Source organism: Pseudomonas sp. 2822-15, assembly GCF_002742515.1.
In the GTDB taxonomy this organism is placed as follows: domain Bacteria; phylum Pseudomonadota; class Gammaproteobacteria; order Pseudomonadales; family Pseudomonadaceae; genus Aquipseudomonas; species Aquipseudomonas salomonii.
Genome location: NZ_LJRY01000208.1, coordinates 55,625 through 111,732, shown reverse-complemented (window position 1 = coordinate 111,732; position 56,108 = coordinate 55,625). Strand labels below are relative to the sequence as shown.

The 56,108-nt window shown below is 59.9% G+C and carries 56 protein-coding genes, 1 tRNA gene and 1 pseudogene (2 of these 58 running past the window's edge); 37 read left to right on the top strand and 21 right to left on the bottom strand.

The window, feature by feature from the left end; genetic code table 11:
* From AOA59_RS21855 to AOA59_RS21825, 7 genes are all read right to left on the bottom strand, one after another.
* Positions 1-148: the 5' end (the start) of a head decoration protein gene (locus AOA59_RS21855; RefSeq protein ID WP_099489029.1), read on the bottom strand. The gene continues 191 nt to the left of window position 1, outside the view; the window shows 148 of its 339 coding nt (coding positions 1-148); its start codon is at positions 146-148; the stop codon falls past the left edge of the window.
* A complete protein-coding gene (locus AOA59_RS21850; protein WP_099489028.1) occupies positions 145-1,287 on the bottom strand; it encodes a head maturation protease, ClpP-related in 1,143 nt (380 codons plus the stop codon). The genes AOA59_RS21855 and AOA59_RS21850 overlap by 4 nt, the downstream gene beginning before the upstream one ends.
* A complete protein-coding gene (locus AOA59_RS21845) occupies positions 1,284-2,765 on the bottom strand; it encodes a phage portal protein (protein WP_099489027.1) in 1,482 nt (493 codons plus the stop codon). The genes AOA59_RS21850 and AOA59_RS21845 overlap by 4 nt, the downstream gene beginning before the upstream one ends.
* On the bottom strand, positions 2,765-2,971 hold the full coding sequence (locus tag AOA59_RS21840; RefSeq protein ID WP_099489026.1) for a phage head-tail joining protein: 207 nt from the start codon (positions 2,969-2,971) through the stop codon (positions 2,765-2,767). The genes AOA59_RS21845 and AOA59_RS21840 overlap by 1 nt, the downstream gene beginning before the upstream one ends.
* Position 2,972: 1 nt before the next feature.
* Complete coding sequence (locus AOA59_RS21835; protein WP_099489025.1) at positions 2,973-4,985, bottom strand: phage terminase large subunit family protein; 2,013 nt, start codon at positions 4,983-4,985, stop codon at positions 2,973-2,975.
* 5 nt (positions 4,986-4,990) lie between these two features.
* On the bottom strand, positions 4,991-5,554 hold the full coding sequence (locus AOA59_RS21830; RefSeq protein WP_099489024.1) for a terminase small subunit: 564 nt from the start codon (positions 5,552-5,554) through the stop codon (positions 4,991-4,993).
* Positions 5,555-5,753: 199 nt separating this feature from the next.
* Entirely contained in the window at positions 5,754-6,098 is a 345-nt protein-coding gene (locus AOA59_RS21825) for a phage holin family protein (RefSeq protein ID WP_099489023.1), read from the bottom strand.
* A gap of 99 nt (positions 6,099-6,197) precedes the next feature.
* Between AOA59_RS21825 and AOA59_RS21820 the strand changes: the two genes are divergently transcribed.
* Positions 6,198-6,464 (top strand): DUF1883 domain-containing protein, encoded by a 267-nt coding sequence (locus tag AOA59_RS21820; RefSeq protein WP_099489022.1) that lies wholly within the window; start codon positions 6,198-6,200, stop codon positions 6,462-6,464.
* A 1,249-nt stretch (positions 6,465-7,713) separates the two neighbouring features.
* Here the strand turns inward: AOA59_RS21820 and AOA59_RS21810 are convergent.
* The 4 genes from AOA59_RS21810 to AOA59_RS33170 form a co-directional block, all read right to left on the bottom strand.
* Entirely contained in the window at positions 7,714-10,404 is a 2,691-nt protein-coding gene (locus AOA59_RS21810) for a bifunctional DNA primase/polymerase (protein ID WP_099489021.1), read from the bottom strand.
* Positions 10,401-10,604 carry a TraR/DksA C4-type zinc finger protein gene (locus AOA59_RS21805; protein ID WP_081327108.1) on the bottom strand — a complete coding sequence of 68 codons (204 nt, stop codon included), beginning with the start codon at positions 10,602-10,604 and terminating at the stop codon, positions 10,401-10,403. Before AOA59_RS21805 ends, AOA59_RS21810 begins: the two co-directional genes overlap by 4 nt.
* Positions 10,597-11,085 (bottom strand): phage regulatory CII family protein, encoded by a 489-nt coding sequence (locus tag AOA59_RS21800; protein WP_069023708.1) that lies wholly within the window; start codon positions 11,083-11,085, stop codon positions 10,597-10,599. Before AOA59_RS21800 ends, AOA59_RS21805 begins: the two co-directional genes overlap by 8 nt.
* A 139-nt stretch (positions 11,086-11,224) precedes the next feature.
* A complete protein-coding gene (locus tag AOA59_RS33170) occupies positions 11,225-11,557 on the bottom strand; it encodes a hypothetical protein (RefSeq protein ID WP_256593081.1) in 333 nt (110 codons plus the stop codon).
* Between the two features lie 3 nt (positions 11,558-11,560).
* On the opposite strand from AOA59_RS33170, the gene AOA59_RS21790 reads away from it, so the two are divergent.
* The 12 genes from AOA59_RS21790 (at position 11,561) to AOA59_RS21735 (ending at position 18,253) form a co-directional block, all read left to right on the top strand.
* The gene (locus AOA59_RS21790; RefSeq protein WP_237142812.1) at positions 11,561-12,205 is read left to right on the top strand and encodes a LexA family transcriptional regulator; all 645 of its coding nucleotides are present in this window, start codon (positions 11,561-11,563) and stop codon (positions 12,203-12,205) included.
* Between the two features lie 136 nt (positions 12,206-12,341).
* Complete coding sequence (locus AOA59_RS21785; protein ID WP_099489020.1) at positions 12,342-12,542, top strand: hypothetical protein; 201 nt, start codon at positions 12,342-12,344, stop codon at positions 12,540-12,542.
* Positions 12,539-13,120 carry a deoxynucleotide monophosphate kinase gene (locus AOA59_RS21780; RefSeq protein WP_099489019.1) on the top strand — a complete coding sequence of 194 codons (582 nt, stop codon included), beginning with the start codon at positions 12,539-12,541 and terminating at the stop codon, positions 13,118-13,120. Before AOA59_RS21785 ends, AOA59_RS21780 begins: the two co-directional genes overlap by 4 nt.
* Before the next feature lie 10 nt (positions 13,121-13,130).
* Positions 13,131-13,406 carry a hypothetical protein gene (locus AOA59_RS21775; RefSeq protein WP_069023704.1) on the top strand — a complete coding sequence of 92 codons (276 nt, stop codon included), beginning with the start codon at positions 13,131-13,133 and terminating at the stop codon, positions 13,404-13,406.
* A complete protein-coding gene (locus AOA59_RS21770) occupies positions 13,403-13,780 on the top strand; it encodes a hypothetical protein (protein WP_099489018.1) in 378 nt (125 codons plus the stop codon). Before AOA59_RS21775 ends, AOA59_RS21770 begins: the two co-directional genes overlap by 4 nt.
* Positions 13,777-14,019, top strand: coding sequence for a pyocin activator PrtN family protein (locus tag AOA59_RS21765; RefSeq protein ID WP_032888577.1), 243 nt, complete (start codon positions 13,777-13,779; stop codon positions 14,017-14,019). Before AOA59_RS21770 ends, AOA59_RS21765 begins: the two co-directional genes overlap by 4 nt.
* A 54-nt stretch (positions 14,020-14,073) precedes the next feature.
* Complete coding sequence (locus AOA59_RS21760; RefSeq protein ID WP_047541804.1) at positions 14,074-14,421, top strand: hypothetical protein; 348 nt, start codon at positions 14,074-14,076, stop codon at positions 14,419-14,421.
* Positions 14,422-14,472: 51 nt separating this feature from the next.
* Positions 14,473-15,294 (top strand): YfdQ family protein, encoded by an 822-nt coding sequence (locus AOA59_RS21755; RefSeq protein ID WP_099489017.1) that lies wholly within the window; start codon positions 14,473-14,475, stop codon positions 15,292-15,294.
* A 77-nt stretch (positions 15,295-15,371) separates the two neighbouring features.
* Entirely contained in the window at positions 15,372-15,716 is a 345-nt protein-coding gene (locus AOA59_RS21750) for a hypothetical protein (protein WP_099489016.1), read from the top strand.
* 2 nt (positions 15,717-15,718) lie between these two features.
* On the top strand, positions 15,719-15,955 hold the full coding sequence (locus tag AOA59_RS21745) for a DUF4224 domain-containing protein (protein WP_099489096.1): 237 nt from the start codon (positions 15,719-15,721) through the stop codon (positions 15,953-15,955).
* 3 nt (positions 15,956-15,958) lie between these two features.
* Positions 15,959-17,023, top strand: a complete 1,065-nt coding sequence (locus AOA59_RS21740; protein ID WP_099489015.1) for a tyrosine-type recombinase/integrase — start codon at positions 15,959-15,961, stop codon at positions 17,021-17,023.
* Between the two features lie 447 nt (positions 17,024-17,470).
* Positions 17,471-18,253, top strand: a complete 783-nt coding sequence (locus AOA59_RS21735) for an ABC transporter substrate-binding protein (protein ID WP_065910937.1) — start codon at positions 17,471-17,473, stop codon at positions 18,251-18,253.
* Positions 18,254-18,720: 467 nt separating this feature from the next.
* On the opposite strand, the gene AOA59_RS21730 is transcribed toward AOA59_RS21735, so the two are convergent.
* A complete protein-coding gene (locus tag AOA59_RS21730; RefSeq protein ID WP_256593080.1) occupies positions 18,721-19,500 on the bottom strand; it encodes a helix-turn-helix domain-containing protein in 780 nt (259 codons plus the stop codon).
* Between the two features lie 234 nt (positions 19,501-19,734).
* Here AOA59_RS21730 and AOA59_RS21725 point away from each other — a divergent pair, with 234 nt between their 5' ends.
* Together AOA59_RS21725 and AOA59_RS21720 are read left to right on the top strand one after the other, a co-directional pair.
* On the top strand, positions 19,735-20,193 hold the full coding sequence (locus AOA59_RS21725; RefSeq protein WP_017530049.1) for a VOC family protein: 459 nt from the start codon (positions 19,735-19,737) through the stop codon (positions 20,191-20,193).
* A 110-nt stretch (positions 20,194-20,303) separates the two neighbouring features.
* Positions 20,304-20,576: a hypothetical protein gene (locus tag AOA59_RS21720; RefSeq protein ID WP_017530050.1), complete on the top strand. Its 273-nt coding sequence runs from the start codon at positions 20,304-20,306 to the stop codon at positions 20,574-20,576.
* Between the two features lie 1,033 nt (positions 20,577-21,609).
* Here the strand turns inward: AOA59_RS21720 and AOA59_RS21710 are convergent.
* Positions 21,610-22,500: a LysR family transcriptional regulator gene (locus tag AOA59_RS21710; RefSeq protein WP_099489012.1), complete on the bottom strand. Its 891-nt coding sequence runs from the start codon at positions 22,498-22,500 to the stop codon at positions 21,610-21,612.
* Between the two features lie 169 nt (positions 22,501-22,669).
* On the opposite strand from AOA59_RS21710, the gene AOA59_RS21705 reads away from it, so the two are divergent.
* The gene (locus AOA59_RS21705; RefSeq protein ID WP_017530053.1) at positions 22,670-23,632 is read left to right on the top strand and encodes an alpha/beta fold hydrolase; all 963 of its coding nucleotides are present in this window, start codon (positions 22,670-22,672) and stop codon (positions 23,630-23,632) included.
* Between the two features lie 331 nt (positions 23,633-23,963).
* Here the strand turns inward: AOA59_RS21705 and AOA59_RS21700 are convergent.
* Positions 23,964-24,037: transfer RNA gene (locus tag AOA59_RS21700), tRNA-Cys, on the bottom strand.
* A 212-nt stretch (positions 24,038-24,249) separates the two neighbouring features.
* Positions 24,250-26,532 carry an acylase gene (locus tag AOA59_RS21695; RefSeq protein ID WP_099489011.1) on the bottom strand — a complete coding sequence of 761 codons (2,283 nt, stop codon included), beginning with the start codon at positions 26,530-26,532 and terminating at the stop codon, positions 24,250-24,252.
* Between the two features lie 239 nt (positions 26,533-26,771).
* On the opposite strand from AOA59_RS21695, the gene AOA59_RS21690 reads away from it, so the two are divergent.
* Positions 26,772-27,149 (top strand): fe2+ zn2+ uptake regulation protein, encoded by a 378-nt coding sequence (locus tag AOA59_RS21690; protein WP_069787373.1) that lies wholly within the window; start codon positions 26,772-26,774, stop codon positions 27,147-27,149.
* A gap of 27 nt (positions 27,150-27,176) precedes the next feature.
* Here AOA59_RS21690 and AOA59_RS21685 read toward each other — a convergent pair whose 3' ends face one another.
* Complete coding sequence (locus AOA59_RS21685) at positions 27,177-27,371, bottom strand: hypothetical protein (protein WP_065931559.1); 195 nt, start codon at positions 27,369-27,371, stop codon at positions 27,177-27,179.
* A 172-nt stretch (positions 27,372-27,543) separates the two neighbouring features.
* Here AOA59_RS21685 and AOA59_RS32690 point away from each other — a divergent pair, with 172 nt between their 5' ends.
* On the top strand, positions 27,544-27,681 hold the full coding sequence (locus tag AOA59_RS32690; RefSeq protein WP_162843025.1) for a hypothetical protein: 138 nt from the start codon (positions 27,544-27,546) through the stop codon (positions 27,679-27,681).
* A gap of 48 nt (positions 27,682-27,729) precedes the next feature.
* On the opposite strand, the gene AOA59_RS21680 is transcribed toward AOA59_RS32690, so the two are convergent.
* Genes AOA59_RS21680 through AOA59_RS21660 form a run of 5 tightly spaced genes read right to left on the bottom strand, consistent with a single transcriptional unit; the run spans position 27,730 to position 32,134 of the window.
* On the bottom strand, positions 27,730-28,491 hold the full coding sequence (locus tag AOA59_RS21680) for an ABC transporter permease (protein ID WP_099489010.1): 762 nt from the start codon (positions 28,489-28,491) through the stop codon (positions 27,730-27,732).
* Complete coding sequence (locus AOA59_RS21675; RefSeq protein ID WP_065931561.1) at positions 28,488-29,687, bottom strand: ABC transporter substrate-binding protein; 1,200 nt, start codon at positions 29,685-29,687, stop codon at positions 28,488-28,490. The genes AOA59_RS21680 and AOA59_RS21675 overlap by 4 nt, the downstream gene beginning before the upstream one ends.
* Positions 29,674-30,477 (bottom strand): ABC transporter ATP-binding protein, encoded by an 804-nt coding sequence (locus AOA59_RS21670; protein ID WP_099489009.1) that lies wholly within the window; start codon positions 30,475-30,477, stop codon positions 29,674-29,676. The genes AOA59_RS21675 and AOA59_RS21670 overlap by 14 nt, the downstream gene beginning before the upstream one ends.
* Complete coding sequence (locus tag AOA59_RS21665; protein WP_065931563.1) at positions 30,474-31,535, bottom strand: acyl-CoA dehydrogenase family protein; 1,062 nt, start codon at positions 31,533-31,535, stop codon at positions 30,474-30,476. The genes AOA59_RS21670 and AOA59_RS21665 overlap by 4 nt, the downstream gene beginning before the upstream one ends.
* A 38-nt stretch (positions 31,536-31,573) precedes the next feature.
* The gene (locus AOA59_RS21660) at positions 31,574-32,134 is read right to left on the bottom strand and encodes a carboxymuconolactone decarboxylase family protein (protein ID WP_065931564.1); all 561 of its coding nucleotides are present in this window, start codon (positions 32,132-32,134) and stop codon (positions 31,574-31,576) included.
* A gap of 102 nt (positions 32,135-32,236) precedes the next feature.
* On the opposite strand from AOA59_RS21660, the gene AOA59_RS21655 reads away from it, so the two are divergent.
* The 19 genes and pseudogenes from AOA59_RS21655 to AOA59_RS21570 form a co-directional block, all read left to right on the top strand.
* Complete coding sequence (locus AOA59_RS21655) at positions 32,237-33,148, top strand: AraC family transcriptional regulator (RefSeq protein ID WP_069787371.1); 912 nt, start codon at positions 32,237-32,239, stop codon at positions 33,146-33,148.
* Positions 33,149-33,411: 263 nt separating this feature from the next.
* Positions 33,412-34,545, top strand: a pseudogene (locus tag AOA59_RS33575) (cache and HAMP domain-containing protein); the annotation flags it as partial.
* A 15-nt stretch (positions 34,546-34,560) separates the two neighbouring features.
* Positions 34,561-35,406 carry a methyl-accepting chemotaxis protein gene (locus tag AOA59_RS33570; RefSeq protein ID WP_370589404.1) on the top strand — a complete coding sequence of 282 codons (846 nt, stop codon included), beginning with the start codon at positions 34,561-34,563 and terminating at the stop codon, positions 35,404-35,406.
* Between the two features lie 90 nt (positions 35,407-35,496).
* Complete coding sequence (locus AOA59_RS21645) at positions 35,497-35,955, top strand: SRPBCC family protein (protein WP_099489007.1); 459 nt, start codon at positions 35,497-35,499, stop codon at positions 35,953-35,955.
* A 177-nt stretch (positions 35,956-36,132) separates the two neighbouring features.
* Positions 36,133-36,576: a YqaA family protein gene (locus AOA59_RS21640; protein WP_099489006.1), complete on the top strand. Its 444-nt coding sequence runs from the start codon at positions 36,133-36,135 to the stop codon at positions 36,574-36,576.
* Positions 36,577-36,619: 43 nt separating this feature from the next.
* Positions 36,620-37,636 carry an alpha/beta fold hydrolase gene (locus AOA59_RS21635; RefSeq protein WP_065931569.1) on the top strand — a complete coding sequence of 339 codons (1,017 nt, stop codon included), beginning with the start codon at positions 36,620-36,622 and terminating at the stop codon, positions 37,634-37,636.
* Positions 37,637-37,662: 26 nt separating this feature from the next.
* Positions 37,663-38,613 carry a D-2-hydroxyacid dehydrogenase family protein gene (locus tag AOA59_RS21630; RefSeq protein ID WP_099489005.1) on the top strand — a complete coding sequence of 317 codons (951 nt, stop codon included), beginning with the start codon at positions 37,663-37,665 and terminating at the stop codon, positions 38,611-38,613.
* Between the two features lie 584 nt (positions 38,614-39,197).
* The gene (glgA, locus tag AOA59_RS21625; RefSeq protein ID WP_081321457.1) at positions 39,198-40,754 is read left to right on the top strand and encodes a glycogen synthase GlgA; all 1,557 of its coding nucleotides are present in this window, start codon (positions 39,198-39,200) and stop codon (positions 40,752-40,754) included.
* 39 nt (positions 40,755-40,793) lie between these two features.
* Entirely contained in the window at positions 40,794-42,539 is a 1,746-nt protein-coding gene (gene treZ / locus AOA59_RS21620) for a malto-oligosyltrehalose trehalohydrolase (protein ID WP_099489004.1), read from the top strand.
* Entirely contained in the window at positions 42,536-44,620 is a 2,085-nt protein-coding gene (gene malQ, locus AOA59_RS21615) for a 4-alpha-glucanotransferase (RefSeq protein WP_099489003.1), read from the top strand. Before treZ ends, malQ begins: the two co-directional genes overlap by 4 nt.
* On the top strand, positions 44,617-47,373 hold the full coding sequence (locus tag AOA59_RS21610; RefSeq protein ID WP_099489002.1) for a malto-oligosyltrehalose synthase: 2,757 nt from the start codon (positions 44,617-44,619) through the stop codon (positions 47,371-47,373). The genes malQ and AOA59_RS21610 overlap by 4 nt, the downstream gene beginning before the upstream one ends.
* A 24-nt stretch (positions 47,374-47,397) precedes the next feature.
* A complete protein-coding gene (locus AOA59_RS21605) occupies positions 47,398-47,667 on the top strand; it encodes a DUF2934 domain-containing protein (protein ID WP_099489001.1) in 270 nt (89 codons plus the stop codon).
* Between the two features lie 124 nt (positions 47,668-47,791).
* The gene (gene glgX, locus AOA59_RS21600) at positions 47,792-49,951 is read left to right on the top strand and encodes a glycogen debranching protein GlgX (RefSeq protein ID WP_099489000.1); all 2,160 of its coding nucleotides are present in this window, start codon (positions 47,792-47,794) and stop codon (positions 49,949-49,951) included.
* Between the two features lies 1 nt (position 49,952).
* A complete protein-coding gene (locus tag AOA59_RS21595; RefSeq protein WP_099488999.1) occupies positions 49,953-50,951 on the top strand; it encodes an acyl-CoA dehydrogenase family protein in 999 nt (332 codons plus the stop codon).
* Positions 50,948-51,706, top strand: coding sequence for a PIG-L deacetylase family protein (locus AOA59_RS21590; protein ID WP_069787362.1), 759 nt, complete (start codon positions 50,948-50,950; stop codon positions 51,704-51,706). Before AOA59_RS21595 ends, AOA59_RS21590 begins: the two co-directional genes overlap by 4 nt.
* Positions 51,703-52,302 carry an SAM-dependent methyltransferase gene (locus AOA59_RS21585; RefSeq protein ID WP_099488998.1) on the top strand — a complete coding sequence of 200 codons (600 nt, stop codon included), beginning with the start codon at positions 51,703-51,705 and terminating at the stop codon, positions 52,300-52,302. Before AOA59_RS21590 ends, AOA59_RS21585 begins: the two co-directional genes overlap by 4 nt.
* Positions 52,299-52,958, top strand: a complete 660-nt coding sequence (locus tag AOA59_RS21580; protein WP_099488997.1) for a glycosyltransferase family 2 protein — start codon at positions 52,299-52,301, stop codon at positions 52,956-52,958. Before AOA59_RS21585 ends, AOA59_RS21580 begins: the two co-directional genes overlap by 4 nt.
* 177 nt (positions 52,959-53,135) lie before the next feature.
* Positions 53,136-53,897: a PIG-L deacetylase family protein gene (locus tag AOA59_RS21575; RefSeq protein ID WP_099488996.1), complete on the top strand. Its 762-nt coding sequence runs from the start codon at positions 53,136-53,138 to the stop codon at positions 53,895-53,897.
* A 245-nt stretch (positions 53,898-54,142) separates the two neighbouring features.
* Positions 54,143-56,108, top strand: partial view of an autotransporter outer membrane beta-barrel domain-containing protein gene (locus AOA59_RS21570; RefSeq protein WP_099488995.1) — the 5' portion only. The gene runs 584 nt beyond the window's last position; the window shows 1,966 of its 2,550 coding nt (coding positions 1-1,966); its start codon is at positions 54,143-54,145; its stop codon lies off the right edge, out of view.

Here is a 56,108-nt window from a genome sequence, read left to right as displayed (position 1 = left end):
GGGCGAACTCGCCGGTGAGTGTGACCAGGCCAAGAATCTGACCAGGCTCCAAGGCGGCACCAGCCGCGACGTTGATCGCTTCGCGGGAAATGTTGCCAGCGCCTTCGGACAGCAGGAACTCGCCCGCGTGCATCGTTTCGATTTTCATGCTCTTGCTCCTTTCGAGGTTCCGTTCTGTGCCGCCTGACGGGTGGACCAGATTGAGTGGGTGTCGACCTGTTTGGCCTTGATAGTGGGTGCTGGATCATCATCCAGCGGCAGGCTGTTGTTGATTTCAAAGCCGCCGCCGCTGCCTACCAGCTTGTCGAACAACCGCGCGCGGACTGCCGCTTCGTCGAGTCCAGCGCTGATGAACTCGCCGGTCAGCTCTGGCAACCTTGCTGCTACGCACAGGCCGTGCAGTGCTTTGGCCTTGGTCAGCGCGGCCTGGATCACGGCTTCGCTTTCCAACTTCGTCACAGCGAGAATGGGGTCCACCAGGTTGCTGATGCCCGCCGCTGCGCAACCTTGCGTGACCATCAGCGCCAACCCGGCAGCGTCCAATACAGGCGACGGTGCCGGTGGATCGACAGGCTCGACCGGATCGACTTCCGGTTCTTCATCCAGCTGCGCGAGCAGTTCGGCGGGGGCATGCTGGAAACGCTGCAGTACACTGCCCTGGCCGAGACAGGCGCTGACCTTCAAACCGTCGCCCACCTCATCGGCCAGGCCAAGTGCCACTGCCTCGTTGGCCGTGAGCCAGGTTTCCGCATTGACCATGCGCCGCAGTTCGGCTTCGTCGATGTCCGGCGCCTTGGCCTTGTAGGCCGCGATGATCGCTTCCAAGGTCTGGTCCAGCACATCCGCGACCCGGCGGAAGTCTTCGGCATCACCACCGGTAAAGGTGTAGGGGTTGTGGATCATCAACATGGCATTGGCTGCGATCACCACTCGGTGAGCGCCGCACACTGCGACACTGGCCGCGCTCGCCGCCAGGGCGTCAATGCGACCCGTGCAGCGCTCGCCCAGGCGCGACAGCGCGTTGTGGATCGCCAGGCCGTCGAACAAGTCCCCACCGATGCTGTTAAAGGCAACAGTCACCGGTGACGCGCCGTCATCCATGGCGCGCAGATCCTGCACGAACTGATTGGCGGTGACGCCCCAGGCGCCGATCTCGCCGTACACAAAGATTTCAATGTTGCGTTGCTCGGCTTCGCCGCTGGCCTGGAGGGCATACCAGCTTTTGTCGGCGACCTTGACCTGCTTGCCCGCCTTGTCATAAACGCGGGGCTTGGCTTTTTTACTCATGGTTGTTCCTTGTCGTCATTCGGCTCGATGGCATCAAGCGTGGTGTAGTTGAGACCGAGTTCCGTGGACCGGGCGAGGTCGGCGGCGTTTTCTGCGTCAATGGTCTCCGCGTCGTAGCCGTTGCGCAGGCACATCTCGCTGCGCGAGCCAAAGCCTGCCTGCACTTCCATCCGCCGCGCCTGCACGTCCTGCACAGGCTGGATGTAGGCCCAGCCTTGCGGCACCCAACGCGTACGCAGGTATTCCCGCCGAAGTTGCGCGTAGTCCTCCAGCACCAACGCGCCGGACAGCACCGCCATATCCATCCAGGCAGCACGCACTGGACGACACAGTTGATGCACATACACGCCGAATTGCAGCTGCTCCAGGCGGCGCCGGAACTCGTTGAGCACCACCCGCAGCGCCCGGTCGTTGACCTCGCGCATGTCACCGGTGAGGATCTCGTAAGGCGTGCCCGACCCCGCCGCCGCAGCCATCAGCTGCTGCCGCATGAAGTCCGGGTAGTTGTTACCGGCGTCTGGTGGTTTGGAGAACTCAACCTCTTCACCCGGCGCCAGCTCCTGCATGGTGCCGGGCTCCAAAGCGACCATCGGCGTGAAGCCGTCGCGGTCAAGGTTCAACGGCATACCAGTTGTGGGATCGCGAGGCTGCTGCATAGCCTCCGGCGCCGGGCGCTTGATGAACCCTGCGAACAGGTTCGCCACTTCTTGCCGGAACAGCACCGCGTCATCGTAGTTATCCAGACTGCGCAGGCGCTTCAGCACCGGTGCCAAGCGAGGCACGCCGCGCAACTGGCCGGGTTCCATTGGTTCGAAGATGTGCAGTACCTGCGTGGCCGGTACACGCACCAATTGGTTGTAACCGGCGTTCAGCGACGACGAGTCGCGCGGATGCGAGAGATACATCCAGTACGCCACCCGTTTGCCCGCAGGGTTGAACTCAATCCCGGCGCGGATCACATTGCCGTTTTTAGCCGTCTCGAACTTGTCGTGAGGAACAAACTCAGGAGCCAGAGCCTGCAGCTGCAGCGGCACCGCCAAGCCCTCACTGGGACTGCGTGGTCGCAAACGCACGAAGCACTCACCGGCGGTTTCAACGGTGCGAGCCACCAAGGCCTGCATGCCGTAAAAGTCGGTTAGCTCATCGGCGTCCGCCTCGTCCACCCAGTCGTCCCACAGCTGCTGCTGGAGTTTGCGCAGCTCTGCGTCTTCCGTGGTCGGCCTGGGCGTGATGCCGGTACCGATCAGGTTGCTGACGCGCTTGTCGATGACGTTGAACGCATACGGATCATTGCGCACCGCTGCCCGCGAACGTGCCCGCAGGTTGCGCAGGGCCGGGGTGTTAATGCTGTTGATGCCGTTTTCGGTGGCTTCCCAACTGGCCGAACGGCGGCCCTCACCGGCGCCTTCGTAACTGGCCTTGATGTTCGACGGCAGCAAGAATCCATTACGGGTCAGCGTCGGATAATGTCGAGCCATTAGATTCCCTTGCCTCCGTGGTAGAGCCGAACCACGCGAGAGCGCGGTCCGGCGGCTTGGCTCAGCGACGTGCGGATCTCGTCGCGGGCCTTGAGCAGTTCGTCGATGGAGCGGTATTCCACCGTGCGGTCGCCGTAGCGCACGGTTTTTTCACCGCGTGCAATGGCGCGCTCGATGGCCTCGAGGTGCTTGGGGGTAAACGACATATCAGCGTCTCTTCAGATAACCGCTGGTGGAACTGCGGCGTTGAGGGGGTGCAGCGGGGCGCGCTTGGACTGCTGGAGCGACAGGTTGTTGTGAAGACTGTGACCTTGAAACCGGCACTGGGTTTTCAACGTCCCTAACTTCATCCGGGGTATTGGAAGACGGTTTCTCTACGAACAGCTCAGATTGCGCGAGAGCCTGAGCGACCCGATCCCAATCCCTTTCCTTGTATCGATCTAGGCCGAGGTAATGCGCCATCGCCAAGCAATACACCATCAGGTCTAAGGCTTCGTTACGCTCCGACTTACCTTTGATCCATTCAGTGACTGGCTTGTTTTTCACATAACGAGTGATCCTGCGCTCGGCAACGCATTGCGCGAAAAAGTCTTCAGGCAAATCTTTGGCAAAGTGCAAAGCACCTGGACCGGACTCGAATGGATAACGGTTGTAGATCCAATCCTTCGCGGTGTCGGTACCGACAAACCAAAGCTCGGCCCCATTACGTTCGGTCTGGCCTCGCCAAGTAACGTCGACCATTGAGGGGCGCTGGGCAATCGGCGGCTTGCCTGGCTTGCTGGCCCCCTTGATGGCAAAGACATTCCGCCAACGGCGTACGCGGCAGAACTGGTAAACATCGTTGGTGTGGTGACCACCCGTATCGACGGCGGTTGCCAAAATTGTCAAACCTACGCCACAGGGGTGCCAGTACCGAGCCTTTAGCTTTTCGTCCAACGCGGACCAGGTCTGCTCGTCCGATGGATTCCCCATGATCACCTGGTGATCAATGATCCAGCGCTCCATTCCAACACCCCAGCCCATAACCATGAACTCGAGTCGATTGGCCTGAACATCCACCGAGGCCGTCAGCATCAGTGCGCCGTTAGGTACAGAGCCAAGCACATAGTCTTCCTGTAGCGCACGAGCCTGAAGTACGCTGGCCTTTGTCTGTTCTTGTGTACTGTCCCAGACCTTCGCTAGACGCGTGTTGAAAAACACCTGCATCGCTTCAAGATCACCACTAGCCTGTTTTACCAGCGCCTCGTCGTAGTCCTTGGCCATCGATAACCAACTGGTCCAACCCAATGGCGCATACAGGGCGTTGAGATGAAAACCAACGGTTTCACCATCACCTTCGGCATGGGAACGCCACTCCCCCCGAGCCAGCATTTCACCCTTATGGTGTTCGTCAATAAGCGCGCCGCATTCCGGCCCGTTGCAAAGATATTGGATTTGGCTGTAGTCCTCGGTGTACTTGAGGTTTTCCCACTCCAGCACTTGCATGTGCTGACAATGTGGGCACGGAACGTAGTAGTAACGCTGATCGCTCATCGCGAAAAGGTCGGCAATACGGGAGGCGCCCTTGAGAGTCGGTGAACTAGAAAAGTAAAACTTGGCTTTCCTACCAAATGTGCTGCCCCGGATCTCGGCTAATTTTACCGGGTCGCCTTCGTTACCCACGTCGACCTCCCAGCGGTCGATCTCATCACCATAAATAAACCGTGCTGCCAACTCGGCCAGGTTGGCCGCTGAGCCTGCAGTTACCGCGTAAAGCGTCCCGCCCTCAAACTCTTTTGTATCCTGCGTGTTCTTAGCATCACGTGAGCGTGGCGTAGCCACTCTTTCACGCAAAACAGGTGTTGCATCTATCGTTTTGCTGATCCGAGACGAAACCCGCGAAGCAAGTTTAAGGGTGGGCAGCAGTGTCAGAATGTTCGACGGCGACATATGAATGAGCGCCCCGATCCAGTTCAACGCGATCTGCGTTTTCATCAATTGCGAAGCCACCATGGTGACTACTCGCTTGCAAGGGTGTGCCGGGGACAAACAACGCATCGGCTCACGGGCATAGGGCGTGCGGGATGTTCGATATTGGCCTGGCTCAGCGGCACCCACACTGCGCGGAATTCGCATGTATTCATCGGCCCATTCATCGACCCAGAGGTCAGGGTCAGGATGCAAGCCGCGAAAATACGCCGTGCGGTAAACCTCTGCACCGTCAGCGTATGGAAAATGCATCAGGGTCAGCTCTTAGTTAGTGCTCGGGAAAGATCGCTGATTGACATGCGCTCAGCGTCTTCAAGGGTTCTTCTGATCGCCGCCGTCAGGTGTTTTTCGATTTCCCAGGGATCAGTGAGTGCAACCAGTTCCGAAGCGATTTGAGGCGGCAAGCCAAGTAGAAGGTCTCGCAGCATACGCCCGGCTTCAAAAGCCGCTTTGTCGACCACTCCAGTCTCAACTAAGGAACCGTTTTCCTTTCTGACCTGGGTTTCAATTTGCTCAGCTTGAGCATGTTCACGGCGTGCGCGGGACCGTTGGTAATCGGGAATTATCGGCTGTCCGCTACTAGCTGTCTGACGTACAGATAACGCAGGCGTTTGGGTTGCTGTCTGCTTGTCTTGCTCATGGCGAGCGGTCACCCCTACTTTGCTTGGGTCACGTGTAAGCGCCAGGAACTGCTCGCTAGCATCAACATCGATCAATCCTGCCTCATCCAAAACCAAGCGATTATTGAGTATCAGTTTGCTGATGTGCTGCTTGGACCAGCCTTTCAACGTGCCATATTCCTTACGAGTCAAAAAAGCCATAAACCCTCCTATTTCCAAGCCCGGTCAACTGGTCAACCAGTCAACTGAGGTCAACTAACTTTCAAACCCAGCCACTAACGAAAAGCCGCGGGTTTCATGCCCCGTGTCCCTCGAATGCTGCCAGGGTCCCCGGCGACTTTTCGGCGCACTATTTTGATGCAATCCTCTACAGGCCACGTATTTCGTGGCCTGCAGGGCATCATACCTGCCCGCTGCCCGAGGGCGGCACATCGCACACGCCCAACCGCTTGGCGGCCCAGCGTTCGTACAGGCCAATGGCGACATCGGCGCCGGCCATCGCGGTGAGGCAGCCAATGCTCCCCGCCGCCAGGACCGACATGCCCGATGCGTGCAACAACATCATGGTGGAAAGCCCGCAGACCACACAGGCCCCGGATCGAAGCAGCAAGCGGCGAACCAAGGACCAGCCGCTCACCCCCGCCTTGTCGGCCCGCCATGCCTCACCGGAAATCCCGCCGACCAGGGACAGTACGATCACCATCCAGATCGGCATCTCAATTAGCGCTTGCTGCTCGTTTGTCATCAACTGTCTCCATAAGGACAAGCCACTGATACTGCGTAATGGCACTTTAAGATTGTTCTGCTAACTTCAATGCGCACATCTCAATGGCTAGGAGGCCATATGAACTTTCTGCACACGCGTGAATACCTTGAGCAAGGCGACATCGTGGTTGTCGAATGCTCACACCAATGCAATGTTCGATTGACCACTGATACGAACTTTTCAAAATTCAAACGGGGTGGAGCACACGAATACTTCGGGGGTTTCTACAAGATGTTGCCAGCCCGCATTGCAGCTCCAAGCGCGGGTCATTGGAACATTACGATTGATCTAGGTGGTGGCAGCGGAAACATCCGCCACTCGATCAACATCATCCGAAACAGCTAGCTCTCCTAGGCACTGCTCAAGCGCCAAGCCCAGCACTTGCTTTATCTGCTCAAGTGTCGTGTCGAATGCGTAGGCGGGTGATGTAAATCCGCCTACGTCACTTCTGGACCAAATCAACTTCCCCTTCTCATCTCGAATTTCTACTTTCATCGCAGTCCCATCCGCTCAACGTGCCCGCACCCAGCCGCAAAAACCCGGCGCAGGCAGAAATAGAAAACCCCGCCGAAGCGGGGTTAAGTGACCGGTATAGGGAAACCGGGTGAAGCTGCACAGCACGTGCGAGGTCAGCGCCAAGGCGCAAATTCCATATCGTGGGGGCTTTTTACCCTGCTCCGGAAAAACCGAAAAGGGATGTTTTTCGGTTGATACGCTCGACGCACCTTTGACGCAATTTGACGCAGCTTTGAGGCAATCCCTCCAGACGAACGGCAGTCAGCAAGATCTCAGGCGGGCCACTGTTGACGCTCGCGTCAGACCAGTTGCCGGCGATTTCACGCGCATATTCCGTGCACGACCTGGCGCACTACGCACGGTCAAGATCACCTGTACCTGCTGATGCAAAGCGTGGACCCAGTTCCTATACGTCCGATCCGCATCATCTCCCAAGCCCAACAATGGCAACTGAGAGCGTACCGACCACTCAGGCCGAGGCAGATAGCGATTACGCGCCAGTTTAGCGAGCAATGCCCCTTTTTCGGACTGCCGCTCCAGCTCCGCGAGGGCCGCCGCGACCTCCATTGCAGCGTGGTCCATCCCACCACCGGAGGCCATCATAAGATCGCGAGATCCCGGGGTTCCGCGAGGAGCAGAACCGCCCCACTCCATGATCGTCGCCATAGGACTGCCCAGTCCGCCGCCATCACCTACTTGGTTGAACTGGTTACCCCAATGCTGCATGAGTTCCTCAATTTCTTCGATCATCACACCGCCCCCCCACCCAAAACCGAACCCGACACAAAAAACGCCATACCCAACACAAACCCAACACATCTAAAACCCTTTAAATTCAATAGCCTTAAATCAAATGTGTTGAGTGTGTTGGGTGTGTTGGATTTAAAGGTTCTCGCATAAGAAAAAAATCTTACTGCCATGGATTCAAATAACGTCGCCCATGCGCGTGCGCGACGCCAAACCCAACACACCCAACACACCAGGCGGAAAGCCGCGAAATAGAAGGCCTTAAATTGTGTGGGGTATCGAAAACCAACCCAACACACACCCGACACACCCAACACACTTTTCGTCGGACTCATGCTGCAGCCGCCTTGATATGATCCCAGTTGTCGACGTTCCAGCCCGCCAGGCGCGCCGCAGCCCGCCAAGCAACCACCGCCTTCCCCAGATCGGCCGACCTGAGTGATGGGGGCTGGGAAGCCTGCTCATCGCGCGGAAAGAAGAACGCTCCAAACTTGCGGTTGCTGCCGTCGGTCCAGGGGATTGCCCGAGTCTTGTCCACCTCTGAGCTGATGAACAACGAGAACTTCGTCTGACTCATCACATGCTCTTTGTTGCGGTGGCACCACTCCAGGAACATCGCGTAAAGGTCGGACGTCAAACAGGCGCCCCACAACTCGCGCCCAAGCTCGCCGTACTGCCAGAGGAACAGGAAAGTCTGCCAGCTGGCTCGACTCAACGCCACCAACCGCTCACGCGCATCAGTGCTGGGCGGCCTGGTGCGCTGGTCGAAGTCGCCCAGGTCAATGGACAACAACCACGCATAAAGCGCCGCCACACCACCGTTCTCCAGCTCCCGGCCAACGGCCTTCTGGCGCTCTACCGGCAAAGTCTCCATCGGCCACAACACCAGCATTCGCCGATCACTCGGCGCGATCGGCCACGGCATAATCTCGTTACTGAGGAAAGCGGCGTTCATGTGGTTAGCTTCTTCCCAACCGTTGATGAACTTCGATTCCATGCGCACCGTCTTGCCGGTCACCAGGTGTTTGATCTTGCCCACCTGGTTGTAACGCTGATCACGGCTCACGACCTCTTCGAACACCGCCCACAACTTGCGGCTTTGCCAGGCGTTGAAGTTGCTTTCGAGCTGAGTTTGCCCGACCGTGGCCGCGTACTGCCCATAGAGCAAACCGAAGGCATCGGCGAACAGCAGGCTTTTGCCTGAGCCCTCCATCGTCGAGTGAGCCAGCACAGCCGTATCCATCTTCGCGCCCAGGTGCTGCAACGGATACGCCAACCACTTCACCAACCAATCGCGTGACGACTGGTCGTGGTTGCACAGGAATGAAATCAACCAGCGCAGGTTTTCGCACGCGGCATCATCGCGCGCTGGCTCCATGGGCAGTCCGTCGAACGTATTGATGTAAACGTTGGGATCCTTGGTCATCGTCGGGTCGAACACGATGTTCTCCACGTCGACGACACGCCGCTCCGGGCTGTTCAACCACATACCGTACATATCACCGAGGGCCATCTTGACCGCGCCTTCGGCAACACGCCGCTTCTTTTCCCGGTCCCAAACGTCCTTGGTACCGTCGATGTACACGTACCGTTCAATCGGCTCCAGGTTAAGCGCACCACCCTTCTTGCCAGCCATCTTGCGGGCTTGCTCGATCTCTTTGACCTTGTCATCCGAGATCAACTTTTTGCTGGTGTCGTCGACCCACTGTTTCGCCAATGGTTTGCCAACGCGCGCCTCGAACGCGGTTTTCTTCATCACCCGCGCCTTATCGAGATCCCACACTTGCGTGGTTCCTTCGACCAGCACGTAACGGCGCAGCACCTGGTCATAGGTCAGCACCTCCCCCGCTCCCCCGTCAGCAGCAGGAGCGGCGTCACTGGGCGGCGCGCTGGAGTCCAGCTCGCCGGTATCCGCCGATGGGGCCGGGGGAAGATCCTGTGGGGCTGGGCGCGACGCGTGCTGCATACCCAACATCCGGGCGGCGTCCTTCACTGCCTTCGACTGGTCGCCATCGTGGTCCAGCAGGCAAAACACCTCAAACGCGTCATTCTGGTGACCGTTGGCCAACGGATCCGCACCGTGGTGCGAATAGACCTTGCGGTCGGTGACCGTCACACCTGGGAGCCCGGTGCTGCTGTGTGGATACAGCCACTTGTTACCGCGCTTGATGTAATCGTGCGCGCGCAACAGTTCTTCCACATCATGGCACCGGTTGAACTGATCAATCACCGAGGGTTTTCCGTCAGCAGCTGGAGCACGCTTGATAGGTTTCGCGGCGGGCTTCTTCGGTTTCGGCGCCCAAGGGCACGCGGCCTCGGCGTTACGCTTGAACACATCCCAATTCAACCAAATGTTCAGCAGCTCGCTGGTAAGCACCGGCAGACCATCAGCAGCATTCGGCGGCGTGCGCCAGGTGTACGGCTTGCCAGTACCCGGATGGATCGATGGCGGGAATACGTCCTGCACCAAGCCGGCGCGCAGCTCAAACACCGTGAAGCGCTTGTATTCGTCGGCCTCGGCCTTGGCGGCCTCTTCACCGACAGAATCGCCCTGCTCTTTCGCGGCCTTGGCCCGCGCCATCAATCCTTTGTGAATCGACCCGTCAGGGTCTTTCTCGTTGGGCCAGGAAAGCGAGTGGCGCGTCAGCTCCATGTCATCGGGCATTTTGAACAGCACACGGAACCGCAAAGGATTGCCCACGATGGTCGGATAGACCACAGCCATGGCGTCCAGATCGAGACCCATCTGGTCGAACAATACAAACCGCGTCCACTGCACATCGTCCACGTCCAACGAGCAGACACGGCTGGGCCCGAGCACTACGCCCAGGTTGTGATTTGGATTGCGCTGCCAGAATGTTTCGGCGGCAACCGGGTCGGTGATGTAACCGCCCGGCTTGTTCCAGCCCATGCCCTTCGGCGCTTTTTCGCCAGGGTCAATTGGGACCAGGGCAAGGCTAAAGGTTTCGATGTAGCGGCGAGCCCAGGACGATATCGCTGTGCTGGTGGATTGCTCACTCATCGCCGCCGCTCCCGCAACCCCTGGCAACTGACGCAGGTAGCACAACCCTGGATCGTCTGCTGACGAAGTAACGGGATAGGCTCGTCGCAATCCTCACAGAATTGCGCGCTGAGGGAGCACGTTGGGCGTGGACGGCTCGCCAGTGCGAGCTGTCGGAAATGCTCAGCAGCATCGTTGGCGATATCGATATCATCAGACATTGTCAGTGCCCTCCATAGCCTTGCGCGCACCAGCCATGATGCCCAGCACCTCGCGGATAACATCCATGCCGCGCTGTTCCAGCAGGAGGACTTCGTGGGGTTCCCAGATGTTGTCGGCGGCGCCGTCGTGCATGCAGGCCACGAACTGGCCTGACTCCTCAAGCATCTTGCCGACGGCCTTCAACGCATCGGCAGTTGCCGGTACCGGAATTGGCTTGTACCAAACGGCACCCGCCGGCCTTACCAGGGCATCTAACAGGCAAGGATCGGCGGTCAGCCTGATCACCTCTTCCATTTCGTCAGGATCCAGCCAGCGCCGCTCTTCGTCGTGCTTGACCTTCTTCTGCAGGCTGTCGTAATCGAGCACCATGTCCAGCGCCAAAGCAGTCACGCCGCCCCGGTAATCATGGGCCGCGCGGTAGATCGCTTTGCGCAGAGAAAGAACCGGCCCAGTGGCCGGTGATTGATCTGTTCGACTCATAACCGTAAATACCTCTTTTACGGTCTAGCCATAGAAACGGGCACGCCCTATCCTACGACCACGACCGATGTGCATGTGCTGTGTGTCGTCGTAGCCGGGCTGGGGGATCTTTGGTGAGAGGCCCCAGTCCGGCACCCTTTCAAGCTGCCGATTTCAAGCCAGCTGCTTCTTTTTCTTGGGAATAAAGGCTCTCAATGGCTTTTCCCGTTACATACCGAACATCCGCCCCCTTGGCTGCCCGATTAATTGTTGGCTGTGTCGTACCCACACGCTCTGCAATGACACGCTGGGATAAACCAGTGCTCAGTAACTCCGCGAGCATTTGCTGAATAGTCATATCAATCACCGATGCGCTTTCGCATTGACCGCCACAATACACAAACGTATTGATTGATTCAATACACTTGATGATACGTTTCTGAATCAAGGCAGGAAAAAAGTGATTGGCGATCGCATTGCTCAGCGTATGCATGAGATGAATTTGTCCGAAGGCGAACTTGGCCGGCGCTCTGGCGTTCCCCAACCGACGATACATAGGATTGTGACCAACGCAGTTGCTAGCCCACGCCACCAAAACGTCGAAAAGATTGCAAAGGCTCTCAAGGTCAGCAGCAACTGGCTGTGGAAGGGGGGCGATCAATCAGACCAGGGGGCCAAACAAATTAATGGCGCCGCAGCCGAGGAGCATAATGTTGAGCCGGGCCCAACCATCAAAGGATATGTACCATTGATATCGTGGGTTCAAGCTGGGGCATGGTGCGAAATCACGGACGTTAAAACGCTCGATGATGCAGAGCTCTGGCTTCCCTGCGCCGCCTCTCACAGTAACCAAAGCTACGCTTTGCGTGTGAGGGGGCTATCGATGTTCAACCAACACGAGCGCCGCTCTTTCCGCGACGGCGATATAATTTTCGTCGACCCGGCGAAAGAGGCTGAAAATGGATCGCTTGTTATCGCAAAACTAGTCGACAGCCAGGAAGCGACCTTCAAGCAGCTGGTAATGGAGGGAAGCAGACGCTTTTTAAAACCATTGAATCCTGCGTGGCCGGAGCCAATTATTGAGCTGGGCCAAGACGCCACGATTTGCGGGGTTGTATTCTCCAAGCTCGAAATTTTTTAAGTAGCTATCAGCACGAAGGCACGCTTGATGCGTGCCTTTTTTATGCCCAGATCAAAATCAATTCAAATACGTATTGACTGAATCAATACGTATTTGTATCGTTTGCGTAGTTACCTCTCACCAAAGAGTACAAACCATGCAAACGACACAGCACAGCAACACCCGCTGCCCGGTCTACCTTCACCCGGCGGCGGCAACCAGCCCCGCCGCCGTAGAACGCATCCAGCGCAACACCGGCCTTCTGGTCATCGTCAATCTGGGTCGCGCCACGATTGCTCCCGCCCCCACCGCCACCGCCAGCGATGACCTGGGCCCATCGGGAGGCGACGCAGCATGAGGCCTATTCTGATTGGCCTCACTGGCCGCGCCCGCTCCGGCAAGTCGACAGCCGCCGAACACCTGGTTGGCTCTTACCTTCTGGAGCACTACGCATTCGCTGATCCGCTCCGCGATGGCTTGATGGCGATCTTCAACCTCGACCCTACCGACTTCGAAGGCGATCGCAAGGAGCAGCCACTGGCTTGGCTCGACCGCTCGCCACGTCAGCTGATGCAGTCGATGGGCACTGAGTGGGCACGCAACACCGTGCACCCAGATGTATGGGTAAAGCTCGCTGAACAAAACCTCGATTACATGACGAAGGCGCTGGGCGCGGTGCTGGGCTTCGTCATCAGCGACGTGCGCTTTGAAAACGAAGCGGACCTCATTCGTCGCCGCGGCGGCACGGTCATTCATATTTTTCGGGCCGATGCACCAGCCGTGAACCCTCACGTCAGCGAGGCCGGGGTAGCTGCTCATAAGGATGATCTGACGCTGACTAACTACGGCACGGTCGAGGAGTTCCTGCGCTCGCTGGATGAGGTGTTCCTGATGGTTCGCCGCATCCAGCAACACTCCGAACATCTCACAGCCTGAGGCCGCAGCCATGAACCGCACCCTGGATCAAACCGCAGCTTTGCTCGGGCTCAAGCCCCGCGCCTTCCGCACCAGGTTGCGGGAACTTGGCGTGATCAACTCATCAGGCGACCTGGCCAGCGCCCACCGCGAGCGCGGCTACCTGTTTTCGGACGCTCGCGTGCGCTGGAATCCAACGATCGGCAAGCCCGTGCATTACGCCGTAGTGATGGTCAAGGAAGCCGGCGTTGAGTGGATCGCCAAGAAGCTGGACATCACTATCACCAACAAGGACGCAGCAGCATGAAGACGCCGAACGCCATCAACTCCGCTGTAGGCGCCCTGAAATTGGTGCCGATGTACCTCAACCACCCAACTGTAATCAGCCGCGCCACGCTGATTGGTGCCTCGGCCGAAGCTGTCGCGCTGCTGGAGTCATTGCCCTGCGTGTCGGTTGAATTGGCCGAAGTGTTCCGCTGCGTTGACGCAGTGATTGCAGAAGGCCAGATCGCCTACGTGACGCCGGTGAAGTGCCCGGAATACCCATACGGCGCCGTCATCGCAGACGCCGAGGGCAACGTCCTGGCAGCGGCCAAGGGCAAGAGCAAAGAAGGTCTCGCCGAACTGATCCGACTCAAGCTGGTGCCCCGAAAGGAGGGGTATGGGGAGGAATCCGCGTGACCACCACCCTGGAACAACTCCGGCGCCAGTTTGCCACGCCGTGCCCAACCTTGACCGCCGTGCGTGAACAGTACTTCACGCACATTCGCACCGACCGCTACCTACTGAGCGAAATCAAGGCAGGTCGTATCGCGCTGGTGGTCAAGCGGCTGCACTGCTCGGCCCGTGCCAAGCCCGTCGTTTACCTCCACGACCTGGCCGACTACCTCGACGCCCAAGCGACGAAGCAAGCAGCTTGATTCAAACGGTAGCCCCTGCCGACCAGGGGCGACACAGCCAATGAGGCACAGCACATGAACACCAAAGCACGTCCCTTTATGGACACCCTGCGCGACATCGAGGCCGGTGGCCTGCTGGACGAACTCACCGAGGCCCAGCACAGCCTGATCGACGCCATCCGCATGACCGGCAAGGGCGGCGATCTGACCATCAAGCTCACCTATAAGCCTGACGGCGGCGGCCAGATGACCGTGAAGGCCGACGTTAAGACCAAAGAGCCTGTTCTGGCTCGCGGCACGTCCCTGTTCTTCCTTACGCCCGAGGGCAACATCACCCGCCGCGACCCACGCCAACAGGAAATCCCGCTGCGCAGTGTCGAGGACGAACCCGGGCCTGGAGCTTTGCGCCAGGTCAGCCAATAACACCCACGCCACCAACCTCTCACCAAATCGTCACCCACTGGAGCACATCCAATGCAACAAGCCCTACAGCACCTAGTCGCCCTGGCTCAGGCCCTCGGCAAACCCATCGAGGTTCCGGGCATCCCTGCGCCGCTGGCACTCGTACCGAACGGGGTCAGCATCGAAAGCCTGGAGCACCTGCTGCCCGCGCCTTCGCGGATCAAGCAGAAGCTCACCGTGCTCGATGCAGAGTCGTTCATCAGCTACGTCAATCGCTTTTCCACCCAGGCCACGGCAGTGTTTTGCAACGGCCCCGAGGGTCGCACTTTCACAGCGGTGATCGACTACCACGATCCGGCCGCACCAGCCTGGCGCGATCATGTCGCGACTTACTGCTGCCCGACCACCGTTGAATGGGGCAACTGGAAGGAAAAGGACCGCAAGCGGATGGACCAGGCAACCTTCGCCGAATTCATCGAAGACAACGTGAAGGACATCACCCACCACCCCGAGCACGAGAACACCCCAAGCGCTGCGGACATGCTCGAAATCAGCCGCACCCTGGAAGCCAAGAAGAACATCACGTTCCGCCAAGGCACTCGCCTCGACAACGGCCAGGTGCAACTGACCTACAACGAAGAGATTGACGGGCGCGCCGGCGAGGCTGGCCAGTTTCGTATCCCTGAAGAGTTCTTCATTGCACTCAAGCCGTTCCTCGGCGGCGACACCTTCTGCGTGCCCGCCCGCTTCCGCTACCGCATTCAGGAAGGCCGCCTGGTCATGTGGTACGAGCTGGTGCGTGCCGACAAGGTGCTCGAAGAAGCCTACGACGCAGTGCGCGCCAAGATCGAAGGCGACATCACCGACGTTCCGCTCTACGAAGCCACGTTCTAACTAACTCCCTGCAACACCCCGCCGCCGTCCTCTCACCAAAACTGTCCGGCGGCGGGCTCTAACGAGGCATACAGCACATGCAAATCGAAACTTACATCATCGTCGCCGGCCTGCTCGTAGGCTGGATTGCGACCGCTTTCTTCCTGATCAAAGCGAGCAAGAAAGCTTTTGCGCGCGGCTTTGATCGTGGCGTCAACCTGGCTCGCGAGCAACATTCCGCTTCGCCAGCCTGCAACATCGACGACCACGAACTGACGACGAAGATCACAACGTCACTGGGACTAGCCGTGGAAACCTGGAAAGCGTTCCCCGGGACAGAAATCATGGTCGCCAGGGTGAACAAACAGCGCCGGCAGCTTAGCGCCTTTGCCGCGAAGATGTGGTTGGCGGCCTACCCTGCGCAACTGGATACGGAGGCATGATGATGGAAGTCCAAAGCGAAACCCTTGCCGATGAAGAACTGGCGACCATCACCGGCTATCAAATCCCCTCCAAGCAGATCCAGTGGTTGACCGAAAACCACTGGGAGTTTGTTCTGACAGGCGCTCGCCGCCCAATAGTTGGCCGGATTTATGCCCGACTGAAACTGTCAGGAGTCAAACCATCCGCTGCTAATACTATGGCTGAAACCTGGTCGCTCGACCTTGCAAAGGTGGGCTGACTGATGCGCCAGAGAAGTAAAGCCAATAGAGATCTGCCACCACGGATGATACGGCGCACGCGCAAGGGTAAGAGTGGAAAGACTTGGACATCGTATTACTACGACGGGAGAACTACCGACGGGAAGCGGAAGGAAATCCCACTCGGGACAGACCTCGATCAGGCCAAAGTGGAATGGGCAAGACTGGAGCGCAAGACACCGCCTAAGCCTACCCATCTGATGAGCTATGTATTTGATCGCTACGAAAAGGAAATCATCCCGGGCAAGTCGATTCGCACCCAATCCGACAACCGCAAGGAACTCAAGCAGCTAAGAAGAGCATTTGAGAGCGCCCCTATTGAGTCGATCACGCCTCAAGTAATAGCGCAGTACCGTGACGCTAGGACAGCCAAGGTGAGGGCCAACCGTGAGATCGCCCTGCTCTCCCATGCATTCACCATTGCACGAGAATGGGGGCTGACTGACAAAGCAAACCCTTGCTTTGGCGTTCGCCGCAACAAGGAAAAGCCACGGGACTATTATGCCGGTGCAACCGTATGGAACGCGGTATACGCGGAAGCGGTACAGGAACTCAAGGACGCGATGGATCTGGCCTACCTGACCGGCCAACGTCCCGCTGATGTGCTCAAGATTGCAGCCACCGACTTGAACAATGGCTTTTTGCTGATTGGTCAGGGCAAGACCGAAAAACGTCTCCGTCTTCGTTTGGAAGATGACGGAATCCAATCCGGCCTGAGTAGCTTTATCGACGACCTGCAAGAACGCAGAGCCGTCAATGGAATCCGCACGTCAACTTTGATAACAAACGCGTCTGGACTTCGGATGAGCCAGCAGATGCTGCGTAATCGGTGGGACGACGCACGAGAGAAGGCAGCAATCAAAGCGTCAGCTGATGGTGATCCCGCGCTGGCAACGAGCATTCGTCAGTTTCAGTTCAAGGATATCAGACCAAAAGCTGCCAGCGAGATCGAGCTGACGCACGCTAGCCGCCTACTAGGTCACTCCACAGAGGAAATGACCAAGAAGGTATATCGGCGAGTCGGTGAAATTGTGAAGCCTACGAAATGACACGTTACTACCTGTACGACAGGCAGAAAACGGCCAAAAGGAGCCAGTCAAAGGCGTCTAGAAAATCAGGGGCGATTCAGAGTGCGGTTATTGGCGTGCTTACTTAGCTCACTCCTCTAGCTCATCCCGCGAGTAACGGTGCATGATCTTGCGCGTAGGTGCTCAACCCGCGCGACTTGTGATATTTTCAACAAGGGATGGGGTGCTCGTAACAACGCTCTCTCGCGATGGGGTAGCAGCACACATGAAAACAAGCATCTACGTTTTTGTTACTCCCCTTGCGTACATACAGCGACAGCCTTCAAAGGTACGTGCAAGCCAACACTCAGGTTTCATGTGGATGAACTCCTAAGGTTAGAACGAGCCTTAATGCCTATAAGACAGACAATACCTAAGGTTCATGAAGTCCGACTCACCCACAGGATTCGGCGCGTACACAGGTGCAAAATGTTCTCCCCGCTTTTAAGGCAGTTGTGCGCTTTCCTCTTACTCGCTGCCTCAGGCATCTCCGTCGCCTCAGATCCGGCTACAGCGCCGATTCGGGTTGTCACTGAGGAATTGCCGCCATACAACATGGCAGAAAACGGAGTGGTCACAGGCCTGAGTACGGAAATCGTGCAAGCAGTTATGGCCGGTCTCGGGCTCAACTCCAAGATTGAGATTCTGCCTTGGGCTCGCGCCTATGATTTAGCGCAACATTCCGACAACGTCCTGATCTATTCGATGGCAAGAACCCAAGAGCGGGAACATCTCTTCAAATGGGTCGGAGCCATCGCACCGACGAGGTGGTTTCTGTTCAGTCTGTCCGAAAGACCTATTTGGCTGAATTCACTCGACGATGCACGTCAGTATCACATCGCGACTGTCAAACAGGACGTTGGTGAGCAGTACATGATGGCCCACGGGTTCCAGGTGGGCAAAGAGTTACTGTCTAGCAGCATGTACGAGAACACTTACCGCAAGCTTAAGGTCGATCACGTTGAGCTGTGGATCTCCAATGAGCTCAACGCCATTCACCTTATGCGCAAGAATGGGGATGATCCTGAAATGACGATGGTGCGTTCACTGCCGTTACCCGAGCTATCAAGTGAAGAAGGACTGTACATGGCCTTCAGTCCAGCTACGCCAGACGCAACCGTAGAACGGTTTAGGGCAGAATTGGATCGGATCAAGCAAGATGGCACATATCACGCTATCGTCAAAAAATGGCTCCAAGGTCCTTCACATTGAACGCATCGACTGCTGCCTCTCACGAAGGTCCCACATCGGCCAGAAGCGGACGTTTAGAACAGAGAAATAAATCTGTTCTCTTTTCCCAATGGACATCATTGCGGCGTACGCAAGGCTATCGCGTGGTGCGCGCAGCGCTCTCTACAAAAGCACCTTAGCACTTGGCGCCGCACAATTAGGCGAAGCATGGACTTCGCGTACACTAACGTTATGCCTGAGCCAATGCACTAACGAACAGCTCGTAGAGTGCTTGTGGTGGTATTGGGGGGAATACGCAACTAGCACGGTTGAAGTTACAAGCGCCAGCTGAGTGCAGCGTGAGTGCCCCACCAGTTAAAAGAAAACTGATGCTCTGGCGACTCCTGAAGTGGCTGGCATTTCTTTCTTCATCTGTTCCGGCACATGGTTGAAGGTCTAGCCTGTAGCGTGCAGGATCGGGTTGGATGGTACAGCGGTTCTTACACCCATCAACTTGATCTAGAAATTACCTCTTTGCTAATCAGTGTCTGCGCACGCACATATTGTCCTGGCGTAACACCCATTATCCGACGGAACATGGCAATGAAAGCACTAATATTTTCGTAGCCAAGCTCAATCGCCGTTGTCGTCACTGACATCCCCTCGACCAATAGTTGAATAGCGCGCAACGTGCGCGCACGCTGTCGCCATTCAGAAAAACTAAAACCGGTTTCAGCGACCAGACGCCGGGCAAGTGTTCTAGGTGCCATACCTGACCAAGCAGCCCAATCCTCAAGTGATCTATTGTCATCAAGCTGAGCAAGTATCGCATCGGTGATACGCCTCAAGCGCGGGTCATTGGGGTGCGTCAGACCGATGGGTTCAGCGGGTGAGGTAGCAATTTCATCTAAGATGACTGCTGCAACCCGCGACTCCATTTCGTTGCGGGGTGGTTGTCCCCACGACGCAGCGCGGCTTATCGCTTCGCGCAGCAAACTGCTGACCCTAAATGTGCATGGCATTTGATGCAGGATCCCGCACTCTTGCTCCGCGATATAGACCATCGCTCCTGCAAAAGCGCCATGTGACATCATCGCGTGTGCGACACGGGGAGGTATCCAAATGGCATGGGTAGCCGGCACTACCCATGAGCCGCCGTCAGTGCTGACGGAAAGCAGGCCGGCAAGGCTTGCGATTAGTTGGCCTTTCGTATGAGTGTGGGGCGCCGTTTCGCGGATCGCCCGGTCGCGTTGCTCTATCGCCAACAGTGGCATAAGCGCGCGGTTCATGGCTGGTTTACGTTATCCAATGTCATATCCGAGGTAGCCATATCCTGAATGCCTAATGGAGAATAAGACCGGTCAGAGGAATACTCAATGTCTAAAAATCGCAAATGTTGCTTCTCTTGGATTGGCCTGATTATGCGTACCCCTCACTCATTTATTTTCTGTGTTTTGGCCGTAACAGCTGGATGCGCAAGCTCACCTCCCTATTTGGCCCGTGAACCTTTAAAGGATCATTTGATGAATTCTAACCACATGGTGCATGCCGTCGATCATATTGGCTTCGCAGTCAGTTCATTGGAAGAAGCCATTCGCTTCTGGACAATTGGACTTGGGTTCACTCTTGAGCGTCAGTCGGAAATGGGCGGATCATTCATTTTGCAAGTAACCGGCACCGCCGATCCGAGCGTGCGAACGGCGATAGTCAAAGGCCCGGATGGCAGCCGAGTAGAGTTGCTGGAATATTCGCAGGGTGAACGCCACGGTATCACTCCACCTACGGCATCAGCGATTGGTTCAGCGCATTTGGCATTGAGAGTGCAGGACATATACGCCGTACTCGAACGCATTGAGCAAGCAGGCTGGAAAGCAAGAGGCAAGCCTCAAGCGATTCCCGCAGGCCCACGCAAGGGAACTCTAGTTGTATATGTGACCGGGCCAGATCAAATCACTCTGGAACTGATGCAGGCTAATGAGTAGCTTCCTGCCGAAGGCTGTTAAGCTTATTTCCCTAAAGCAATTACTTAAAGCGCTCTCCGTCGCGCATGACGTCTCATGCCAACTGGTCTCAATGGTTATCATCGGTTGGCATGTCCCCCGATAGCTTCTCCAGCAGCCTCAAATTTGACCAGTCTGAGCTGGCAATCGACGCGGCCCGCCGCGATCAAAGTTTAGTGCTTACCAGCCCTTGGTTGGTTGAAGAAGACGTACAACTAGGCTTTCTCGTACTTGTCTTTGAATCTGTACTAAAGACTGGCAAGGGCTATTATTTGGTGCAGGCCAAAGATGTGGTGCTGGGTGAAGCAGCCCAACTTTTGCGCCGGTGGCTTTGCGACGTAGCGCAGCGAGTTCAACAAAACTGATGACTTAAGGGCGATGCTTTCTATTTAACGTGAACGGCAGGGGTCGAGAAGGTGACTTTGCCAGACGCCTTTCGCCAAGGCGCCAGGATCAGTGCAATCGCGCAATGCAACCTCACAGGTTCACCGGACGACCGGACGAAGGTGTACACCATTCTGGAGCCCCATTTATGGGGCGGCATGGTGGTGCCGCTCAACAGTTCTCGGCCATGTGCGGTCTCATTAGTCGTTATGACCTCAAAGTCGTATTTGAGCGAGTTGGTGGTTACGTCCTACTGTCCAGCTTGCCGCCGTTTTTTTATCTGGCTCAATCTGTATTGTGTATTCAGTACTCGTCGCGGGTGCTCCTGGAACGGTGCCTTCATTTCTTCGTAGATGTCCATCGTCCTTTCTTACCTGAGCGCAATTTGCCGGCGAGCCATGACAGCGTTATGGCCGGAATTGAGAGAACGGCCGCAACGATGATACCGGCAGCTAGCAACGGGGATGTACCAGAAGTCGCCAAAACCACGGGGACCTGAGAGAGTATTACGATGGCGCCTGCGGACCACTGTGAGCTTTTTAGAACGGCTCCAAGGATCACGGACAACACTAGCGCGGCGGGGTAGATGATGGTCCAGTAACTGGCCAGGTCCCAAGGCTCCTCAGCTCCTGTGATTGCTGAAACAACAGTCCAAAAAAATAGGGACACAACGCAGGTAAAAATAAATGGCATGAATAATTCCTAGACCTTCCGAGCCAGTCGGCGTTGGTCGTTATCGTAATTGTGATGGAGGGGCCAGTCTCTTGATTTTGTCCTTAACCACCTCGTGAAAAAAATGACAAATCTCCGCGATTGCAGCCATCAACATGAAGAGGGGCGCCCAACTTCCAGCAATGGCTTTTGGGTCTACGGCTTGTCCGGCGACCAAAGGCAAAATAACAATAGCCAGCTTAGGAGCGTCCAGCTTTTAGCCCATGTCGTCGGCGTGTCTGCGCCAAAATACCCGATATGAGTCTTATGACATCGGAATGATTACGCACGCCATCGCTGAGCTTACTGATCCAGGCGTTGACGAAACCGAGGAATCGCAAAATCCAGAAATCGCCTCATTTTCAGGGGCATATGCCCCGGTGACATGTGGATCAGGTTGATAGGCGCCGACGAAGGCTCATAGTTATCCAGCACAATCTCCAGCAGTCCCTCGCTGATCGCCTCCGCGACTTGGTAGTGCAATAACTGAACGACTCCAACGCCATCAATAGCGGCCTGCGCTGCTGCGTCAGCGGTCGTCACCGATAAGCGCGGGGTCATCCGCCTCGTTGATTCTGCCACGCCATGTTTTGAGTATTGAAAAGGCATAGGGGCGTCAAGTCGCACGGTTGGCAAGTTCTGCAGGTCTGCGGGACATTCAGGTCTTCCATACGCTTCCAGCAGCCTAGGACTCGCGCAAATTACAGTTCTCATGGCCCCCACCTGAGTGGCGATCATGCCGGTATCAGCGAGTGTTCCAATGCGCACTGCCATGTCCACGTGGTCGTCAACGAGGTGAGCGTTGCGATCAGAAAGCAAGAGCCGGATGTTGATTTCGGAAAACTCCCCTAAAAACGCGTTGACGATCGGCAGCACATGCAGCCGGCCGAACATGATTGGCGCAGTCAGGACCAGTTCGCCCTTGGGGGCAATGAATTCTCCGGCAGCTTCGCGTTCGGCAACCTCCAACTGCTCCAATATTCGGCGTGCAGCAGCCACATAAGCCACCCCTGCATCGGTCAACGAGAGCCTACGCGTGGTCCGAATCAATAAACGGCTACCTATCAGCGTCTCCAGGTCAGAAATTTTCCTGCTGATGGTGGGAAGAGGGATATCGGCTAGCCGCCCGGCTGCCGTCAGGCTGCCAGCATCAATCGCCGCCACGAGCAGCTTCATTGCCTCAAATCTGTCCATGGAATATTCCAATATTTGGTAGGGAGATTACCAATGTTCTCAGATTATGTTGGGTTATTGAAACTGGCAATATAGCCATATCAAGTTGGTGCGCCTGAAGCTCGACAAGCCATGAACTCACCGCCTGATAGCCCACTTATCTTTTTCATTCAGTGTCCAAGGAGTTTGCATGAGCATTAAGACTTTGTTAGCCGCCACTGCCCTTAGTGCAGCGCTCGCCAGCGCAGGAGTGGAAGCAGCCGACATTAGCCACCAAAGGGCAAGCGACGTACAACACCATTTTGTAGAGGTAAAAGGGGTCCGCATCTTCTATCGGGAAGCGGGCGACCCATCGGCGCCAACCATCGTGTTGCTTCATGGATTCCCTACCTCATCATTCATGTATCGCGACTTGATGTCGAAGCTAGCGGACCGTTACCACGTGATTGCCCCTGACTTCCCAGGTTTTGGATTCTCGGACAGCCCTGATCGGGCGAAGTACTCATACACGTTCGACAACATCGCCAAAACCATGGACGGATTTACTGAAGCGCTTGCGCTGAATCGCTACGCTCTTCAAGTGTTCGACTACGGTGCGCCTGTAGGCTGGCGGATGGCCGTCGCACACCCCGATAGAATCAGCGCAATCATCAGCCAAAACGGGAATGCTTACGTTGAAGGCCTCAGCGAGGGCTGGAACCCGATTCAACGTTACTGGAACGCTCCCACTGCCGAGAACCGCAACGCATTGCGCGAGCTGCTCAAACCAGAATCAATCAAGTGGCAATACACGCATGGCGTAGCGGACCCTGACAGTATCGCACCTGAAACATACACCTTGGATTACGCGTTCGTTTCGCGACCAGGTAACGATGAAATCCAGCTAGACCTGTTCGCAGACTATGCTACCAACGTGAAGCGCTACCCCGAGTTCCAGGCGTATTTCCGCAAATATCAGCCGCCGATGTTGGCCGTCTGGGGAAAGAACGATCCGTTTTTTCTCCCGGCAGGAGCGAACGCGTTCAAGCGTGATATTCCCAAAGCTGAGGTACATCTCTACGACACCGGGCACTTCGCACTGGAAACACACTTGAACGAGATCAGTGGCGAAATCCACCGTTTCCTAGACCGGAATGTGGTGCAGCAAAAATAAGTCCTGTCGCACTTCTGCAACGGCGGGCCGTGCGCTCGCTGTTGCTGGTCCTCTCTACTCACTCGTTAGCGTGTTGTGTGTTACGTGGCTCAATAGCGCCTAGCTTCGTAGAAACATCCGACTGACTGCTTTTGGCCGTTAGTAGACGCGGAGGCTCCTTAGCCTGGAGCACAATCCCACGCCCAATCGGGGAGAGGCATACCGATAACGGCGTCTTAAATTTCCCGAAAAAAGGTAGGGATGCGGAAGCGATCCGAAAAATTGCGGAAGCGATGACCAAATCGCAGACAATAAAAAACCCCGTAGACGTTAATCTACGGGGCTTTAAGAGTGGAGGCCGAGGTCGGAATCGAACCGGCGTAGGCGGATTTGCAATCCGCTGCATAACCATTTTGCTACTCGGCCTCAAACGATTAACGCCCTGACTGCTGACATTCACCGCATAAAAACTTGAGTGGGCTGTAAAACCCTGCCTCTACTCTAACTCATTGAATACATTGAAGTTTTAAATGCTTCGTTGCGTTCGATGGGCGCCATTATGTACGTATTTGCTTTTACCTGCAACCCCTTGATTTCAAAAATATTTCGTATTGCCATCAAGGGGTTGCGGGCCTGCCCTACTCCTGGATGCGCTGCTGCTGATAGTGCGGGTCGGCCTTGATCTGGGCTTCGGTGAAGGGCAGCGCGCGCAGTTTTTTCTCGGAGAAAGCTTGGGTCTGGTCCTTGGCGTGTTTGGATGCGGGGTTGCTGGATTCGGAGAATGCCAGCACGCCGAGTGCCTGGGGGCCTTGGTCGTCGAAGGTGACGATTTGCAAGTAGCTGGTGCCGCTGACGACTTCGCGTTTGCCGTCGGCGCGGGGCACGGTTTGCATGGCGTTGTAGATGCCCAGTTGTTGCGGGCCGCCGTGGATGGGGGTTTGGCCGCTGACCTGGATGTCGCCCCAGCGGGTGGTGCCCTTGAGTTTACTGACTTCGGCACTGGAGGCCAGCATGGCTTCGCGCAGGGCTTTGGCCACCTCGATGCGGTCGATGGCCAGGCCACGGGGTGTGGTCAACGGCTGCGCCGGGTCGAAAGGCACGCGCCAGGCGTCGGGGATTTGCTGCAGGTGCTCGACCAGGTTGATGAAGTGCACCAGGCCGATGCCGCTGTCGAGGTTGGCGTGCTGGTCCCAGGCTTTCAGGCTGGTGCACAGCGGTTGCAGAGCGGCGGCGTCGGCGCCGAGGTGTTTGGCGCAGAACTCCAGCAGGTCGGGCATGACCTGGCCGGCGAGGTACACCTCGTTGTCCATCACCATGTTTTGCAGGTCGGCCACGCTGATCGGTTGCTTCTCCAGGGATTGCAGGCGTTGCACGGCAAAACGTGCGCGGGGGCCGAGGCCGATGTGGTCCTGGCTGATCACCGGGGAGAAGCCGGTGAGTGGCGCCTTGGGGTTGGCCAGCCACGCCGAGTCGTTGGAGTGTTGCACGTAGTCGGTGCGTTGCAGTTGCGGCAGTTGGTCGGCCGCGAAGATGCCGGGCTGCGCCGCACGCGGGTCAACCTCCCAGGCACAGGCGCTGTGGGCGCCGTCGAGCATGATCATTTGCAGGCCGGCGCGTGGGTCGCTGCATTGCGCCAGTTTGGCGGCGCTGACGTTGGGCACCACCGACAGGTTCATGTACAGGCTTTGGCCCTGGTCGTCGGCGGCCACGGTATTGACCCACGGTATGCCTTGCAGGGTGTGCACCGAGGTTTGCAGTTCTTTAAGGCTGCTGGCGCGGTTCATCGCGTACCACTGCTGCAACACGCGGTCGTTACCCAGGTTGGCGTCGCGCAGGCTGAAAGCGTAGTGGCTGTCCCAGTCGAGTTTGCCGGGCCATTGCACCACCGGGCCGAATTGCGAGCTGTACACCGTATGTGTGACCTCTTTGAGGCTGCCATCGGGCTGTTTGACTTGGACCTTCACCGCACGCTGCTCCATAGCGATGGATTTCCCATCCAGCAGATAACGCGTGGAATCCTTGGGATCGAGGGTGAGCCGATACAGGGTGAAATGCTTGGACGTGTCCACCGTGTGGGTCCAGGCCACATGCTGGTTAAAACCGATATTGATCACCGGCAAACCCGGCAGTGCTGCGCCCATCACGTCCAGTTGGCCCGGGATGGTCAGGTGCATCTCATAAAAACGCATGCCACCGCCCCAGGGGAAATGAGGATTGGCCAGCAGCATGCCACGGCCATTAAACGAACGATCACGGCCCACGGCCACGGCGTTGCTGCCACGGTCGAGGCTGAAGCGTTGCTGATTGGCTGCTGCCAGCTCAAAGGCCTTCACTCCCGGCGGTACAGCGGCAGTGGCGTTAGGCGGCGTGGCGCCGACCAGGGCTTCGGCGAACTGGCCGACACCACCTTCCACCAGCAGCCTGCGCGTCAGCTTGACCAGGTCTTGCGCTACCAGCGGGCGCACCCATGTGGCGTGGCACTGGGTCGGCGCGCCCTGCTCTTTCAGATAACGGTTGTAGCCGGCGACATAGCCTTCGATGCGCTGCTGCATCTGCGGGGTTTGCGCCTTCCAGAATGCGGCAACGGCCTGGGGCGTATTCAGCCACTTGAAAAACACATCACTGGCCAGGTTGTTGCGCTCTTCGAGGGTCGCCTGGTCCGGGCCGAAAAACCGCGCGCGCTCGCCGTTCACCGTGACCACTTCATTGGCCAGCAGGCACAGGTTGTCTTGCGCGTAAGCGTAACCAATACCGTAGCCCAGGCCACGCTCATCATTGGCGCGGATGTGCGGCACGCCGAAGCTGGTGCGACGGATATCTGCAGCAGCCTGTGTCACCTGTTCACGCGCTGAAGCATTCAGGCTCAGCCCCAGCAACAGCCCTGCCACGCACGCCTTGGACAACCGGTTGGAAATAATCACGCAAGCTCCACAGTCAAATTGAACACCCTTACAAGGGGCAACGACCCCACCGTAAGAACGCAGGCAACCGGGAATAATTTAGCCGCTGCGGGTGTTTATTAAACGGCAGTTGAAGTGTGACAAAGCGGATACCGACAAAATTTCTACATCCGGGACTTCATGATTTCGCTCGCTCGTTCGTCTTATTCAAATAAGAGCGCCATCATTTTCCTGATCAGGCTCTGATAAGGAGTTTTTGCATGTACAACCCGCAATCGCCCACGGATGGACATTCACCGGCTGCCGACGCCAATTACGGCGGCAGCGCACAAGCATTCGGCAAAGCGCCGGAGCACGGCAACCAGCGTATCCGCCATTTGCTCAAGTGCTTCGGTTTGCGCACCAGCCTGATCCGGCTGAAGGTCATTGACGCCCTGCTCACCGCCGCCGACAACCAGCGCACACTGGGCGTGCGCGGCGTGCACAGCCATTTGCTGGAGCTGGGCATCCCGCTGTCGTTTCTCAGCGTGCGTGAGGTGCTCAAGCGCCTGTGCAGCGAGGGCGTGATCACCCTCAATGCCGATAAAAGCTACAGCCTCCATGCAGAGGCTGCCAAAGTGCTCGACGGTCGCGCCTGACGCCTTGGCCTGGCGCTCCAGCAGGCATCAGAAGTGAGGTTTGACCTTGCGCCGCATGATGCCGTTGATCACCACCACCACGACGGCAATCGCAATCGCCAGGTACTGGAACGTTTTTTCGCTGATCACGCCGGTGTTCTGCAGATAAGACAGGCCAAACATCGACGCCAGTACTGCCAGGGCGATCAGAATCGAATATTTCAAACGTTGCTTTTGGGTCATGACGGGTTCCTGAACCTTAAGAATGTATCCACTTTGTACCGCCGAGCATGCCAAGCACATACCCGGTTACGGGGATGGCACGGGTTCGGCAGGGTCATATGTTACAGGCGCTGAGAAATTTTGGCTTGTTCCGCGCCGGATTGAACCTGTCGGTACTTTAGAGGATTTGAAAATGCTCCGTCGAATCACATTGCTGATTCCATTGCTGATCATGCTGACCATGAGCGGCTGCTTCTTTTTCCCACGCGGCGGCGGTGGCGGCTGGCACGACCACCGCTACGATGGCGGCCCTGGCTACGAGCGTCGCTGATACCGGGCGCCTCTCGCTTTCCAGGATGGAAGACGAGAGGCGCGCCATTCAACCAGCATGCACCCAGCGCTGATGCAACCACCGCGCACACCCATCCAGCGCAAACCCCAGCAACCCGATCACCACCACCATCGCCATCAACTCCGAATACGCCAGCCGATCGCGGGTGTCGAGGATGTAATAGCCCAGCCCCGCACTGACCCCGAGCATCTCGCACGGCACCAGTACGATCCACAAGATGCCGATGGCCAGGCGCACGCCGGTCAGCACATGCCCGACGACGCCCGGAATGATCACCCGACGCAGGGTTTCCCAGCGCGTGGCGCTCAGGCTTTTACTCAGTTGCAACCAGCGCGGGTCCAACTGGCGTACGCCGGCGGCGGTGTTGAGCATGATCGGCCACACCGCGGCAAACGCCAGCAGGAAGTAGATGGGCTGGTCGCCCACGCCCATCAGCATCACCACAATGGGCATCCAGGACAGTGGCGATATCATCCGCAGAAACTGGAACGCCGGTGTGGTGGCCGCCTCCAGATTGCGCGAACTGCCCACCAGCAGCCCCAATGGCACACCGACCAACAAGGCCAGCAACAGCCCGACGAAAATACGCTTCAAGCTCACGGCGATGTGCAAGTAGAACTCGCTGCGCCCCAGCAATTCCCACAGGCTGCTGGCGGTTGCTGCGAGCGAAAAGCGCGCCGATAAACCCTCGGCTTCGCCAAACACCTTCACGCCCAACCACCACAGCAGCAACAAGCCCGCCAAACCACTCAGCCCCAGACACCAGCCAGGGATTCTGCCGTTGTTCAAACGCCGATCTCCTCGTGCCGTTCATAACCGTCGGGCAAGCCGAAGGTTTTCATGCCGCCCACGGATTCGATGGCATTGCGCACAAAGCGGTCGTCCACCAGGTCCTTGGCCACGAAGGCTGGGTCCAGGTCGGCGAGGAATTTTTTGTCGCCTTCGATCAAGGTGTCCTTCAGGCGTCGCACCAACTCCTCGGTGTAGCTGGGGAATGGGTACGGTTGGAAGTCGATGCGATGCTCGTCCCAATTGGCGTGCCGGATCGCGCCGTCGGCCAGGTACGCGGCACGGTCGGCGGCGGCCGGGGCCAAGACCTTGCTCAACACCGGCTCGGCATGCGGCGTATAGCGGTTGGGGCCGTCCTTGGACAAGAGCTTGACCGCCTCTTCGCGGTTATCACGGGTCCACACCTGCGCCTTGACGATGGCGTTGACCACCTTCTGCGACCACTCCGGGCGGTTGGTCAGGTCATGTTCGTGCATGAACACCACACAGCACGCGTGGTTGCGCCACACATCGCCGGTAAAGCGCTGCACGCGGCCGACCTTGAGGTTCTCTGCCAGGGCGTTGAACGGCTCGGCGACGATATAGCCATCGATGCGCTTGCTGGCCAATGCAGGTGGCATGTCCGACGGCGGCAACACGATCAGGTTGACCTCATTGGCCGCAATCGCAGAGCCGGCGGCACGCGCCACGGGCGTAAGGCCATTGTCGCGGAACAGTTGCTGCACCACCACGTTGTGGATCGAGTACCAGAACGGAATCGCCACCGACTTGCCGCCCAATTGCTTCACATCGGTAATGCCTGGCGACACGGTCAGGCCCGAACCGCCGACATGGTTCCAGGCCACGACCTTGGCCGGTACCTTGCTGCCGTAGCGCGCCCAAACCGTCATCGGCGACAGCAGGTGAATCACGTTGACCTGCCCGGAAATAAACGCCTCGATGACCTGCGCCCAACTGCGCAACAGCACCGGGCGCTCGGCCTTGATGCCTTCGGCCTCGAACAAGCCGTTGTTATGCGCGACCAGCAAGGGCGTGGCGTCGGTGATCGGTAAATAGCCGATGCGCACCGGTGCGTCCGGCTCACTGGCGGCGCGGGCCTGCAGGCTGCTGAGCAACGGCAAGGCACCGGCGGCACTGAGCACCGCCGAGAGTTTGAGAAAGTCACGGCGCGAGTGCGTGAGGTCATCCAGACACATGTGAAAACTCCTGTTGGTCAATGGGGTGGGGTTGAGGGCGGCTCGCCTGCCGTAAGGTTTTCAGAATCTCGATACGCAACGCGCCGATGGCTTCAACCTGCTCTTCGCGCGGTTGCGGCAACTCGATGTGCCATTCGCCCAAGGTCCGCGCCGGGCGGTTGCCCAGTAGCAGGATGCGGTCAGACAGCAGCAGCGCTTCGTCAATATCGTGGGTGATCAACACCGCCGCCGACCCTTGCTCGCGGTTGACCTTGAGCAGCAGGTGCTGCATGTCGGCGCGGGTGACTTCATCCAGTGCGCCAAACGGCTCATCCAGCAGCAACACCTGCGGCTGGCGGGCCAGGCAACGGGCCAACGCGGTGCGCTGGGCCATGCCGCCGGACAACTGCGCTGGAAACTGCTGACGCGCATGTTCCAGGCCGACCGCCGCAATGGCGTGGTCGACGCGCTGGCGGCGCGCCTCAGGGCTCAAGTGCGGCTGACGGGCGAAATCCAGGCCGAAGGCGACGTTCTTTTCCAGGTTCAGCCAGGGCAACAGGCTGGGGTCTTGAAACGCCACGGCCACCCGTGGATGCGGCCCGGCCAGTGGCTCGCCCAGCACTTGCACGCTACCGCCCTGGGGCGCCTGCAAACCGGCAAGCACCCGCAGCAAACTGGATTTACCCACGCCGCTGGGGCCGAGGATCGACACCACTTCACCCGCCTGCACTTGCAAGTCAAAGCCTTGCAACACCGGCCCGCTGGCATAGCCCAGGCAAATGCCCTGGGCGTTCAATACCGCCTGACTCATAGGTTGGCCTGGCGGTGCAGCTCGGTGCGCAGTTGCACCAGGCTGGGCGTCACGATCGGCACAAAGGCCGACTCGCGCCAGCGCCGTGCAAAGCCGCTGCCATGGGCGGTGAGGTAGGCTTTGCCGCCGCTGGCTTGCAGTTCCAACTGCACCGCGCTGGCGGCGGTTTCGGCCAGGGCGATACGCAGTTTGAACAAGGGCACCGGCTCGGCGGCGAAACGCCCGGCGAGCAGGCCGCTTTTCAGTTCCGTGACCAGATGATCCAGGGTTACCCGCAGGGCTTCGAGCTCGTCACGCAGCACCGTACGTGAGGCGCCGAGGTGGTTGGCGACTTCCGCCAGGGAGCGCCGCGCCAGGCCGATGGACATGCCGCACTGCAAGCCCAGGAACGCCGGGCGCACAGCCGGCAGAAACTTGCGCGCATCCTCATGCAGCAACCAGTCGCGGCTCAGCTCCACGCCTTCCAGGCCCAGGGCCGCCGTGTTGCTCGATTGCAGGCCCATCAGTTCCAGGTCACGCGAACGCTGCAGGCCTGCGACCGAATCCGGGATCGCCAGGATAAACGGCGCGCCACCGCCGGCATGCTCGATCGCCGCCGCCGCGACGAAACCGTTCTTGCGCAGGTTAGTCACCCAGTGCAGGCGACCGTTGAGGGTCCAGCCATCATCGGTCGGCTGCGCGCTGATTTGCAGGGTTTCGATGCCGGACAAAAACTTCATGGCGTTCGACAGCCCGGTGGCCCCGGCCAGCTTGCCGCTGAGCAAGTCCGGCAGCAGTTGCTCGCGCAACCGCTCGTTCGGGCTCTGCAACAAATATTCGATAAAAGAGCGCTGGCCCCAACACACAAACGCCGCCGCCAGGGAATGGCTGGCCACATTGGCGATGGCTTCCACCGCGCCGGTCACATCACCGCCCAGCCCGCCCAGCGCCTTGGGCACGCCGATGCTTAATACATTTGACTCTGCCAGCCGTGGCAGCACTTCCTGTGGATCGCAACTGCCCACATCCAGGGCCTGCGCTTGAACATCGAGCCAACGGCTCAAGATTGGGTCAAGCATTCAATTCTCCTTTTCACAGCAGGTGGACCATCGCCGATTCAGCTTGCCGGTTTTTCCCAACGGTACTGCGCCAGTTCCGGGTTCAGCGGGGTACGGGCAAACACGTTAGCGAAGTTGCACAGGGTTGCCAGGCTGACGCCCAAAATAACTTCCAGCGCCTGGCCATCGGTATAGCCGGCGGCGCGGAACGCTTCAAAACCCGCGTCGCTGACATCGCCACGGGTGGCGATCACTTCGCGGGTGAAGGCGGCGAGTGTCTCATAACGGGCGTTGGGCAATTCACCGCGCTGGCGCAAGGCGTCAATCACGTCTTCGGGCAGCTTGGCTTTATTGCGCGCCACGGCGGTGTGGCCGGCCACACAGAAATCGCAGCCGTGGGTGGTGGCGGCAATCAACTGCACCACTTCGCGGTCGGCCAGGCTCAGCTGCGACTTGGCGTTGAGCCCGGACACGGTGATGTAGGTTTCCAGCGCCGCCGGTGCATTGGCCAACACGGCGAGCAGGTTAGGGATGAAACCCGAGGCTTTGAGGGCGTTTTCCAGGAAGGGCTTGGCCGCTTCCGGGGCGGTTTCAGGGGTGAGCAACGGTACACGGGACATGGAATGGTCTCCTGATGGGTTCTTCACCTAAGTCTGTTGGTTATAAAAAAACGCCTCAATAGGCTAAAGTAGCGATTACTTGCTCTAGAGTCTTTCCGTTAGATGAATTCGTCCAGTGCACTCGTTGATTGGTTATTAGACAGCCTCGAACTCAACACCAGCCTGTTCCATGTCGGCCGCTATTGCGGCGCGTGGCATGCCAGCACCCATGGCCTGGCCAGCGCGAGTTTCCATCTGATTGTGCAGGGCCAATGCTGGTTGCATATTGACGGCGAACCCCTTCCCCAACACCTGAATAATGGTGATGCGGTGTTTCTGCTGCGTGACCTCGAGTATCGGTTGTCTGGCGAGGCGACGGCCGCTGCCGCGCAGCAATGCCCGCGCCGACCGATGCTGGCACTGGACAGCAACGCCGACGATGGCGTCGGCCTGGTCTGCGGTTTTTTTCACTTCCATTCCGGTTTGTCGGCAATGATCGTCGACGGCTTGCCCGCCTGGATCATCCTGCGCGCCGGCGACCCATCGCTGACCGCTGCGCGCAACCTCTTCGAATTGATCCTGCAAGAGTGCGAGCGCGTCCCGGCGCCCTCCTCGGCACTGCTCGAACGTCTGTGCCATTTGTTGTTTCTTTATGTGTTGCGTCAGCAGGTCATCGATAACCCCGAACTGGGCGGTTTGGCAGCGCTGGGCCGGCAACCGGCGTTCTCCGAACTGTTGGAGCAATTGATCGCCCGCCCGGCAGACCCATGGACCCTGGAAAGCATGGCCGCCTGCACCGGCTTGTCGCGCTCGGCGTTCTTCAAACGCTTCAGCGAGTTGTGCGGGCAATCGCCGGGGCATGTGCTGTTGATGATGCGCATGCGCCATGCATGCCGTCTGTTCAAGGAAAACATGACCGTGGCCGATGTGTCGCTGGCCGTGGGTTATCAGTCGGTGGCGGCGTTTACTCGGGCGTTCCACAAGACCACCGGCCAGCAGCCTGGGGCTTATCGCAAAGGGCAATTGCAGAGGTGACGCTGAAGCCACTGAGCGGCGCCATTGCTGGGAACCCCTTTATCCGGAAGCGCCACGTAAGAGCAGTCCTGGCATCTTGTCAGGTGTCTACTTCGCTCAATCGTATGGACGCCCTCCTGTTCAACTCAAGCACCCGCAAGGCCGCCGTCAATTACCTGGCCACTTTGCACCATCGTACCTAAAGCTCCAGCGCACCTAGCCGATAGCCCTACGAAGCTCTAACAAAGCCGCGTCGATAATAACGCTTCGTAAGGACGACCCCCATGCCTCCACTGCGCTCCATCCAAACCCGCTACACCCTGTTTCTGGTGCTGTTCGTCCTGCTGATATTGGTGTTAACCGTCGTCGGTATCGGCCAGTTGGTGGCCCCCACGCTGCGCCATACCGAAGAACAGGTGGTGCTCAACCGCGTCGCCGAAGTGGCTGAGCGCATTCAGGGCGAACTGAACAAGGTTCAAGCCCAGCAACGCAGCATCACCCAAACCATTCCCCTGCTCGACAGCGATGCCATCGACAAGGTGCTGCCCGGCCTGGTGGACCAGTATGGCGAGCTGAAAGTCTTCGGCGGCGGTATCTGGCCGCTGCCCAACCAGCGCGCGCCTGGGCGCAACAAGTTCAGCACCTTCTGGCACCGCGATGCTTCGGGCAAGTTGGCGGTCAACACGTTCTGGAACAGCGACGCTGCGCCCAACTACTACGACCAGAGCTGGTACAAAGGCGGCCTCGCCTCGCCACGCGGCCAGTGCGCCTGGGCCGCCGCCTACAAGGACGACGCCAGTCAGGAGCCACGCACCAACTGTGCCATGGCCATTCAGCGCGATGGCGCAGCCTATGGCGTGGCCACCATTGACGTCACCCTGGGGTTCTTCAATGAGCTGGTGGCCAGCAAGGAAAAAGACATCGGCGGCCAGATGCTGATCGTCGAAGGCGACGGCAAGATCATCAGCAACAGTTCGCGCTTCAGCGGCCCGGTGGTGTTGAAGAACATCAGCGAACTGGTCGGCACCTCGGCGTTTGCCGCCCAGGTGAGTAAAGCACTGGCCCACCGCGACCAAGGGCTTGTACGCGCCGAGTTCGACAACCAGGGCGTGGCCAGCACCTTCTACCTGCGCCCGATCGAGGGCACGCCGTGGTTCCTCGCCACCGCCCTGCCCACCTCGTTGATCACCGCCCAGCGTGATGACGTACTCGGCAGCCTGGCCCTGATACAAATCCCCATGGTGTTGCTGCTGGTGCTGCTGGCCGCTTATGCGATCCGCCAACTGGTGCAGCGCATGAAGTCGTTGAAGACCAATATCGATGCCTTGTCCGCCGGCGATGCCGACCTGACGCGGCGCATCACCATTCGCGCCGAAGACGAACTGGGCGCCATCGGCCATTCGGTCAACCACTTTATCGTCTACTTGCAGAACATGATTGGTGAAGTGACCCAGGCCACGGGCGCCATGTCGTCGAGCCTGGCGCAACTGCAGCAGACATCGGCCCACACCAACCAGATCCTGGTGCGCCACGCCTCGGAGACCGACCAGACCGTCACCGCCATCACGCAAATGAGCTCGACTGCCGACACCGTGGCGCAAAACGCGGCGGAAACCGCCTCGTTCACCCAACGCGCCAACGAACACGCCGACCGTTCCCGCGTGGTGGTGGGCGAAGCGTCCACCAGTGTCAGCGCATTGATCGGCGAAGTCGCCAGCGCCACCCACACCGTGGAGGCCATGCGCCAGGACGCTGCACGCATCACCGAGACCCTCGGGGTGATCGGCGCGATCGCCGGCCAGACCAACCTGCTGGCCCTCAACGCGGCGATTGAAGCGGCGCGGGCCGGCGAGCAAGGCCGTGGTTTTGCGGTGGTGGCCGATGAAGTGCGGGCGCTGGCGGCACGCACCCAGGCCAGCACCTCGCAGATCAACGAGATGCTCGCGCGCCTGACCACCGGCGTGAGTTCGTCGGTGGCGGCCATGGAAAACACCCAGGCCAGTTGCCAGTCAGCGGCCGACGCCACGGCACGGGTGAACACCGGGCTGGACGAGATGGCCGGCTCCGTCAGCCATATCAATAACCTCAGCACCCAGATCGCCACGGCGGCCGAGCAGCAAAGCGCGGTGACCGAGGAGATCAACCGCAGCATGGTGCAGATCCGACAGATGGTCGATGAGTTGGTAGAAAGTGGCCACGCCACGCAAACCAACACCCAGAGCCTGTTGGATGCCAATGGCCGGGTCATTGCGTTGATGGGCCGCTTCAAGGTGCGCTGATAAAAGACTGAGACACTCCCGTGCAATGCGCGGGAGTGGGGCTATTCTGACAGTTCTCAGGACAAACTCTCGCCACACAGGAGGTGTGTCATGCATGCAACTGAGCATTCGGTCCGCTTGGAGCGGATCAGTCAGGAGCGCTTCATCCAGGCACCTATCGAGGTCATCTACGACTACGTGACCCAGCCGGATCGCTGGCACGAGTGGCACCCCACCTCCCTGAGTGCCGACACCGGCACCACCGGCTCACTGGCGGCCGGCACGCGCTTTACCGAAATCATCGACCTGCTGGGCGTGCGCGTTCCCTTGAGCTATCGCGTGCAGATCGCCCGCTGCCCCAGTGAATTCAAAACCGTGTTCACCTCCCTGGCGGTAGACGGTTCGATTCACTACTTCCTGCAACCCCATCGTGGCGGCACGCTGTTCAAACGGGTGCTCACCTACGAGACCGAGTTGCAACTGGCCACCTTGCACGCGCGCATGGTCGAGCTGTCGGCCATTGCCCTGGATCAGCTCAAAAACCGCCTTGAAAACGCGGCTTTCGTATAATTTAGATACATTACTGACGCCCTATCACCCTGTGGGAGCTGGCTTGCCTGGGATGACGTCGTCATGATCGCCGCAAAATCCCGACGCCGTCCTCTTGCCCACGAGACCCGCATGAAAATCCCCTTGCCACTGGCCTTACTCTGCGCCCTGTTCACCACCACCCTGGCCCACTGATTGATGTTCGCCGGTTACTTGGGGCTGTTTTTCGCCGCCTTCGGCGCAGCCACCCTGCTACCGCTGCAATCGGAAGCCGTGCTGGTAGGCCTGCTGCTCAGCGGGCACTACAGCCTGTGGCTGCTGCTGGGTATTGCGACCTTGGGCAATGTGCTGGGGTCGGTGGTTAATTGGTGGCTGGGGTTTTCGATTGAACGCTTCAAGGGACGGCGCTGGTTTCCGGTCGGTCCCAAGCATCTGGAAAAAGTCCGTCGCAATTATCAGCGCTGGGGATACTGGACATTGTTGCTCAGTTGGGTGCCGATCATCGGTGACCCCTTGACCTTGGTCGCTGGTGTGATGCGCGAACCGCTGTGGCGGTTTTTGCTGCTGGTCACCCTGGCCAAGAGCCTGCGCTATGGCGTACTGGCGGCGCTGACCTTGCAGTGGGTGTTAATCCCCACTTAATCCCCTCGCAACAGCATCCGGGCATTCCCATCGGAGCCCTTCCATGTCTCTCATTCGCGCCTTCTGCATCGCCGGCCTGCTGACGGCAAGCGCCACTCCCGCCCTCGCCGCTACGGCCCTCGCCACTGCCTATGGCCCCGAGCTGCAAGGCTTTCAATACCCTTACCCGGTCGAACATTTCAGTTTCCAGTCCCAAGGCAAAACCCTGCAAATGGGTTATATGGACGTGCCCGCCAAGGGCCGTGCCAATGGCCGCAGCGTGGTGTTGATGCACGGCAAGAACTTCTGCGGCGCGACCTGGGAAGATTCGATCAAGGCCTTGAGCGCAGCGGGTTACCGCGTGATCGCGCCGGACCAGATCGGGTTTTGCACCTCCAGCAAACCCGACCACTACCAGTACAGCTTCCAGCAGCTGGCGATCAACACCCATCAACTGCTGGAAAAACTCGGCATTCAAAAGGCCACCCTCATCGGCCATTCCACCGGCGGCATGCTCGCCACCCGTTATGCACTGCTGTATCCGCAACAAACCGAGCAGTTGGCGCTGGTCAATCCCATCGGCCTGGAAGACTGGAAAGCCTTGGGCGTGCCCTATCGCAGCGTCGACCAATGGTACGAGCGCGAGCTGAAACTCAGCGCCGACGGCATTCGCCAGTATGAACTCAACACTTACTACGTCGGGCGCTGGAAGCCGGAATACGAGCGTTGGGTCGACATGCTTGCCGGCCTGAATAAAGGCCCCGGCCACACCCAGGTCGCATGGAACTCGGCGCTGATATACGACATGATCTTCACCCAGCCGGTGTACTACGAGTTCAAGGATTTGCAGATGCCCACGCTGCTGCTGATCGGCACCGCCGACACCACCGCCATCGGCAGCGATATCGCGCCGCCGGCGGTCAAGGCCAGGCTCGGTCACTACGACGTGCTGGGCAAACAGGCGGCCAAGCTGATCCCCCATGCGACCCTGGTGGAATTCCCGGGCCTGGGCCATGCACCGCAGATGGAAGAACCGGCGCAGTTTCATCAGGCACTGTTGCAGGGGTTGAACGCCCTTTAATCCAACCTTTTTCGAGGCACTCGTGAATGTCGGTACAGATCGCAGTCATTGATGATTGGCAAAATGTAGCCAGTAGTGTGGTGGATTGGTCGGCACTGGCGGCGGTGGGCCAGGTGCACTTTCTGCACGATTACCCCGCCGATACCGCCACGATGGTTGAACGTTTGCAGGGGTTCGACGTGATTTGCCTGATGCGCGAGCGCTCGACCTTCGATCAGGCCCTGTTGCAAGGCCTGCCCAAGCTGAAACTGCTGGTGACCGGCGGCATGCGCAACGCGGCCATCGACATTGCCGCCGCTAAAGCCCTGGGCATCCAGGTGTGCGGCACCGACAGCTACAAGCAAGCGGCGCCGGAATTGACCTGGGCGCTGATCATGGCCTCGACCCGCAACCTGCTGGCCGAAGCCAACTCACTGCGCGCCGGCGGTTGGCAAATCGGGCTGGGCGGCGACCTGTATGGCAAAACCCTGGGGGTTCTCGGGCTGGGCAGCATCGGCCAGAAAGTCGCGCAGTTTGGCCGGGCATTCGGCATGCGCGTGATTGCCTGGAGCGAGAACCTCACGCCGGAGCGCGCCGCCGAGGTGGGTGTGAGCTGGGTCAGCAAGCGTGAGTTGTTTGAACAGGCGGATATTCTGAGCGTGCACCTGGTGCTCAGCGAGCGCAGTCGCGGCCTGGTAGATGCCCAGGCGTTGAGCTGGATGAAGGCCAGTGCGCGTTTGGTCAATACATCACGTGGGCCGATTGTGGATGAACAGGCGCTGATCGAGGCGTTAACAGCTAGGCGACTGGCGGGGGCAGCGCTGGATGTGTATAGCGAAGAGCCACTACCGGTTGATCATCCCTTCCGGCGTCTGCCGAACGTGTTGGCCACGCCCCATGTCGGGTATGTGAGTGAACAGAATTATCGGCAGTTTTATCAGCAGATGATCGAAGACATTCAAGCCTGGGCCAGCGGGACGCCGATTCGCAGCCTGTAAGCGGTATGGCAAGCAGGCCTGTTGTGGCAAGCAGGCCATTGTGGCGAGCAGGCTTGCCCTGCGTTGGGTTGCGCAGCAGCCCCATAATGAACACACCCCATCTATCTGACGCACCGAGTGGGCCATTTGGGAGCGCTGCGCGCTCCAACGCAGGGCAAGCCTGCTCGCCACAACAAACCTGCTCACAACATCTAGGCAATTCGCCACCATCCCTCAGCCGTTCTCGCAAAATCACAGCAATTGCGAACTGTGCATATGGTTACAAGTTTTTTGTCCTACAAAAAACGCCTATAAACCATACGGGCTCTGGGATCTGTCCTAGACTCATGACCGATGGGTCCGTTCCAAAACAAAAACCCCGCAAAAAATCGAAACTTTACAACTCTGCCACAGGTCAAGTTTTTAAGGGAGGCGAGCGCAGGCGATTCAGCCGAATGCCCGTCCATCCACTCTTTTTTCGCAATGAGTGCAACTGGCATACGCCTTGCCAGTTTGTACTGTGCTTGTGCGCCTGGCCGCAGGATGTGGCCAATCGGAGCCGATGGCAGCGGGCCATCAGCCGACCCAATATGTAGGAGAGAACGATGATCAGTGCTGCAGTCGATACTCAGGGAGAGCGTTTTAGTCAGCCGGCAGGGGGACCGACTTCGTTGGCCGACCTGCCCAACACTGTGCGGCCGATCGTGAGTCAGAACCCTAATCGCAAGAAAGTCCTGTTTGTGACGTCCGAATTCGCCGACCTGGTGAAAACCGGCGGCCTGGGCGACGTCTCCGCCGCCCTGCCCCGTGCCATGGCGCACCTGCATGATGTGCGCGTGCTGATCCCCGGCTACCCGCAGGTGATGGAAAGCGACAACCCGATCCATATCATCGGCGAACTGGGCGGCCACGCGGCGCTGCCGCCGTGCAAGATCGGGCGCATGGACCTCAAGGATGGCCTGGTCATCTATGTGCTGATCTGCCCCGAGCTCTACGAGCGTGAAGGCACGCCGTACGGCGCCAACAACGGCCGCGACTGGCCGGACAACCATATTCGCTTCGCCCGCCTGGGCCTGGCCGCCGCCGACATGGCCGCCAACCTCGCACAAATCCACTGGTGCCCGGACCTGGTGCACGCCCACGACTGGCCCGCAGGCCTGGCGCCGGCTTATATGCACTGGCGCGGGTCGCGCACCCCCACGCTGTTCACCATTCATAACCTCGCCTACCAGGGTGTGGTCAGCCTGGCCTCGACCCCTGAGTTGGGCATTCCACCCCACGCCCTGCAACAGGAAGGCATGGAGTTCTACGGCAAGATGTCGTTCCTCAAGGCGGGCATGGCGTATTCCAGCCATATCACCACCGTGAGTGCGACCTACGCCCAGGAAATCACTACGCCGGAATTCGGCTGTGGCCTCGATGGCTTCCTCGCCAGCAAGACCCAGCAAGGCCTGCTCAGTGGGATCCCCAACGGCATCGATGAAAGCTGGGAAACCTCAACCGACACGCACCTGACCCATAACTTCAATATCGGCGATTGGGAAGGCAAGGCGGTCAACGCCGCCCATGTACGTGAACTGTTTGGCCTGCACGACTCCACCGGCCCGCTGTTCGCGGTGGTCTCGCGGCTGGTGTACCAGAAAGGCCTGGACCTGACCGAAGCGGTCAGTCGTTACATCGTTGAAAACGGCGGCCAGATCGCGATTATCGGCCGCGGCGAGCCGGAAGAAGAACATGCCATGCGCGAACTGGCCCTGCGCTTTCCGGGCCAGGTGGGTGTGCGCATCGGCTTCAATGAAACCGATGCACGGCGCATGTTCGCCGGCAGCGATTTCCTGCTGATGCCGTCGCGCTACGAGCCGTGTGGTCTGAGCCAGATGTACGCCCAGCGTTTCGGCTCGCTGCCGGTGGCGCGCAATACCGGCGGCCTGGCGGACACCATCGAAAATGGCGTCACCGGCTTTCTGTTCAATGAGTCCACCGTCGAGAGCTATGAAGAAGCGCTGAGCCGCGCGTTCAGGGTATTTGCCAATAAAGGCCTGCTTAACGCCATGCGCAGCCGCGCCATGACCCAGCCGTTCAACTGGAGCCAGGCGGTGGAACCCTACGCTGAACTGTATGAACAGCTGGTGGCCAAGGCCTTGGGGAAACCCACGAAGTAATTTTTAGTTGTTGTTTTAAAAAAAGGGAGGTCTTCATAGATGCCGTCACGGACTCTGGAAACCTGGCCCCACGGCGCAATCATGCTGGACGCGCAACACACGCGTTTTGCCTTGTGGGCGCCAGACGCGTTTTATGTCAGCGTTGAATTGCAAGACGGCAAGTCCATCGCCATGCTGCCCCAGGCAGATGGCTGGTTCGAGGTAGAAACCAAGTGCCCGGCGGGCACTTGTTACCGCTACAACATCGACGGCGAACAGGACGTGCCGGACCCGGCATCCCGGGCCCAGGCGACTGACGTACACGGCTGGAGCGTGGTCGTCGATCCCCTCGCCTATCAATGGCGACACAGCCAGTGGCAAGGTCGCCCTTGGCACGAGGCCGTTATCTACGAGCTGCATGTCGGCGCAATGGGCGGTTATGCAGCCGTTGAAAAACAGCTACCCCGCCTGGCCGAGCTTGGGGTGACCGCCATTGAACTGATGCCGTTGGCGCAATTTCCCGGCGAGCGCAATTGGGGCTACGACGGCGTACTGCCCTACGCCCCGCAAGCCTCCTATGGCTCCCCCGAACAACTCAAGGCCCTGATCGACAGTGCCCACGAACACGGTTTGGCGGTGATCCTGGATGTGGTCTACAACCACTTCGGCCCTGACGGCAATTACCTGGGCCAGTACGCCCAAGGCTTCTTTGAAGAAGACGTGCACACGCCCTGGGGCGCCGGGATTGATTTCGATCGCCGCGAGGTGCGCGACTTTTTCCTCGACAACGCGCTGATGTGGTTGCTCGAGTACCGCTTCGACGGCCTGCGCCTGGACGCGGTGCACGCCATCGACAACCCCGGTTTCCTCAAGGAACTCGCGCATCGGGTACGCCAGCAGGTGGACACCGGCCGGCACGTGTGGCTGGTACTGGAAAACGAACTCAACCAGGCCAGCCTGCTCACGCACGACTTTGATGCGCAGTGGAACGACGACTTCCACAACGTCCTGCACGTGCTGCTCACGGGCGAAACGGATGCGTATTACAGTGACTTCGCGCAAGGCCCCACCGAGAAACTTGCGCGCTGCCTGGGCGAAGGTTTTGTCTACCAAGGCCACACCACCCGCCACGGCCACACACGCGGCGAGCCCAGCGGCGACCTGCCACCCAGCGCCTTCGTGGCGTTTTTGCAGAACCACGACCAGGTCGGCAACCGTGCCTTGGGCGAGCGCCTGCACCAACTGTGCTCGCCCCAGGCGCTGAAAGCAGCCACCACCTTACTGCTGATGTCGCCGATGATTCCGCTGATGTTCATGGGCGATGAAGTCAACGCCGAGCAGCCGTTCCTGTTTTTCACCGATCACCACGGTGAACTGGCCGAAGCCGTGCGCGAAGGTCGGCGTAACGAATTCGCCGACTTCGCAGCGTTCAAGGACCCTGAGCGGCGCGAACATATTCCCGACCCTAACGCACTGCCGACCTTTCTACAGTCGGCGCCCCGCTTCACCGAGAACGAACACGCGCAGCTATACCGCCAGCTGCTGAGCCTGCGCCATCGGCATATCGTGCCGCACTTGCCGGGCAGCGTGGCCCTGGGCGCGCAGGTACTGGCCGACGGCGCCGTCACCGCGCGCTGGCGCCTGGGCAACGGCAGCGTGTTGCAGATCGACCTGAACCTGGGCGCCACGCCGCTGGATCACCCGGCGTCGCCACACCTGCTATTCGAGACGTCTGCCCATGGAGGCGCGCAACTGGCGCCCTTGAGTGCACGCGTCGCCTTATCCCCTGTTGGAGATCACCCTTGAGCGAAGCGAACCTGGAAATACTCGCCAGCCGCGCGGGCCTGGCCGTCGATTGGATCGACGCAAACGGCCGCCCGCAACATGTCAAACCCGCCGCCTTGCGTGCCATCCTCAAAGGCCTGGGCCACCCGGCCGATACCGACGCCGAGATCGATGCCAGCCTGCGCGAAATGGAACGGGTGCAACAAGACAAGCACCTGCCGCCACTGATGACTGTGGATACCGGCGTAGGTCTGGACCTCGCGCGTTACTTCGCCCCGGACACACCCTGCCGCGTCAGCCTGGAACAGGGCGAAACCCTCGAATTGCGCCTGGATGGCAATGCCGAACTGCCCGGCGTGATCGCACTGGGTTATCACCAGGTGCATATCGACGACCAGACTTTCACCCTGGCCGTGGCCCCGACCCATTGCTACAGCGTCGGTGAAGCGGTCGACAGCCAATCGGCCCGCGCCTGGGGTCTGAGTGCGCAGCTGTATGCACTGCGCCGCCTGGGTGACGGCGGCTTCGGTGACACGTTGGCGTTGGAGCACCTGGCCCGCAGCGCCGCCGAGCGCGGTGCCGATGCCTTGGCCATCAGCCCGATGCACGCCATGTTCAGCGCCGACACCGAGCGCTACAGCCCCTATTCACCCTCCAGCCGTTTGTTCCTCAACAGCCTGTATGCCTCGCCCGCCTGCATCCTTGGCGAGCGCGAAGTGCGCAACGCCATCGAGGCACTGGACCTCACCGATGAGCTGCACGAACTGGAGCAGCTCAGCCTGATCGACTGGCCCACCGCCGCCCGCGCCAAGCAGCGCCTGTTGCGCGCCTTGTATGAAGATTTCCGCCACGGCCAGCATCCGCAACACGCCGACTTCCTGAGCTTTCGCCAGGCCGGCGGCGAAGCCCTGGAAAACCACTGTCGCTTCGAAGCCGTGCAAGCCCTGCGAGCCGCCGCCGGTGAAGACCTCGACTGGCGCCACTGGCCCGAAGCCTGGCGCTCGCCACAGAGCCCGGCGCTGGCGCAATTTGCCGCCGAGCATGCGGATGAAATCGGCTATTTCGCCTTCTGCCAGTGGCTGATCGCCCGCTGCCTGGAGCGCGCGCAACAAGCCGCGCGTGGCAGCGGCATGGGCATCGGCCTGATCGCAGACCTGGCCGTGGGCGCCGACGGCGGCGGCAGCCAGGCCTGGAGCCGGCAGGACGAGTTGCTGGCCAACCTTACCGTCGGCGCGCCGCCCGACATTCTCAACCGCGCGGGCCAAGGTTGGGGCATTTCGGCGTTTTCCCCCGAAGGCCTGAAGCGCAACGGTTTTCGCGCCTTTATCGAGATGCTGCGGGCCAACTTCGCCCACGCCGGCGGCCTGCGCATCGACCATGTGATGGGCCTGCAACGCCTGTGGGTCATCCCCATGGACGCTACGCCGCGCGACGGCGCCTACCTGTATTACCCGGTGGATGACCTGCTGCGCCTGCTGGCGCTGGAATCCCACCGCCACCAGGCCATCGTGCTCGGTGAAGACCTGGGTACGGTGCCCGATGGCCTGCGCGAAAAACTCAGCGGCCGCTCGATCCTGGGCATGCGCGTGTTGCTCTTTGAGCAAAACCACGAAGGCCACTTCACGCCGATCCTCGACTGGCCGGACAATGCCCTGGCCACCACCAGCACCCACGACCTGCCGACCCTCAACGGCTGGTGGCACAGCCGCGATATCGAATGGAATATCCAGCTGGGCCTGATCGATGCGCCCACCGTGGAGCAGTGGAGCGAACACCGCCTGCGCGAACGCCAGGCGCTGCGCCAGGCCTTGAGCCAGGACCCGCAGAACTTCGTCGATGAAATCCGCAACGACACCGACCATATGATCGACGCCAGCGTGCGTTACCTGGGCCATACCCGCGCGCCGTTGGTGCTGTTGCCGCTGGAAGACGCGCTGGGCATCGAGGAACAAGCCAACCTGCCCGGCACCACCGACACCCACCCCAATTGGCGCCGCCGCCTGCCGGGTGAGGCCGCCAGCCTGCTCGACAACAACGGCGCCGCCCGTCGTCTGGAGTTGCTGGCCGTGGCGCGCAACCAAGCCCATGAGCGTGACCGATGAATGCATTACCCCTGCGCGCGACCCAGCGCCTGCAATTTCATAAAGGTTTTACCCTGGATGATGCCGTGCCGCTGGTGCCCTACTTTGCCCAGCTCGGCATCAGCCACCTGTACGCCTCGCCGCTGCTTGCCGCCCGCGCCGGCTCCATGCACGGCTACGACGTGGTTGACCCGACCCGCGTCAACCCCGAGCTTGGCGGCGAGCCGGCCTTGCACAGGCTGGTTGCGGCGCTGCGTGCGCACGGGATGGGGCTGATCCTCGATATCGTCTCCAACCATATGGCCGTCGGCGGCGCGGACAACCCGTGGTGGCTGGACCTGTTGGAATGGGGCCGCCTGAGCCCCTACAGTGAGTTTTTCGATATCCAGTGGCACTCGCCGGACCCGCTGCTCAAGGGCCAGTTGCTGATGCCGTTTCTGGGCAGCGACTACGGTGAAGCGCTGCAAAGCGGCAACCTGACGCTCCAGTTCGATGCCGATCAAGGCGGGTTTTACGTCGAGCATTACGAGCACCGCTTCCCGATTTGCCCGCGTGACTACGCCATGATCCTGGGCAGCGATGAGCCGTTAAAGCCCCTGGCCGACCGTTTCAGCGCCCTTGCCTTCCAGGACGACGCTTACACCGAAGCCGGCTGGCTCAAACACGTGCTGGCCGAACGAGCCACGGAAGCCTCGGTGCTGCACGCCATCGAAAACCGGCTGGCCGAATTCGATGGGCGCCAGCCGGACGGCTTCACTCACTTGCACGCCTTGCTGGAACAGCAGGTGTATCGGCTGGCCAGTTGGCGTACCGCAGCGGACGATATCAACTGGCGGCGCTTCTTCGACGTCAACGAACTGGGCGGCCTGCGCGTAGAACGCAGCGCCGTGTTCGAAGCCACCCACGGCAAGATTTTCGAGCTGATAAGCCAAGGTCTGGTGGACGGCTTGCGCATCGACCATATCGACGGGCTGGCCGACCCACGCGGGTATTGCCGCAAGTTGCGCCGGCGCGTGGATTCCCTTTCGCCCAACCGGCATTTGCCGATCTTCGTGGAAAAAATCCTCGGTGAAGGCGAAACCCTGCGCGAAGATTGGCAGGTAGACGGCACCACCGGCTATGAATTCATGAACCAGCTGTCGCTGTTGCAACACGACCCGGCAGGCTTCGGGCCGTTGGCTGAGCTGTGGACGCGCCACAGCGAACGGCCTGCTGCCTTTATCGAAGAAGCCTGGCTGGCCCGCCAGCAGATCCTTAACGGTTCGCTGGCCGGCGACTTCGAGAGCGTGGCCCAGGCGCTGCTGCAAGTGGCCCGCGATGACGTGATGACCCGCGACCTGACCCTGGGCGCGATCCGCCGTGCCTTGCAGGAGTTGATCGTGCACTTCCCGGTGTACCGCACCTACATCAGCGCCCGTGGGCGCAGTGCGCACGATGATGTGTTTTTCCTGCAAGCCTTGGCCGGTGCCCGCAGCACCTTGGGCGAAGGCGACTGGCCGGTGCTCGACCACCTGCAAAAATGGCTGGGCGGCCAGCCGTGGCGCAATCGCCCGGTGGGCCGTGAGCGCAAGATGCTCAAGCACGCCTGCGTGCGCTTCCAGCAGCTCACGTCGCCAGCGGCCGCCAAAGCGGTGGAAGACACCGCGTTCTATCGCTCGGCAGTGCTGCTGTCGCGTAACGATGTGGGCTTCAGCACCGAACAGTTCAGCGCACCGCTGGCGGACTTTCATGCGGCCAATCAGCAGCGCCTGCAGACCTTCCCCGACAACCTGCTGGCCACTGCTACCCACGACCACAAGCGCGGCGAAGACACGCGGGCACGCCTGGCGGTACTGAGCGAATGCGCGCCGTGGTATGTCGAACAGGTCGAGCACTGGCGGCGCCTCGCCGCACCGTTGCGCGATGATGCACACAGCCCGTCGGCGGGCGATGAGCTGATCCTTTACCAGGTGCTGCTCGGCAGTTGGCCGCTGGATACCCACCCGGACCTGCAGTCTTACCAGCAACGCCTGTGGCAATGGCAGCAAAAAGCCCTGCGCGAAGCCAAGTTGCAAAGCAGTTGGAGCGCGCCCAACGACGCCTATGAACAGGCGGTCGAAGCCTTCCTGTCACGCCTGCTGCGCAGCGATGCCGGCGCCACGCTACGCAACGCCATCGCCAGCGCCGCCCAGGCCATCGCCACGGCGGGTGCACTCAACGGGCTGGCGCAATCCTTGCTTCGTATCACCGTGCCGGGTGTACCGGACCTGTACCAGGGCGATGAGTTCTGGGACTTCAGCCTGGTGGACCCGGACAACCGCCGCCCGGTGGATTTCAACGCACGGCAACGCGCGCTGGATACGCCACCGAACATCGGCGAGCTGTTGTCCCACTGGCGCGACGGGCGTATCAAACAGGCGCTGATTGCCCAGGCGCTGGCCGTGCGCAAGGCCAATGCCGAACTCTTCCAACGCGGCAGCTATACCCCGCTGGAAGTGCTGGGCAAACACGCCGATCACGTCGTCGCATTTTGCCGCGCGTATCAGGGCAAACACCTGCTGGTGGTGGTGCCACGCTGGCCCCATCGCTTGCTGGAAAACGGCGAACAGCCCCATATCAATGCGCAGGTTTGGGGCGATACGCGGGTGAAATTACCGTTCGCCACCACAACACAAAACTGGAAGGGACTTTTTCATACAGGCGCAGTCACACCAAACAAGGAGCTGTTGATCAGCGCTGCCCTGGGGGATTTCCCGGTCAATGTCTTTATCAATTCCGATGATCAAGAAAGCTGAAAATTTTCTGTGAGGAGTATTGCGATGAGTACTGAAGACAAACGCGTACGCGAGTTGGCGCATCAGATCTGGGAGTCCGAAGGCAAGCCCCACGGTGAAGATGCACGCCACTGGGAGATGGCGCGCAAGTTGGCCGAAGCCGAAGCGCTGACCCCGAGCAAACCCAAGGCTGCGGCCAAGCCCAAGACCGCGCCCAAGCCTGCGCCAAAAGCCAAGCCGCCGGCCCCGGCAGCCAGCAAGCCCGCACCGCCAGCGGCGAAGAAGCCTGCGGCGCCGAAAAAACCGAAACCTTAACAGCCCACGCGCCTCCTGCCGACACGCTCGGCAGGAGGCCCTTTTTACTTTTCAGTGCGTCAGCTGAGCAACCGTCGGCACGGTAGCGCTCGGCCCGAAAAAAGACCCTTGCAGGAGCAATTTAATGAGCAAACCCGATAACAACTCAGCCACGCCGGAAAACGAGCCGTCGCGGATTCGTGAAGGTTTGCCCTTCCCTCTAGGCGCCACCTGGGATGGCCTGGGCGTCAACTTTGCGCTGTTCTCAGCCAATGCCACCAAGGTCGAGCTGTGCCTGTTCGATGACACCGGCGAGGTCGAGCTTGAACGGATCGAACTGCCCGAATACACCGACGAAACCTTCCACGGTTACCTGCCCGACGCCCACCCAGGGCTGATTTACGGCTACCGCGTGTACGGTGCGTATGACCCGGCCAATGGTCACCGCTTCAACCACAACAAATTGTTGATCGACCCCTATGCCAAACAGCTGGTGGGTGAACTCAAATGGTCCGAGGCGCTGTTCGGCTACACCATCGGCCACCCGGACGACGACCTCAGTTTCGACGAACGCGACAGCGCGCCCTTCGTGCCCAAGTGCAAGGTCATCGACCCGGCGCACACCTGGGGCAACGACCAGCCGGTGCGGGTGCCATGGGACCGCACGATCATCTACGAAACCCACCTGCGTGGCATCAGCATGCGTCACCCGTCGGTGGGCGAGTCGGTGCGCGGCACCTGTGCCGGGCTGATGGAAGATGACGTGCTCAAGCACATCCGCCAGCTCGGCGTGTCATCCGTTGAACTGCTGCCGGTGCATGCCTTCGTCAACGACCAGCACCTGCTGCAAAAAGGCATGACCAACTATTGGGGCTACAACAGCATCGCGTTTTTTGCGCCCGACCCGCGCTACCTGGCCAGCGGCAAGATCGCCGAGTTCAAGGAGATGGTCGCGCACCTGCATGAACAGAAGCTCGAAGTGATCCTCGACGTGGTCTACAACCACACCGCCGAGGGCAATGAGCGCGGCCCTACCCTGTCGATGCGCGGCATCGACAACGCCTCGTACTATCGGCTGATGCCCGACGACAAGCGCTTCTACATCAACGATTCCGGCACCGGCAATACCCTGGACCTGAGCCACCCCTGCGTGCTGCAAATGGTCACCGACTCCCTGCGTTACTGGGCCACCGAGATGCACGTGGACGGTTTCCGCTTTGACCTGGCGACCATTCTGGGACGTTACCGCGACGGTTTCGACGAGCGCCACAGCTTCCTCGTGGCCTGCCGCCAGGACCCGGTGCTGCGCCAGCTGAAAATGATCGCCGAGCCCTGGGACTGCGGCCCCGGCGGCTATCAAGTGGGCAACTTCCCACCCGGCTGGGTGGAATGGAACGACCGCTTCCGCGACACCGTGCGCGCCTTCTGGAAAGGCGATGACGGCCAGTTGGCGGACTTTGCCGGGCGCATGACCGCCTCGGGCGAGATGTTCAACCACCGGGGGCGCAGGCCCTACAGCTCGGTGAACTTCATCACCGCCCACGATGGTTTCACCCTGCACGACCTGGTGTCGTACAACGACAAGCACAACGAGGCCAACGACGAGAACAACCAGGACGGCAGCAACAACAACCTGTCCTGGAACCACGGCGTCGAAGGCCCCACCGAAGACCCGGAAATCAACGCCCTGCGCCTGCGCCAGATGCGTAATTTCTTCGCCACGTTGCTGTTGGCCCAAGGCACGCCGATGATCGTGGCCGGTGACGAGTTCGCGCGTACCCAGCACGGCAACAACAATGCCTATTGCCAGGACAGCGAGATCGGCTGGGTCAACTGGGACCTGGACGACGATGGCAAGGCACTGCTCAAGTTCGTCAAACGCCTGATCAAGTTGCGCCTGGCCTACCCGATCCTGCGCCGTGGGCGCTTCCTGGTGGGCGACTACAACGAAGATCTCGGGGTAAAAGACGTCACCTGGCTGGCGCCGGATGGCAACGAGATGAGCACCGAACAGTGGGAAGACAGCCACGGCCGCTGCCTGGGCATGCTGATGGACGGCCGCGCCCAGGAAACCGGGATTCGTCGCCCAGGCGGTGACGCGACCCTGTTGCTGGTGGTCAACGCCCACCACGACATGGTGAATTTCCGCCTGCCGCCGGTGCCCCAGGGGGAATTCTGGACCTGTATGCTCGACACCAATGCCCCGGCAGTGCGCGGGCAGGAACGTTTTGATTTCGAGCACGAATACGCGGTGACGGGCCGTTCCCTGCTGCTGTTCGAACTGCAACGAGATGATGAGGTGTGACATGGCCCTGCATGGATTCCTTCAAGGCAACCGCAGCTACGCCGACACTCAGGCGCTGGGCGTTGCACTGAAGGCACTTCAGGAAGAAGGCCTGGACCAACTGCCATTGCCCGGCAGCGGCCAGACGCTCGAGCGCTTCAGCCGGCTGGCACAGGTGGCAGGTCATGACCTGCGCCTGTGCAAACTGTTCGAAGGCCACACGGATGCCCTGGCGATCATCGCCGAGCTCGACAGCCCCTTGCCGCCCTTGGGCAGCGTTTGGGGCATGTGGGCCGCCGAACCGCCGACCGCCAAGGTGCGTGTGCGCCGTGACGCTCAGCGCTTGATCGTCGATGGGCGCAAAGCCTGGTGCTCGGGCGCTGCGGTGGTCAGCCATGGTTTGCTGACGGCTTGGGACGAAGACGACCGCCAGCAGTTAGTGGCTGTCGAGATGAACCAGCCCGGCGTCACCGTCACCCACGACGGCTGGAACGCCGTGGGTATGGCGGCCACCGGCAGTGTCGAAATCCTCTTCGATGAGGCTCACGGCATTGCGGTCGGCGAACCGGGCGACTACCTGTCACGGCCGGGCTTCTGGCACGGCGGCGTCGGTATCGCCGCCTGTTGGTATGGCGGTGCACAACGCCTGGCGGAAGTGCTGCGCGCGCAGTGCAGCCAACGTCCTGAGCCCCATGCGTTAGCGCATTTGGGCGCGGTCGACAGCGTGCTCAACAGCGCCGCCTGTGTGCTGCGCGACGCCGCTGAGCAGATTGACCGCGACCCTCGCGCCAATGCGCAGCTGTTGGCCCAACAGGCACGGGCGTGTATCGAGGAAACGGTCGAACAGGTCATGCACCATGTCGGTCGCGCGGTGGGTGCCGGGCCTTATTGCAAGGATCCCCACTTCGCCCAGTTGATGGCGGACTTACCCGTGTATGTACGCCAAAGCCACGCCGAGCGCGACCTGGCGGCGTTGGGAAAGCTGGTGGCGGACGAACCCACAGGGAGGTGGCTGTTATGAAACCCAACCCCATCGTTGGCCAGGGCACGCCACTGCACCAGTGGCAAGCTTCCTCCCTGATGGCTCAGTTGCCGCAGATCAGTGTCGAGCAGCTGGTGCCGGCAGGGCATCGCGCTGTCATCATTGCTCCGCACCCGGATGACGAAGTGCTGGGCTGCGGTGGCCTGTTGCAAGGCCTGGCCCTGCTGGGCCGGCCGATCCAGCTGATTTCCGTCACCGATGGCAGCGCCAGTCACCCAGGTTCCAGGCGCTGGCCGGTCCAGCGTTTGAGCGTGGTGCGCCCGCAGGAATCGGCCCAGGCCCTGCACCGCCTCGGCTTGCCGTTGCACAGCTTGAAATGGCTGCGTGCAGGTTTTGCCGACAGCCAGGTGGCGGCCCGTGAAGATGAGTTGAGCGCATTCATAGAGCGTTATCTCAAGCCCACCGACGTGGTGTTCACCACATGGCGCGAAGACGGGCATTGCGACCATGAAGCCGTTGGCCGCGCCAGCGCCAAGGCGGCGCAGGCGGTCGGTGCCACCCTTTACGAGCTGCCCGTGTGGACCTGGCATTGGGCAACGCCCGAAGACAGCCAGGTGCCGTGGCACCGTGCGCGCAAGATCGCGCTGACACCTGAAGCCGTGGCGCGTAAACGTCACGCCATTCATGCCTTTGCCAGCCAGTTGGAGGGCGACCCGCAAGTAGGCCTGGCACCGGTGCTGGCACCCTATGTGGTGGAGCGTTTGCTGCAACCTTTTGAAGTGGTGTTTGTATGAGTGTGGCCACGCCGTATTTTGATCAGTTGTTCGCCGGCAATGACGACCCCTGGGCCTTTCGCCAGCGCTGGTACGAACAGCGCAAGCGCGCGTTGACCCTGGCCGTGCTGACCCGCCCCCATTACACGTCGATCTTTGAACCCGGCTGCGCCAACGGTGAGCTGAGTGCCGAGTTGGCAGCGCGCTGCGACCGCCTCGTGTGTTGCGACACCGCCGCCGCGGCCGTGGCGCTGGCGCAGACCCGCTTGATGGCGTTTCCCCATGCCCAAGTCCGGCAAAGCCGCCTGCCTCAGGAGTGGCCGCCCGGCCAGTTCGAACTGATCGTGTTGAGCGAGCTTTGCTACTACCTCGATGCCGAAGACTTACAGCGCCTGATCGACTGCGCGCTCAACGCACTGACCGACAACGGCCAACTGCTCGCCTGCCACTGGCGCCCCCGCATCGACGGCTGCCCGCAAACGGCTGAACAGGTGCACAAAATGCTCGCGCAACGCCTGAGCATGGCCCACCTCGTCCAGCATCACGACAGTGACTTTCTACTCGACCTGTGGAGCCGTGACGGCACCTCGGTCGCCAGCCATGAGGGCTTGCGATGATCGGCATTCTGATCCCGGTGCATAACGAGGAAGCGCTGTTGGGCGAGTGCCTCAAAGCCGCAATGATTGCCGCCGGCCACCCGGACCTGCTCGGCGAACCGGTGCAGATCCTGGCCGTGCTCGACAGTTGCAGCGATGGCAGCGCGGCGATTGCCCAAGCGTATCCGGTGCAGTGTTTGCAGGTGCAGGCACGTAACGTCGGGCATGTGCGTGGAGTGGGTGCACGGCACTTGTTGAACCAGGGGGCGCGCTGGATTTCGTGCACCGACGCCGACAGCCGTGTCGCCCCCGACTGGTTGGTGGCGCAACTGGCCTTGGGCGCCGATGCCGTGTGCGGCACGGTAACGGTGGATGCCTGGAGCGAAGGCTTCGATGCCGCCGCCCAGATCCGCTACACCCAAGCCTATGAGGCCCGCGACGGCCATCGGCATATTCACGGTGCCAACCTGGGCGTGAGCGCCGCTGCCTATGTGCAATCCGGTGGTTTCGAGCCGCTGGCCTGCCACGAGGATGTGCAGCTGGTGCGCAACCTGGAACGCTGCGGCGCCTCAATCGCCTGGAGCCACACACCGCAGGTGATCACCAGCGCGCGCCTGAACTGCCGTGCACAGGGCGGTTTTGGTGATTACCTCAAAAGCCTGATGCAGGCCACCTGAAAATTTCCGCCGTGCACGATGTAAAAACGCTGAATCCTTGACTATGCTGAAATCGCCTTGCTGGTCATCCAGGGTTGGATGGCCGCAGTTCATCGCAGCGGAGCCTGTGCTGAGTACAAGAGCGTCGTCCCGTCAACGGGGTACGACCCGGCATCATTCGACAAGGACGTGACACCCATGAAATCTGCCTCATTGAGCGAGGGCCGTCGCGGCCCTGCGCAAATCTGGAACAGTGCGCCGCAGTTGGCGCACATCCCCGTTATCAAGCCCTCCTCCCTGGTGCCACGCGGTGCGCGTGTGGTGGTCATTGCGCCTCACCCCGGCGATGAGGTCCTGGCGTGTGGCGGTTTATTGCAACTGCTGAGCACCCTCAACCACCCGCTGCAGTTGATCTCGATCACCGACGGCAGCGCCAGCCACCCAGGCTCGAATGCCTGGCCGGCAAGCCGCCTGAGTGTAATCCGGCCGCAGGAAAGCGCCGAAGCGTTGCGGCGCCTGGGCATGCCGCTGCACAGCCTGAAGTGGATTCGCGGCGGGTTTTGTGACAACGCCCTCGCCGCCCGCGAGCAGCCCATGAGCCAGTTCATTGCGCGCTACCTGCAACCGGGCGACGTGGTGTTCACCACCTGGCGCCACGACGGCAACGACGACCATGACGCCGTCGGCCGCGCCAGCGCCAAAGCGTGCATGCTCACCGGCGCGCGCCTGTATGAGCTGCCGATATGGGCCTGGCACTGGCCGCTGCGCGAAGGCTCGGTAATCCCCTGGCAACGCGCGCGCAAAGTGCGCCTGGACAGCTGGAGCGTCGCGCGCAAACTTCACGCCGCCCACGCGTATGCCAGCCAATTGGTCGGCGACCCGGAGATCGGCCTGGCACCGATGCTTGCCCAGGAATTGCTGGAGCGGATGCGTGAGCCCTATGAGATCGTGTTTGCCTAGTGCAGCACTGGTCTGTACCTGTCAGTTCTCACAGTAGCGTCCGGTTGACTCTGCGACTAAGGTGCAAAAAAACCTGCACAGCTTGATGTGCAGTCGAGAAAGCCATGCCAACTCGTTGCACTAGCCGGGGTTTTCGCCGAACAGGTAAACCGCCGTCCCCGCTCCGTATCGCACGTTTGCTTGCCATGGCTTGAACTGCACCTGTTTGCCCAGGTGCAGGCACTTCCCTTGGACAAGGACACGCCATGCGCACACTGCCGACTTTTTTGACTTCCCTGGGTATCACGTTGATGGCGGCTTGGCCGCTGCCGTCGCTTGGCGCCTGCACGATCAACTTCACCGCCGGCAATGACACCTCGACCTGCGACAGCGGCGGCGCACCGGGCTTTACCGACACGGCCGGCAACAACACGCTGAACCTCAGCGGCAGCGGCACCCTTAATGGCGATGTCACCTTCGGTGCCGGCAACGACTCGGTAGAGATCAACGGTGCGACAGCTGCAATCAATGGGACGCTGAACCAGGATGACGGTGAGAATACTTTTCGCCTGACCCTGGGCACTGTCACGGGATCCATCACCCAAGGAGATGGCGCTGATCGGGTACAGATCAGCGGTGGGCAGGCGGGGGCGATCATCCAGGGCGGGGGTATCGACAATTTTGTCATGAGCGGTGGAACCATCGAATCCTTGGCCCAAGGCGATGGACATGACACTTTTACCCTGACCGGAGGCACCATCAAGGGCGCCTTTGAAGACGGCGATCAAGCCTTGATGACCGGCGGCACCATCGGCCGAGTCGACATGAAACTCGATAACAACGTCTTCGATATGCGCGGCGGAACCATCGTCGGCAACCTGGTCACAGGGCTTGGCCGGGACACCATTCTCGTGTCGGGCACCAGCACCATCGGTGGCAACATCAGCACCAGCGCCGGCGTGGATCTGATTCAGATCAGTGGTGGCAGGGTCAACGGCCAGATCCTCACCAGCTTCGGCGCCGATCAGTTCATCTGGACCGATGGCGGAACCCTCAACGGGGCAGTTCTCATGGGCGCCGACGATGATACCGCTCTGCTGAAAAACCTCAGCGAAACCGTGTTGGCCTCCAACCCCCAGCTGGACGGTGGCCTGGGTAACGACACCCTGACCTTTGACGCCACACAAACCCGTGCCCCGAACCGCTACACCGGCTGGGAACGGGTGTTGTTAGTCAATAGATCAGCCCTGACATTGGGCGGCGTATTTGTGTTGGGAGGCAGCGATACCGGTACCGGCGCAATGAGCATCGATGCAACGAGCCGGTTGAACGTGACCACCGGCACCCTCTCACCCTTCACGGCCGGGCAATTGGCGAGCTTGAACAATGCCGGCCTGATCGACATGACCAGCGACAGTTCCAGCGCCGCCGACAGTTTGACGGTCAACGGCAATTACCTGGGCACGGGTGGCCGACTTGCACTGCAAACGGTGTTGGGCGCGGATAACTCCGCCAGCGACAAACTGGTGGTCAGCCACGGCACCCTGCAAGGCACCACGGCGATCAGCATCACCAACCTGGGCGGTGCAGGGGCATTGACCGTGCAGGATGGCATTGAGGTGGTGCAGGCAAACCAGGGCGCCACCAGCAGCGTCGGTGCCTTCTCGCTGGCAGGCCCCGTGTCTGCCGGTGCATTTGACTATCACTTGTTTAAAGGCGGCGTGACCGCAGGTACCGAGCAAAATTACTACCTGCGCTCTACCGTGCCTGCCATCCCCACACCCGGTGCGGTGATAGCGGCGCCCGCCCCAGCGCCTGGCACACCGGCATTGCCACCCAGCTCGGGCAGCGCTGCCATCCCCCTCTACCGCGCCGAAGTGCCGGTTTACTCGGTGCTCTTTGAGGCCGCCGAGCAAATCGTGCAAGGCATGCTGGGGACTTACCACGAACGCGTGGGGGATCAGCGCCAGCAGCAACAAACCGGAGTTTTCCCCACGGGCTGGGCCAGGGTGTATGGCGGCAACAGTCGCCAAAGCTTCGCCGGAACGGTCAGCCCGACGCTGGACAGCTCAGTGTCGGCGTTTCAGGTGGGCAGCGACCTGTACGCCACCACCACGGACAGCGGCCAGGCTCATCGAGTCGGCTTTTTTGTCGGCCACAGCCGTTTGCAAGGTGACGTCAAGGGTTTCAACGGTGGCTTCCAGGGCAAGGATGCGGGCAGCCTCACCTTGC

Excerpts from the sequence above, each read along its gene's own strand:
- AOA59_RS21690 (WP_069787373.1), top strand. The coding sequence starts at position 26,772 with ATGTACAACCCGCAATCGCCCACGGATGGACATTCACCGGCTGCCGAC.
- AOA59_RS21835 (WP_099489025.1), bottom strand. The coding sequence starts at position 4,985 with ATGCATTTTCCATACGCTGACGGTGCAGAGGTTTACCGCACGGCGTAT.
- AOA59_RS21675 (WP_065931561.1), bottom strand. The coding sequence starts at position 29,687 with ATGTGTCTGGATGACCTCACGCACTCGCGCCGTGACTTTCTCAAACTC.
- AOA59_RS21605 (WP_099489001.1), top strand. The coding sequence starts at position 47,398 with ATGAGTACTGAAGACAAACGCGTACGCGAGTTGGCGCATCAGATCTGG.
- glgX (WP_099489000.1), top strand. The coding sequence starts at position 47,792 with ATGAGCAAACCCGATAACAACTCAGCCACGCCGGAAAACGAGCCGTCG.
- AOA59_RS21820 (WP_099489022.1), top strand. The coding sequence starts at position 6,198 with ATGAACTTTCTGCACACGCGTGAATACCTTGAGCAAGGCGACATCGTG.
- AOA59_RS21670 (WP_099489009.1), bottom strand. The coding sequence starts at position 30,477 with ATGAGTCAGGCGGTATTGAACGCCCAGGGCATTTGCCTGGGCTATGCC.
- AOA59_RS21785 (WP_099489020.1), top strand. The coding sequence starts at position 12,342 with ATGCAAACGACACAGCACAGCAACACCCGCTGCCCGGTCTACCTTCAC.
- AOA59_RS21720 (WP_017530050.1), top strand. The coding sequence starts at position 20,304 with ATGTCCCCCGATAGCTTCTCCAGCAGCCTCAAATTTGACCAGTCTGAG.
- AOA59_RS21735 (WP_065910937.1), top strand. The coding sequence starts at position 17,471 with ATGTTCTCCCCGCTTTTAAGGCAGTTGTGCGCTTTCCTCTTACTCGCT.
- AOA59_RS21770 (WP_099489018.1), top strand. The coding sequence starts at position 13,403 with ATGAAGACGCCGAACGCCATCAACTCCGCTGTAGGCGCCCTGAAATTG.
- AOA59_RS21645 (WP_099489007.1), top strand. The coding sequence starts at position 35,497 with ATGCATGCAACTGAGCATTCGGTCCGCTTGGAGCGGATCAGTCAGGAG.
- AOA59_RS21725 (WP_017530049.1), top strand. The coding sequence starts at position 19,735 with ATGAATTCTAACCACATGGTGCATGCCGTCGATCATATTGGCTTCGCA.
- AOA59_RS21775 (WP_069023704.1), top strand. The coding sequence starts at position 13,131 with ATGAACCGCACCCTGGATCAAACCGCAGCTTTGCTCGGGCTCAAGCCC.
- AOA59_RS21850 (WP_099489028.1), bottom strand. The coding sequence starts at position 1,287 with ATGAGTAAAAAAGCCAAGCCCCGCGTTTATGACAAGGCGGGCAAGCAG.
- AOA59_RS21840 (WP_099489026.1), bottom strand. The coding sequence starts at position 2,971 with ATGTCGTTTACCCCCAAGCACCTCGAGGCCATCGAGCGCGCCATTGCA.
- AOA59_RS33170 (WP_256593081.1), bottom strand. The coding sequence starts at position 11,557 with ATGCATACGCTGAGCAATGCGATCGCCAATCACTTTTTTCCTGCCTTG.
- AOA59_RS21755 (WP_099489017.1), top strand. The coding sequence starts at position 14,473 with ATGCAACAAGCCCTACAGCACCTAGTCGCCCTGGCTCAGGCCCTCGGC.
- AOA59_RS21800 (WP_069023708.1), bottom strand. The coding sequence starts at position 11,085 with ATGAGTCGAACAGATCAATCACCGGCCACTGGGCCGGTTCTTTCTCTG.
- AOA59_RS21730 (WP_256593080.1), bottom strand. The coding sequence starts at position 19,500 with ATGAACCGCGCGCTTATGCCACTGTTGGCGATAGAGCAACGCGACCGG.
- glgA (WP_081321457.1), top strand. The coding sequence starts at position 39,198 with ATGATCAGTGCTGCAGTCGATACTCAGGGAGAGCGTTTTAGTCAGCCG.
- AOA59_RS21780 (WP_099489019.1), top strand. The coding sequence starts at position 12,539 with ATGAGGCCTATTCTGATTGGCCTCACTGGCCGCGCCCGCTCCGGCAAG.
- AOA59_RS33570 (WP_370589404.1), top strand. The coding sequence starts at position 34,561 with ATGATTGGTGAAGTGACCCAGGCCACGGGCGCCATGTCGTCGAGCCTG.
- AOA59_RS21745 (WP_099489096.1), top strand. The coding sequence starts at position 15,719 with ATGGAAGTCCAAAGCGAAACCCTTGCCGATGAAGAACTGGCGACCATC.
- AOA59_RS21630 (WP_099489005.1), top strand. The coding sequence starts at position 37,663 with ATGTCGGTACAGATCGCAGTCATTGATGATTGGCAAAATGTAGCCAGT.
- AOA59_RS21595 (WP_099488999.1), top strand. The coding sequence starts at position 49,953 with ATGGCCCTGCATGGATTCCTTCAAGGCAACCGCAGCTACGCCGACACT.
- treZ (WP_099489004.1), top strand. The coding sequence starts at position 40,794 with ATGCCGTCACGGACTCTGGAAACCTGGCCCCACGGCGCAATCATGCTG.
- AOA59_RS21580 (WP_099488997.1), top strand. The coding sequence starts at position 52,299 with ATGATCGGCATTCTGATCCCGGTGCATAACGAGGAAGCGCTGTTGGGC.
- AOA59_RS21685 (WP_065931559.1), bottom strand. The coding sequence starts at position 27,371 with ATGACCCAAAAGCAACGTTTGAAATATTCGATTCTGATCGCCCTGGCA.
- AOA59_RS21665 (WP_065931563.1), bottom strand. The coding sequence starts at position 31,535 with ATGCTTGACCCAATCTTGAGCCGTTGGCTCGATGTTCAAGCGCAGGCC.
- AOA59_RS21655 (WP_069787371.1), top strand. The coding sequence starts at position 32,237 with ATGAATTCGTCCAGTGCACTCGTTGATTGGTTATTAGACAGCCTCGAA.
- AOA59_RS21760 (WP_047541804.1), top strand. The coding sequence starts at position 14,074 with ATGAACACCAAAGCACGTCCCTTTATGGACACCCTGCGCGACATCGAG.
- AOA59_RS21845 (WP_099489027.1), bottom strand. The coding sequence starts at position 2,765 with ATGGCTCGACATTATCCGACGCTGACCCGTAATGGATTCTTGCTGCCG.
- AOA59_RS21590 (WP_069787362.1), top strand. The coding sequence starts at position 50,948 with ATGAAACCCAACCCCATCGTTGGCCAGGGCACGCCACTGCACCAGTGG.
- AOA59_RS21805 (WP_081327108.1), bottom strand. The coding sequence starts at position 10,604 with ATGTCTGATGATATCGATATCGCCAACGATGCTGCTGAGCATTTCCGA.
- AOA59_RS21585 (WP_099488998.1), top strand. The coding sequence starts at position 51,703 with ATGAGTGTGGCCACGCCGTATTTTGATCAGTTGTTCGCCGGCAATGAC.
- AOA59_RS21575 (WP_099488996.1), top strand. The coding sequence starts at position 53,136 with ATGAAATCTGCCTCATTGAGCGAGGGCCGTCGCGGCCCTGCGCAAATC.
- AOA59_RS21640 (WP_099489006.1), top strand. The coding sequence starts at position 36,133 with ATGTTCGCCGGTTACTTGGGGCTGTTTTTCGCCGCCTTCGGCGCAGCC.
- AOA59_RS21830 (WP_099489024.1), bottom strand. The coding sequence starts at position 5,554 with ATGGCTTTTTTGACTCGTAAGGAATATGGCACGTTGAAAGGCTGGTCC.
- AOA59_RS21610 (WP_099489002.1), top strand. The coding sequence starts at position 44,617 with ATGAATGCATTACCCCTGCGCGCGACCCAGCGCCTGCAATTTCATAAA.
- AOA59_RS32690 (WP_162843025.1), top strand. The coding sequence starts at position 27,544 with ATGCTCCGTCGAATCACATTGCTGATTCCATTGCTGATCATGCTGACC.
- AOA59_RS21740 (WP_099489015.1), top strand. The coding sequence starts at position 15,959 with ATGCGCCAGAGAAGTAAAGCCAATAGAGATCTGCCACCACGGATGATA.
- AOA59_RS21635 (WP_065931569.1), top strand. The coding sequence starts at position 36,620 with ATGTCTCTCATTCGCGCCTTCTGCATCGCCGGCCTGCTGACGGCAAGC.
- AOA59_RS21825 (WP_099489023.1), bottom strand. The coding sequence starts at position 6,098 with ATGACAAACGAGCAGCAAGCGCTAATTGAGATGCCGATCTGGATGGTG.
- AOA59_RS21790 (WP_237142812.1), top strand. The coding sequence starts at position 11,561 with ATGAATTTGTCCGAAGGCGAACTTGGCCGGCGCTCTGGCGTTCCCCAA.
- AOA59_RS21705 (WP_017530053.1), top strand. The coding sequence starts at position 22,670 with ATGAGCATTAAGACTTTGTTAGCCGCCACTGCCCTTAGTGCAGCGCTC.
- AOA59_RS21810 (WP_099489021.1), bottom strand. The coding sequence starts at position 10,404 with ATGAGTGAGCAATCCACCAGCACAGCGATATCGTCCTGGGCTCGCCGC.
- AOA59_RS21750 (WP_099489016.1), top strand. The coding sequence starts at position 15,372 with ATGCAAATCGAAACTTACATCATCGTCGCCGGCCTGCTCGTAGGCTGG.
- AOA59_RS21710 (WP_099489012.1), bottom strand. The coding sequence starts at position 22,500 with ATGGACAGATTTGAGGCAATGAAGCTGCTCGTGGCGGCGATTGATGCT.
- AOA59_RS21660 (WP_065931564.1), bottom strand. The coding sequence starts at position 32,134 with ATGTCCCGTGTACCGTTGCTCACCCCTGAAACCGCCCCGGAAGCGGCC.